Source organism: Pseudonocardia alaniniphila (genome assembly GCF_022524485.1).
Classification (GTDB): Bacteria; Actinomycetota; Actinomycetes; order Mycobacteriales; family Pseudonocardiaceae; genus Pseudonocardia; species Pseudonocardia alaniniphila.
Genome location: NZ_JAKXMK010000030.1, coordinates 1 through 56,934 on the forward strand (window position 1 = coordinate 1; position 56,934 = coordinate 56,934).

At 70.4% G+C, this 56,934-nt stretch carries 52 protein-coding genes and 1 pseudogene (1 of these 53 only partly in view); 29 read left to right on the forward strand and 24 right to left on the reverse strand.

Translation table 11 applies throughout. The features are described from left to right. From MMF94_RS30525 to MMF94_RS30540, 4 genes and pseudogenes are all read left to right on the forward strand, one after another. A pseudogene (locus MMF94_RS30525) lies at positions 1-310 on the forward strand (cyclohexanone monooxygenase); the annotation flags it as partial. Between the two features lie 90 nt (positions 311-400). Continuing rightward, complete coding sequence (locus MMF94_RS30530; protein WP_241040858.1) at positions 401-1,609, forward strand: sensor histidine kinase; 1,209 nt, start codon at positions 401-403, stop codon at positions 1,607-1,609. After that, positions 1,606-2,211 carry a response regulator transcription factor gene (locus MMF94_RS30535; RefSeq protein WP_241040860.1) on the forward strand — a complete coding sequence of 202 codons (606 nt, stop codon included), beginning with the start codon at positions 1,606-1,608 and terminating at the stop codon, positions 2,209-2,211. The genes MMF94_RS30530 and MMF94_RS30535 overlap by 4 nt, the downstream gene beginning before the upstream one ends. Positions 2,212-2,308: 97 nt before the next feature. After that, positions 2,309-2,899, forward strand: a complete 591-nt coding sequence (locus MMF94_RS30540; RefSeq protein WP_241040861.1) for a hypothetical protein — start codon at positions 2,309-2,311, stop codon at positions 2,897-2,899. A 14-nt stretch (positions 2,900-2,913) separates the two neighbouring features. Here MMF94_RS30540 and MMF94_RS30545 read toward each other — a convergent pair whose 3' ends face one another. The 3 genes from MMF94_RS30545 to MMF94_RS30555 form a co-directional block, all read right to left on the reverse strand. Further along, positions 2,914-4,188, reverse strand: coding sequence for an MFS transporter (locus tag MMF94_RS30545; RefSeq protein ID WP_241040862.1), 1,275 nt, complete (start codon positions 4,186-4,188; stop codon positions 2,914-2,916). 4 nt (positions 4,189-4,192) lie between these two features. Then, on the reverse strand, positions 4,193-5,602 hold the full coding sequence (locus MMF94_RS30550; RefSeq protein WP_241040864.1) for a M20 family metallopeptidase: 1,410 nt from the start codon (positions 5,600-5,602) through the stop codon (positions 4,193-4,195). A gap of 141 nt (positions 5,603-5,743) precedes the next feature. Further along, entirely contained in the window at positions 5,744-6,721 is a 978-nt protein-coding gene (locus MMF94_RS30555) for a LysR family transcriptional regulator (RefSeq protein ID WP_241040865.1), read from the reverse strand. Between the two features lie 459 nt (positions 6,722-7,180). On the opposite strand from MMF94_RS30555, the gene MMF94_RS43450 reads away from it, so the two are divergent. Beyond that, positions 7,181-7,315: a hypothetical protein gene (locus MMF94_RS43450; RefSeq protein ID WP_277398858.1), complete on the forward strand. Its 135-nt coding sequence runs from the start codon at positions 7,181-7,183 to the stop codon at positions 7,313-7,315. 55 nt (positions 7,316-7,370) lie between these two features. Here MMF94_RS43450 and MMF94_RS30560 read toward each other — a convergent pair whose 3' ends face one another. The 5 genes from MMF94_RS30560 to MMF94_RS30580 all read right to left on the reverse strand — a co-directional run bounded on the left by MMF94_RS30560 (position 7,371) and on the right by MMF94_RS30580 (position 13,370). Further along, complete coding sequence (locus MMF94_RS30560) at positions 7,371-8,045, reverse strand: GntR family transcriptional regulator (RefSeq protein ID WP_241040866.1); 675 nt, start codon at positions 8,043-8,045, stop codon at positions 7,371-7,373. 108 nt (positions 8,046-8,153) lie between these two features. Then, positions 8,154-9,773, reverse strand: a complete 1,620-nt coding sequence (locus tag MMF94_RS30565; protein WP_241040867.1) for a flavin-containing monooxygenase — start codon at positions 9,771-9,773, stop codon at positions 8,154-8,156. A 148-nt stretch (positions 9,774-9,921) separates the two neighbouring features. Further along, positions 9,922-10,872: an alpha/beta hydrolase gene (locus MMF94_RS30570; protein WP_241040868.1), complete on the reverse strand. Its 951-nt coding sequence runs from the start codon at positions 10,870-10,872 to the stop codon at positions 9,922-9,924. Positions 10,873-11,013: 141 nt separating this feature from the next. Then, a complete protein-coding gene (locus MMF94_RS30575; protein ID WP_241040869.1) occupies positions 11,014-11,670 on the reverse strand; it encodes an HAD family hydrolase in 657 nt (218 codons plus the stop codon). A 35-nt stretch (positions 11,671-11,705) separates the two neighbouring features. Next, on the reverse strand, positions 11,706-13,370 hold the full coding sequence (locus MMF94_RS30580) for a phytoene desaturase family protein (RefSeq protein ID WP_241040871.1): 1,665 nt from the start codon (positions 13,368-13,370) through the stop codon (positions 11,706-11,708). A 329-nt stretch (positions 13,371-13,699) separates the two neighbouring features. Between MMF94_RS30580 and MMF94_RS30585 the strand changes: the two genes are divergently transcribed. Then, positions 13,700-15,112 carry a pyridoxal phosphate-dependent decarboxylase family protein gene (locus tag MMF94_RS30585; RefSeq protein ID WP_241040872.1) on the forward strand — a complete coding sequence of 471 codons (1,413 nt, stop codon included), beginning with the start codon at positions 13,700-13,702 and terminating at the stop codon, positions 15,110-15,112. A gap of 64 nt (positions 15,113-15,176) precedes the next feature. On the opposite strand, the gene MMF94_RS30590 is transcribed toward MMF94_RS30585, so the two are convergent. Further along, on the reverse strand, positions 15,177-16,010 hold the full coding sequence (locus MMF94_RS30590) for an LLM class F420-dependent oxidoreductase (RefSeq protein ID WP_241040873.1): 834 nt from the start codon (positions 16,008-16,010) through the stop codon (positions 15,177-15,179). Between the two features lie 276 nt (positions 16,011-16,286). Between MMF94_RS30590 and MMF94_RS30595 the strand changes: the two genes are divergently transcribed. Continuing rightward, positions 16,287-17,117 carry a siderophore-interacting protein gene (locus MMF94_RS30595; protein WP_241040874.1) on the forward strand — a complete coding sequence of 277 codons (831 nt, stop codon included), beginning with the start codon at positions 16,287-16,289 and terminating at the stop codon, positions 17,115-17,117. An 82-nt stretch (positions 17,118-17,199) separates the two neighbouring features. On the opposite strand, the gene MMF94_RS30600 is transcribed toward MMF94_RS30595, so the two are convergent. Then, a complete protein-coding gene (locus tag MMF94_RS30600) occupies positions 17,200-17,706 on the reverse strand; it encodes an Lrp/AsnC family transcriptional regulator (RefSeq protein WP_338104382.1) in 507 nt (168 codons plus the stop codon). A gap of 11 nt (positions 17,707-17,717) precedes the next feature. Here MMF94_RS30600 and MMF94_RS30605 point away from each other — a divergent pair, with 11 nt between their 5' ends. The 5 genes from MMF94_RS30605 (at position 17,718) to mmsB (ending at position 23,199) form a co-directional block, all read left to right on the forward strand. Continuing rightward, positions 17,718-18,461 (forward strand): AzlC family ABC transporter permease, encoded by a 744-nt coding sequence (locus MMF94_RS30605; protein ID WP_241040875.1) that lies wholly within the window; start codon positions 17,718-17,720, stop codon positions 18,459-18,461. Then, positions 18,454-18,786: a branched-chain amino acid transporter permease gene (locus MMF94_RS30610; RefSeq protein WP_241040876.1), complete on the forward strand. Its 333-nt coding sequence runs from the start codon at positions 18,454-18,456 to the stop codon at positions 18,784-18,786. The genes MMF94_RS30605 and MMF94_RS30610 overlap by 8 nt, the downstream gene beginning before the upstream one ends. A gap of 473 nt (positions 18,787-19,259) precedes the next feature. Next, positions 19,260-20,390 (forward strand): multiple monosaccharide ABC transporter substrate-binding protein, encoded by a 1,131-nt coding sequence (gene chvE / locus MMF94_RS30615; RefSeq protein WP_241040877.1) that lies wholly within the window; start codon positions 19,260-19,262, stop codon positions 20,388-20,390. Positions 20,391-20,395: 5 nt separating this feature from the next. After that, positions 20,396-21,925 carry a multiple monosaccharide ABC transporter ATP-binding protein gene (gene mmsA / locus MMF94_RS30620; protein ID WP_241040878.1) on the forward strand — a complete coding sequence of 510 codons (1,530 nt, stop codon included), beginning with the start codon at positions 20,396-20,398 and terminating at the stop codon, positions 21,923-21,925. Between the two features lie 8 nt (positions 21,926-21,933). Further along, complete coding sequence (gene mmsB, locus MMF94_RS30625) at positions 21,934-23,199, forward strand: multiple monosaccharide ABC transporter permease (protein ID WP_241040879.1); 1,266 nt, start codon at positions 21,934-21,936, stop codon at positions 23,197-23,199. Between the two features lie 85 nt (positions 23,200-23,284). Here the strand turns inward: mmsB and MMF94_RS30630 are convergent, their stop codons facing one another. From MMF94_RS30630 to MMF94_RS30645, 4 genes are all read right to left on the reverse strand, one after another. Beyond that, a complete protein-coding gene (locus MMF94_RS30630; RefSeq protein WP_277398860.1) occupies positions 23,285-25,534 on the reverse strand; it encodes a heavy metal translocating P-type ATPase in 2,250 nt (749 codons plus the stop codon). Beyond that, positions 25,531-25,701 (reverse strand): hypothetical protein, encoded by a 171-nt coding sequence (locus MMF94_RS30635; RefSeq protein ID WP_241040880.1) that lies wholly within the window; start codon positions 25,699-25,701, stop codon positions 25,531-25,533. The genes MMF94_RS30630 and MMF94_RS30635 overlap by 4 nt, the downstream gene beginning before the upstream one ends. Positions 25,702-26,047: 346 nt before the next feature. Next, positions 26,048-26,368, reverse strand: coding sequence for a hypothetical protein (locus MMF94_RS30640; protein WP_241040881.1), 321 nt, complete (start codon positions 26,366-26,368; stop codon positions 26,048-26,050). A 98-nt stretch (positions 26,369-26,466) separates the two neighbouring features. Next, entirely contained in the window at positions 26,467-27,354 is an 888-nt protein-coding gene (locus tag MMF94_RS30645; RefSeq protein ID WP_241040882.1) for an SDR family NAD(P)-dependent oxidoreductase, read from the reverse strand. 70 nt (positions 27,355-27,424) lie between these two features. Here MMF94_RS30645 and MMF94_RS30650 point away from each other — a divergent pair, with 70 nt between their 5' ends. Continuing rightward, positions 27,425-28,357 (forward strand): LysR family transcriptional regulator, encoded by a 933-nt coding sequence (locus MMF94_RS30650; RefSeq protein ID WP_241040883.1) that lies wholly within the window; start codon positions 27,425-27,427, stop codon positions 28,355-28,357. 16 nt (positions 28,358-28,373) lie between these two features. On the opposite strand, the gene MMF94_RS30655 is transcribed toward MMF94_RS30650, so the two are convergent. Next, positions 28,374-29,255 (reverse strand): LysR family transcriptional regulator, encoded by an 882-nt coding sequence (locus MMF94_RS30655; RefSeq protein ID WP_241040884.1) that lies wholly within the window; start codon positions 29,253-29,255, stop codon positions 28,374-28,376. Positions 29,256-29,388: 133 nt separating this feature from the next. Here MMF94_RS30655 and MMF94_RS30660 point away from each other — a divergent pair, with 133 nt between their 5' ends. From MMF94_RS30660 to MMF94_RS30685, 6 genes are all read left to right on the forward strand, one after another. After that, positions 29,389-30,108 carry an SDR family oxidoreductase gene (locus MMF94_RS30660; RefSeq protein ID WP_241040885.1) on the forward strand — a complete coding sequence of 240 codons (720 nt, stop codon included), beginning with the start codon at positions 29,389-29,391 and terminating at the stop codon, positions 30,106-30,108. 60 nt (positions 30,109-30,168) lie between these two features. Then, the gene (locus MMF94_RS30665; protein WP_241040887.1) at positions 30,169-31,071 is read left to right on the forward strand and encodes an NmrA family NAD(P)-binding protein; all 903 of its coding nucleotides are present in this window, start codon (positions 30,169-30,171) and stop codon (positions 31,069-31,071) included. A gap of 86 nt (positions 31,072-31,157) precedes the next feature. Further along, on the forward strand, positions 31,158-31,898 hold the full coding sequence (locus MMF94_RS30670; protein ID WP_241040889.1) for a class I SAM-dependent methyltransferase: 741 nt from the start codon (positions 31,158-31,160) through the stop codon (positions 31,896-31,898). 286 nt (positions 31,899-32,184) lie between these two features. After that, positions 32,185-32,691 (forward strand): (2Fe-2S)-binding protein, encoded by a 507-nt coding sequence (locus MMF94_RS30675; protein WP_241040890.1) that lies wholly within the window; start codon positions 32,185-32,187, stop codon positions 32,689-32,691. Between the two features lies 1 nt (position 32,692). Continuing rightward, positions 32,693-33,697, forward strand: coding sequence for an FAD binding domain-containing protein (locus MMF94_RS30680; RefSeq protein WP_241040892.1), 1,005 nt, complete (start codon positions 32,693-32,695; stop codon positions 33,695-33,697). Next, positions 33,694-35,895, forward strand: a complete 2,202-nt coding sequence (locus MMF94_RS30685) for a xanthine dehydrogenase family protein molybdopterin-binding subunit (RefSeq protein WP_241040893.1) — start codon at positions 33,694-33,696, stop codon at positions 35,893-35,895. The genes MMF94_RS30680 and MMF94_RS30685 overlap by 4 nt, the downstream gene beginning before the upstream one ends. Positions 35,896-35,908: 13 nt before the next feature. On the opposite strand, the gene MMF94_RS30690 is transcribed toward MMF94_RS30685, so the two are convergent. Then, a complete protein-coding gene (locus MMF94_RS30690; RefSeq protein ID WP_241040895.1) occupies positions 35,909-36,640 on the reverse strand; it encodes a M24 family metallopeptidase in 732 nt (243 codons plus the stop codon). Positions 36,641-36,795: 155 nt separating this feature from the next. Further along, positions 36,796-37,929 carry an aminotransferase class I/II-fold pyridoxal phosphate-dependent enzyme gene (locus tag MMF94_RS30695; protein WP_241040897.1) on the reverse strand — a complete coding sequence of 378 codons (1,134 nt, stop codon included), beginning with the start codon at positions 37,927-37,929 and terminating at the stop codon, positions 36,796-36,798. Between the two features lie 417 nt (positions 37,930-38,346). On the opposite strand from MMF94_RS30695, the gene MMF94_RS30700 reads away from it, so the two are divergent. After that, positions 38,347-39,243, forward strand: coding sequence for a hypothetical protein (locus MMF94_RS30700; RefSeq protein WP_241040898.1), 897 nt, complete (start codon positions 38,347-38,349; stop codon positions 39,241-39,243). Positions 39,244-39,271: 28 nt separating this feature from the next. On the opposite strand, the gene MMF94_RS30705 is transcribed toward MMF94_RS30700, so the two are convergent. The 5 genes from MMF94_RS30705 to kdgD form a co-directional block, all read right to left on the reverse strand. Then, positions 39,272-40,600, reverse strand: a complete 1,329-nt coding sequence (locus MMF94_RS30705) for an HNH endonuclease signature motif containing protein (RefSeq protein ID WP_241040899.1) — start codon at positions 40,598-40,600, stop codon at positions 39,272-39,274. Further along, positions 40,597-40,839 carry a hypothetical protein gene (locus tag MMF94_RS30710; RefSeq protein ID WP_241040900.1) on the reverse strand — a complete coding sequence of 81 codons (243 nt, stop codon included), beginning with the start codon at positions 40,837-40,839 and terminating at the stop codon, positions 40,597-40,599. The genes MMF94_RS30705 and MMF94_RS30710 overlap by 4 nt, the downstream gene beginning before the upstream one ends. Before the next feature lie 275 nt (positions 40,840-41,114). After that, on the reverse strand, positions 41,115-41,951 hold the full coding sequence (locus MMF94_RS30715) for a prolyl oligopeptidase family serine peptidase (RefSeq protein WP_241040901.1): 837 nt from the start codon (positions 41,949-41,951) through the stop codon (positions 41,115-41,117). A 197-nt stretch (positions 41,952-42,148) separates the two neighbouring features. Further along, positions 42,149-43,480, reverse strand: a complete 1,332-nt coding sequence (locus MMF94_RS30720; protein WP_241040902.1) for a glucarate dehydratase family protein — start codon at positions 43,478-43,480, stop codon at positions 42,149-42,151. After that, positions 43,477-44,400: a 5-dehydro-4-deoxyglucarate dehydratase gene (gene kdgD, locus MMF94_RS30725; protein WP_241040904.1), complete on the reverse strand. Its 924-nt coding sequence runs from the start codon at positions 44,398-44,400 to the stop codon at positions 43,477-43,479. Before kdgD ends, MMF94_RS30720 begins: the two co-directional genes overlap by 4 nt. A 252-nt stretch (positions 44,401-44,652) precedes the next feature. On the opposite strand from kdgD, the gene MMF94_RS30730 reads away from it, so the two are divergent. Beyond that, positions 44,653-45,954, forward strand: coding sequence for a glucarate dehydratase family protein (locus MMF94_RS30730; protein WP_241040906.1), 1,302 nt, complete (start codon positions 44,653-44,655; stop codon positions 45,952-45,954). 20 nt (positions 45,955-45,974) lie between these two features. Here MMF94_RS30730 and MMF94_RS30735 read toward each other — a convergent pair whose 3' ends face one another. Then, the gene (locus MMF94_RS30735; RefSeq protein ID WP_241040907.1) at positions 45,975-47,168 is read right to left on the reverse strand and encodes an L-talarate/galactarate dehydratase; all 1,194 of its coding nucleotides are present in this window, start codon (positions 47,166-47,168) and stop codon (positions 45,975-45,977) included. Between the two features lie 115 nt (positions 47,169-47,283). Beyond that, entirely contained in the window at positions 47,284-47,997 is a 714-nt protein-coding gene (locus MMF94_RS30740; RefSeq protein ID WP_241040908.1) for a FadR/GntR family transcriptional regulator, read from the reverse strand. Positions 47,998-48,154: 157 nt separating this feature from the next. Between MMF94_RS30740 and MMF94_RS30745 the strand changes: the two genes are divergently transcribed. The 8 genes from MMF94_RS30745 to MMF94_RS30780 form a co-directional block, all read left to right on the forward strand. Further along, positions 48,155-48,601 (forward strand): cobalamin B12-binding domain-containing protein, encoded by a 447-nt coding sequence (locus MMF94_RS30745; RefSeq protein WP_241040909.1) that lies wholly within the window; start codon positions 48,155-48,157, stop codon positions 48,599-48,601. Next, positions 48,601-50,022: a phenylacetate--CoA ligase family protein gene (locus MMF94_RS30750; RefSeq protein ID WP_241041019.1), complete on the forward strand. Its 1,422-nt coding sequence runs from the start codon at positions 48,601-48,603 to the stop codon at positions 50,020-50,022. The genes MMF94_RS30745 and MMF94_RS30750 overlap by 1 nt, the downstream gene beginning before the upstream one ends. Continuing rightward, positions 50,019-50,960, forward strand: a complete 942-nt coding sequence (meaB, locus tag MMF94_RS30755) for a methylmalonyl Co-A mutase-associated GTPase MeaB (RefSeq protein ID WP_241040910.1) — start codon at positions 50,019-50,021, stop codon at positions 50,958-50,960. Before MMF94_RS30750 ends, meaB begins: the two co-directional genes overlap by 4 nt. A gap of 32 nt (positions 50,961-50,992) precedes the next feature. Continuing rightward, on the forward strand, positions 50,993-52,705 hold the full coding sequence (locus MMF94_RS30760; protein WP_241040911.1) for a methylmalonyl-CoA mutase family protein: 1,713 nt from the start codon (positions 50,993-50,995) through the stop codon (positions 52,703-52,705). 46 nt (positions 52,706-52,751) lie between these two features. Continuing rightward, positions 52,752-54,440: an L-lactate permease gene (locus tag MMF94_RS30765; RefSeq protein ID WP_241040912.1), complete on the forward strand. Its 1,689-nt coding sequence runs from the start codon at positions 52,752-52,754 to the stop codon at positions 54,438-54,440. 14 nt (positions 54,441-54,454) lie between these two features. Further along, positions 54,455-55,036 carry a hypothetical protein gene (locus MMF94_RS30770; RefSeq protein WP_241040913.1) on the forward strand — a complete coding sequence of 194 codons (582 nt, stop codon included), beginning with the start codon at positions 54,455-54,457 and terminating at the stop codon, positions 55,034-55,036. A gap of 198 nt (positions 55,037-55,234) precedes the next feature. After that, on the forward strand, positions 55,235-55,996 hold the full coding sequence (locus MMF94_RS30775; RefSeq protein ID WP_241040914.1) for a FadR/GntR family transcriptional regulator: 762 nt from the start codon (positions 55,235-55,237) through the stop codon (positions 55,994-55,996). Further along, on the forward strand, positions 55,993-56,934 hold the 5' portion of the coding sequence (locus MMF94_RS30780; RefSeq protein ID WP_241040915.1) for an enoyl-CoA hydratase/isomerase family protein. It continues 204 nt past the right edge of the window; only the first 942 of its 1,146 coding nucleotides appear in the window; the start codon lies at positions 55,993-55,995; its stop codon lies beyond the right edge, outside the window. Before MMF94_RS30775 ends, MMF94_RS30780 begins: the two co-directional genes overlap by 4 nt.

Genomic DNA, 56,934 nt, shown 5'->3' on the forward strand with positions numbered 1-56,934 from the left:
GAACATGCCGACCGCGATCGAGCAGCATGTCGACTGGATCTCTGCGTGTCTGCATCACCTGCGCTCGATCGGGTCGGAGCGGATCGAGACCACCGACGAGGCGGCGGACGCCTGGGGTGTGCAGGTCAACGAGGCCGCGTATCGCACGCTGCTGCCGATGGCGGAGAGCTCCTGGTACCTGGGCGCCAACGTCCCCGGGAAGCCGCGGGTGTTCATGCCCTACGCCGGTGGGCTCGCCGCCTACGCCCGCCACTGTGAGGAGGTGGCCGCGGCCGGCTACGACGGTTTCCGGCTCACCCCGGTGCGCTGACCACGGGCGTCCCGGAGCGGGGTCGCTGTTCATACCCTGCCCCGGTATGCAACGATTCGGCCGACGACGATGCCGGCGGGAGGTGGTCGGGTGCGGTCCGCTGCAGGCGAGGCCACCCGCCCGGACAGCCGACTTGTTCCGCCGGCCGCGTGGTCGGAGGTCGGGGCCGACGCGGGATACCGGCGTGCTCGGCTCGCCACGCTCACGGCCCTGGCCATCATGTTCGTCTCGAGCGTCGCGATGCCGGCGATCGGGCTCGGAGTGGAGCAGCGGCTCCCGTGGCGGATCCTCGGTGCGGCGGGAATCGCCGTGTTCACCGCAGGCCTGGGGTGGGCCCTCTGGAGTGAGTTCCGGCCAGGACGCTCCGACCGCACCCGTCGCCGGGCGTCCATCGCGTTCGTCGCCGCGTCCGTGGCGTCCGTTCCGCTGGTCGGACCGCTCGGAGCGGAGTCGGGCGCGTGGGCGAGCTGGGCCTGGCTGGGTGCCGCCGTCGTCGGCGCGATTCCCCTCCTGGCGCACGGGACGCCGGCGGCGATCGTCGTGGTCGTGCTGTCCGTCGCGGTGTCGGCAGGCGTCGCCTGGGCCAACGGCGGCGGCGTCGTCGAGTACGTCGTCGTCACGGCCGGCATCGGCACGAGCCTCGCGCTGATCAACGGTCTCCAGATCGGGCTGTGGCGGCTGGTCGTCCAGGCCCGCGATGCGCGGGACGCCCTGGCGCGGCTGGCGGCCGCCGAGGAGCGGCTACGGTTCGCCCGCGATGTGCACGACCTGCTCGGCCACGACCTGTCGGTGATCGCGCTCAAGGCGGAGCTGGCCAAGCGGCTGGCGCCGGTCGACCCGGAACGGACCGGCGAGCAGGCCGCGGAGATCCAACGGCTGGCGGCCTCGGCTCTCGCGCAGGTCAGGCAGGCGGTGCACGGGTACCGGGCGGTCGATCTGCGTGACCAGATCTCGGCGGTCGAGCACGTGCTCCGCTCGGCAGGTGTCCACTGTGTGGTCCGCCTTCCCGGCTCCGATCTGCCCGGCGAGGCGTCGCACCTCGTGCCGGTCCTGCGCGAGGCGACCACGAACATGCTGCGCCACAGCCGCGCTCAGCACTGCACGATCGACGTGGATGCGACGCCCGGAGAGGTACGGATGGTCGTGACCAACGACGGGGTCGCCGAGCGCGCGCCCGACCGCTACAGCCACGGCCTGCGTGGCCTTGCCGACCGATTGGCCGAGGTCGGCGGCACGGTGAGGGCGGATGCACAGCCCGGCACGTTCACACTCACCGCGACCGTTCCGGTGCCGGCGTGATCCGTGTCCTCCTCGCCGACGACGAGGAGCTCATCCGGGGTGCGGTGGCGGCGCTGCTGGAGCTCGAGCCCGACATCGAGGTGGTGGCCCAGGCCGGTGACGGCCGGGGGGCTGTCGAGAAGGTGCTGGCCCACCGGCCCGACGTCGCTGTGGTCGACCTCCAGATGCCGGGGCTGTCGGGCCTGGAGGTGGCCGCCGAGGTGGCCGTGGCGCTCGACTCGTGCGCCGTGGTGATCCTGACCGGGCACGGTCGCCCGCCCCTGCTGAGGCGGGCGTTGATGAGCGGAGCGCGCGGGTTCGTGCCGAAGGGGTCGCCCGCCGCGGTCCTGGCGGAGGTGATCCGCCGCGTTCACGACGGCGGGCGGTACGTCGATCCCGCGCTGGCAGCCGAGGCGTTGATGGCGCCGGAGTGTCCACTCACGCCCCGCGAGCTCGACGTGCTGCGCCTGGCTGACGGTGGCGTCCCGGTCGCCACCATCGCCCGGCAGGCGCACCTGTCGCCCGGGACGGCTCGCAACTATCTGGCGGCGGCCGTCGCGAAGCTGGGCGCCGGCAGCCGCGCCGAGGCGATCGCGAGGGCGCGCGAGCACGGCTGGCTCTGACGCGCGCCGCGTGCATGCCCCGACCATGCGCAGCGCATGGACGGACGATGACATCGCGCATCTGTGGCGTGCGCGGCGTCGCCGAGAACCTGGGTTCATGACCACTACTCCCCGCCCCGCCCGGCCTTGGACGACAGGCCGCGGTGCCCTGGCCGCAGTCGCGAAGCGCTGGCCCACGATCCTCGGAGTCGGCCTCGGCGTCGACATCTTCATCGGCGCGGTCACGCAGGACACGGCGCGGTCCTACGCCGAGGCGTTGCTGATCCTTCCGCTGGGCTACGTGATCGTGGCGGCCCTGGGCCGTCGCCGCGCCACCTGGCCGGTGCTCGCGGTGCTCAGCGCGTTGGTGGTCACGCTGCGCCTGCAGAACTGGGTCGAGCCGTTCGTTGTCCTCCTCGCCGTCGCTCTTGCCGTGGTGATCTGGGGCAGCGGCCACGGGCGCCATCGCGAGCGGGACTTCCGGGTGCAGCTCGCCGGCATGGCCGCGTTCGGAGCGCTCGCCCTCGCCGGGCTGGCGGTCGATTCCGATCTCGCGCGGTACCTGGTGGCCGCGGGATGGCTCGCCCACGGCGTGTGGGACTGGGTGCACCTGGCGAAGGACCGGGTGGTCTCCCGGTCCTTCGCGGAGTGGTGCGGTGCGCTGGACGTGATGATCGCGGCGGGCCTGATCATCGTGCCGCTGCTCTGATCACCGGGCGCCTCTCACCTCAGCCCGATCCTCCTCCAGATCACCGCCATGCTGGTCAGGCTGATCACGGCGGTGAGGATCACCCAGAAGCTCGGGGAGAGATCGTTGCCGGTCGCGCTGATCAGCCACGCGGCGATCAGCGGCGTGAACCCGCCGAACACCGCCACACCGATGTTGTATCCGACCGCCATACCCGTGGCCCGCGTGTCGGCTGGGAACAGGTTCGCCATCACCGCGCCCATGGGCCCGAAGTACGTGCCCTTGAGCACCCCGAGGACGGCCATCATGACGAGCATGATCCCCAGGCCGGGGAAGGCGACCAGCAGCGCGAAGAGCGGGTAGATCAGCACCAGGATGAGGCCTGAGGCCGGGATCATGAGCCTGATCTGCCCGAGCCGGTCCGACCAGTGGCCCGCGAGCGGGGTGGCGACCAGCAGGGCGATCCCGCTCACGAGCGTGGCGGCGAAGCCCGTCGAGGCGGGCAGATCCAGCGTCCTGATCGCATAGGTCGGCATGTAGCTGATCAGGTAGTTGAGGCAGGTCGTCACGGCGAGAACGCCGATCGTGAGCAGTACGCGGCCCTTCTGTTCGCGCAGTACCGTGCCGCCCGGTGACCCGCGGTCACGGTCGGCGGTGGCGTCGACGAACTCCGGAGCCTCGGGAACGTGCCGCCGGATGTAGTAGCCGACCGGCCCGACCAGGAGGCCCACGGCGAACGGGATGCGGAATCCCCACGACAGCAGTTGCTCGTCGGACAGCGTGGAGGTCAGATACGTGCCCAGGGCCGCGGCGAGCAGGGTGGAGATCGACTGGCTGGTGAACTGCCAGCTCGCCGCGTAGCCCCGGCGGTGCGGAAGATGCTCGACCATGAGGGCTGTGGCACTGCCGAACTCACCGCCCGCGGAGAAGCCCTGGATGAGCCGCGCGACCAGGATCCCGATCGGGGCGATGATGCCGATCGCCTCGTACGACGGCATCACGGTGATCAGCAACGTGCCGACCACCATCAGCCCGATCGAGAGCGACAACGCCGGCTTGCGGCCCACGCGGTCGGCGTACGAGCCCAGGACGATGGCGCCGACCGGCCGGATCAGGAAGGACGCCGCGAACGTTCCGAGCGCCAGGAGCAGCGAGCTCGCCGGGTCGGCTGTCGGGAAGAAGACCTGGGCGACGTAGCTCGCGAAGAAGCTGTAGACGGCGATGTCGTACCACTCGAGCGCGTTGCCCACGCAGGCGGCGGCGATGATCTGGTACGGCCTCAGCTGCTTCGCTGCGGCGGAGGTGGCCATCGCGCTACTCCGCTGCCGTGGAGGCGCCGGGCCGGGTGCTGCCCAGCTCGCCCAGATCCCAGAAGAGTCCGCACATCATCTGCATGCCCTCGCGGGCCACGGATGCGAGCAGGTGCTCGTCGGGCCCGTGCTGGGCGCACGCGGGGTAGGAGTGCGGCACCCAGACCGTGGGCATGCCGATGACCTCGGCAAAGACGTCGTTCGGCAGCGATCCGCCCAGGTTGGGCAGTATGACGGGCACCTTCTGCGTGCTCTGCTCGATCGAGGCGACGGCCCACCGCACCCACGGGTCGTCGGGGCTCAGGCGGGTGGCCGCCATGGTGCTGTCGACCCGGACCTGGACCATCGGGTAGCCCTGCGCGTCGAGGTGCTCGCGCACGATCCGCTCCAGCTCCTGCCACGGGGTGCCCACCACGAACCGCAGCTGGCAGTGGGCCCGTGCCGTCGCCGGGATCGCGTTGACGGGCGCGTCGGGCGTTCCGGAGACGAACGCCAGCACCTCCAGGGAGTTGGCGCCCATCACGCGTTCGGCCGTTGTCAGCCCCGGTTCGCCCCAGCCGTCGTCGATGTCCGGATCCGTCGGACCGCCGCCGGGGGACACGTCCGCCAGCGCCGCGCGCACGGCCTCGGGAATCTCCGGTGCGCGCAGTTCGGGGACGGTGATGACGCCACGGCCGTCGACCATGCTCGCCAGTGCGTTGGCCAGCACCGTGGCGGGGTTACGCAGCAGGCCACCCCAGTTGCCGGAGTGGTAGGTGCCCTCGCGCAGGTCCAGGCTGAGCGTGAACGCGACCTGGCCGCGGGAACCGAGGAACACCGTGGGCCGCTCGGCCGCCAGCCGGGGACCGTCGGAGGCCAGCAGCAGATCGGCGGCGAGGTCGTCGGCCCGCTGCTCACACATCTCACGAAGGCCGGGCGAGCCCGACTCCTCGCCGGTCTCGATCAGCACCTTGAGGTTGAACCCCAGCCGGCCGCCCCTGGCCGCCATGACGTGTTCGAGTGCGGCGATGTTGATGGTGTGCTGACCTTTGTTGTCAGCCGTTCCGCGCCCGTACCAGCGATCGCCTTCGACGACGATCTCCCACGGCGAGAGCCCGCTCCGCCAGCGCTCCGGCTGGCCGAGCACGACGTCCCCGTGGCCGTAGACCAGCACGGTCGGCAGCGAGTCGTCCTCGTGCCGGTGGGCGATCAGGAACGGACCACCTCCGGGCACCGAGTTCTCGACGATCGAGCAGACCGCTCCGAGCCGTTCGAGAGCGGACGACATCTCCCCGGAGAGATAGCTCTGCAGCACCGGAAGTGAGTTGTGGTCCTGGCTTTCGGTGGGTAACGCCACCCGCCTTCTCAGATCGTCGAGGAAAGCGCCGGAATCGACATATCTCGCCGACTCCCGGACAACGTCGCCACGGGTCATTCGCTGATTCCCTTCCGGCAAGAAGGCCGCACACGTGATCGAATGGTGCGTTTCGGCGAAGAGTAGGCAGCGGGCAGCCCGATGACCATCTCCGTCTGGGCAAGGCGCCGTTGCCCGCACGGCAAACCGCGTGGTGGCGGGTCAGGGGGCCTGTACGCGTTGCACCAGGTGCGTCACGAAGTCGCCTGCCGCGGGCGGCAGCGACCGGCCGGCCATCGACTGGATCTGCAGGTATCGACGGTGCATCCCCTGGTCGGACAGCGGGATCGCCACGAGCCCGTCGGTCGCGAGGCGTCTGCGCACCGGCAGATAGCCGGTGAGGGTCACGGCGTCGGCGAACTTCGTGAACGTGTAGAGGGCACCGCAGTAGTCGGTCTCGAAGACCGGCTCGAAGCTCAGCTGTTCGGCGCTGCAACAGACGTCGAACAGCTGGCGCACTGTGGTGCCCTCGTCCACGATCGCCAGCGCGTAGGGCAGCAGTTCGGCGAGCGACACCGCGGACCGCTGGGCGAGCGGATGCCGGGCGTTGACCACCGCGTGCACGTACTCGCGCTGGGAGTACTCGACGGAGATGCCCTTGATCGGCGCGAGGCTGAACGTGACCGCGATGTCCGCCTTGCCGTCGCGCACGTGCTCGCTGGCCGCGGTCGAGGACGTGACGTGCAGGCTGAAGCCGACCTCGGGGTGGTCGCGCCGGAAGGAGGCGATCGCCTCGGGCAGGAGGTCCCAGGCGAAGCCCTCCGCCGCGACGAGCCGGACCTGGGAGCGGCGGCCACCGGGAAGCCGCCGGATCTCGCCGACCACCTGCTCGATGTCCATCATGTTGCGCTGCACGAAACCCGCGAGCCGGATGCCGGCCTCGCTCGGCACCATGCCGCGGGGATGACGCTCGAAGAGCGGCACCCCGATCTCGTGCTCGAGCCGAGCGATCTGCCGGCTGATGGCCGAGCCCGCCACGTGGAGCTGCTCGGACGCCTCGGTGATCGAGCCCGCCTGCGCCACCGCGAGGAAGTAGCGCAGGCCGGATTCGATCAGACCGGCGAACGGCGCTGGACCGGCCCCGAGTCGCCGTGTTCCCCCCGCGGCGGTGTTCTCGGGCTCGCCGCCGGATGTGCTCACACCACCACCCGCAACGCTCGTCCCGTAAGCCGCCAGCGCACCGATCCTAGGCCGATCTACGCCGTTCGGGCGTGGGGAGCCGGCCGTCGGGTGCGGCGGCGGCACCCGGTTGTGACCCGTCAGTGGCCGGGAGTTCCGCGCGGCTGCCGGCAACGGCCCATGAGCGGGGTGAGTCGCCGTTGCGCGGAGGAGGCGCCGATCGAGGACTTGGGCGAGCCCATCGTGGGAACGGAGCGGAACACCGAGGTGGAGCACGTATTCGTGGACCTCGCGGGGATCTCCGCGGGCCGGAACTGTCACGTGAGAGTGATCCGCGCGGCGACGGCGCGGGGCCACCACCGATTCCGGAACCGATAGATCACCTCCGGGAAAGGCGCCCCGATCGGCGCATCGCCGGCCCGCGGGTCTCGCGAAAGACGCGCACAATCGCAGAGGGAGGAGACCGGAGGAGCTGACCCCTTGGACCCGTTTTACCTGATAGTGATCGTGAGCGGCCTGCTCGCGTCGGGGAACACAGGCCTCTCGGTTGCGTGGCTCGTGATCGTCGCCATCGCTTGGCCCGCGCTGGCTCACCGCAACCGACTCGCCGTGTGAGCGAGCAGCGACCCTGGCGCCTCGTCGTCGGTTGCCCGCTCGCATTTACCTCGTCTCAGCGGCCGACCATCGGGTCGGCGGGTGGGTCGGCCAGCAGGGCCTGCACACGCGGCCGGTACTCCTGGTAGATCGCGCGGTACCGCTCGACGGCCGCGGCCCGGTCGCCGCGTTCGAGCAGGTCGAGGATGTCGCGGTAGCCGTTGATCCAGACCTGCCACAGGTCGCTCTCGGCGTTGAGCGCCAGCAGGCGGCGCGTGCGCGCGACCACCAGGTCGACGTGCGTCTGCAGCTCCCGGTTGCCGCCCGCCATGATCATGATGGTGCTGAAGTCCGCACCAGCGGCGGCGGCAGCCGTCACGTCGCCCCGCTCCAGCCCGGCCACGAACTCGTCGAGCCGCCCCCGCATCCGCGCCAGATGGCTCTCGGTGAGGTTGTCCACCCCCCACTCGACGCCGGCACAGGCGAGCACGCCCATGACGTCGATGAGCTCGAGCGCGTTCTTCTGCGTGACGTGGGTGACGCGCCGGATGCGGTTCGGCGCGATGTCGATGAGCCCCTCGGCCGCGAGCTGGGCGATGGCCTCGCGGACCGGCGTGATGCTCACCCCGAGCAGTGCGGCGACCTCGGCGTCCTTGATCACCGTGCCGGGCGGGAGGGCCCCGGTGACGATCTCGTTCCGCAGGTGGTGGGCGATCGCCTCGCGGCGGGTCAACGGGACGGCGAACGACATCGCGCGGTCCTCCCAACGGCCGAGGTCACGATGCTATGTCCGCGGCGACCGCCGCGCGGCCCGTCGTCGGGCCACGCGCCGGTCGCCGGGATGAGCTCGGGGAGTGGATCAGGCCGGGGTCATCGCCCCCTTGAGCGTGAAGCCCTCGTATCCCTTGGCCGCCACCTCGTCACACAGTTGCCGGTAGGCGCCCACGCCGCCGATGTAGGCCATGAAGACCCGTGGCTTGCCGGGCACGTTCGAGCCCATGTACCAGGAGTCGGCGGTGGGGTAGAGGGTGGCGTTGCCCGCCTCCTCGACGTGCGCCACCCAGCCGTCCTCGGCCTCTGTGGTGGCCTCGATCGCTCCGATACCCCGCTCGCGCATGTAGGCGGCGCAGTCGGTGATCCAGTCGACGTGCTGCTCGATCGACACGATCATGTTGGACAGCACCGACGGGCTCGACGGTCCGGTGATCGTGAACAGGTTCGGGAAGCCCGCGACGGCGACCCCGAGGTAGGACCGCGGGCCCTCGGCCCACTTCTCCCGCAGGGCGACCCCGCCCTTGCCGCGGATGTCGATCGCGGTGAGAGCGCCGGTCATCGCGTCGAAGCCGGTGGCGAAGATGATCGCGTCGAACTCGTACTCCTGCTCGGAGGTGCGCAGACCGTTCTCGGTGAGCTCGACGAGCGGGGTCTTACGTAGGTCGACCAGGTGGACATTGGGCTTGTTGAACGTCTCGTAGTAGTTCGTGTCGAGGCAGGGACGCTTGGTGCCGAACGGGTAGCTGCGCGGCGACAGCGTCTCGGCGACCTCGGGGTCGTTCACCCGCTCCCGGATCTTGCGGCGGATGAACTCGGCCGCGGTGTCGTTCGCCTCCCGGTTGGTGAGGGTGTCGGTGTAACCGGCGAGGATCGACACGAGGGTGCCCTTCCGCCAGCCGGACTCGTACTTGGCGAAGCGCTCCTCCTCCGACACCTCCAGCGCCGACTGGGTGGGCATCTCGACCGGCACGCCGAACCCGGAGGTGCGCTGGGCCTCGCGCCATGCCCGGTAGTCGGTCTTCATCGAGTCGATCTCGGACTGTTCGAGCGGGCGGTTGAGGGCGGCGATGGAGTAGGCGGGGGTGCGCTGGAAGACGGTGAGGTCGGCGGTCTGCTCCGCGATGACCGGGATGGACTGGACGGCGGACGAGCCGGTGCCGATGATCCCGACGCGCATGCCGCTGAAGTCGACGCCCTCGTGCGGCCAGTGTCCGGTGTGGTAGGTCGGGCCCTGGAACCTGTCGAGCCCGGGCACCTCGGGCAGCTTCGACCGCGACAGGCACCCGGTCGCCATGATCAGGAACTGGGCGTCGACGATCTCACCCGTGTCGGTGTCCACCCGCCACCGCTGCGTCGACTCGTCGTAGACCGCCGACACCACCCGCGTGCTGAACGTGATGTCCTTGCGCAGGTCGAAGCGGTCGGCGACGTGGTTGACGTACCGAAGGATCTCCGGCTGCGTCGGGTAGCGCTCGGTCCAGTTCCACTCCTGCTCCAGCTCAGGGGAGAACGAGTAGGAGTAGGACAGGCTCTCGACGTCGCAGCGGGCGCCGGGGTAGCGGTTCCAGTACCAGGTGCCGCCGACTCCGTCGCCGGTTTCGAACACGCGCGTGCTCATGCCGCGCTCTCGCAGCTTGTAGAGCTGGTAGAGCCCGGCGATGCCCGCGCCGACGACCACGGCGTCGACCTTGCGAGACTCGGTCATCTACTTCCTCCCGATCGCGGCCTCCGTTGGCCGCAGTTCGTTGCGCCGTTGCGAGGTCTCCGGGGAGCGGTCGAACGGTCGGGGACGCGGGCGTTCCCGCCGGGGCGGCTCTGCGCCCGGGCTGCGTACAGCGTCGAGAAGCCGGCCGCTAGCGAGCCTGGTTGTCGGCGAGGGGTGTGGTCGTGGCGAGATGGTGGTCGACCTGCTCGCCGACGTACTCCAGCGCGGCCGCGGCTCCAGGCAGGACGAGCAGCGTGAAGAAGCCGTGCATCTGACCGGGGAATCGGCGGTGCACGACCGGAACCCCGGCCGCGCGCAACTTCTCCGCGTACGCCTCGCCCTCGTCGCGGAGCACGTCGTGCTCCGCGGTGAGCACGACGGCAGGTGGGAGCCCGGAGAGGTCGGCGGACTGCAGCGGGGAGGCGTCCGGGTTCTTCCGGGAGGCGAGGTCGGGGGCGTAGTGGTCCCAGAACCAGATCATCGAGTCCCGGCTGAGCATGAGCTGGTTCTCGGGGTCGACGTAGCTGGCGTTGTCGAGGTCGGCATCGGTGACCGGGTAGACGAGGACCTGGAGCGAGATCTCCGGTCCGCCCTCCTCGGCCGCGCGCCGGGCGACGATCGTCGCGAGATTTCCGCCCGCACTGTCGCCGGCGACGATCAACGGGAGCGTCATGCCGTGTTCGCCGAGATGCGCGGCGGTCCACTGCAACGCCGCCCAGGCGTCCTCGGCGGCAGTGGGGTAGCGGTGCTCGGGGGCGAGCCGGTAGTCGACGAGCACCACGGCGGAGCCCGTGCGCTGCACCATCCGCCGGGCGAGGGTGTCGAACTCGTCGATGGCGCCGATCACCCAGCCGCCGCCGTGGTAATAGACGATCGTCGCTCGTGGGTTCTCCGGGGCGAGGATCCGCACCCCGATCTGCCCGCCCTCGACGGACACCGTGTCGTCGACGACGCGGGCGACCTCCGGGCCCGGTCCGTACATCTCGAGGAGCGCGGCGCCGAGCCCGCGGGCCTCCATGGGCGTCATCTCGTGGAGCGGCTTCATCCCGCTCTCAGCCATCTGGGAAAGGAACGCCGCGGTCGCTTCGTCGAGAGCCATGGCCGCCTCGTCGTTGAGTCGGAAAGATGATCTGCATCACAGGCTAAGCAGGACGGTAGGTGGCAGGGAGCGCCGAACGGGTGAGAAATGCATCCTGCATTGCGACGCCTGCCGACCATTCGGGTCGGCCGGACAGCAGTCTCAGCGAAGCCTCGGGAGCAGCGTGGCGGCCTCGCTCAGCGTGGCGGCCACGAACGTCGGAGTCGGGCCGCCGGGGTCGATCGTGTGGCCGGGCCGGCGCAAGCGGATCGTGCTGATGCCGGCGCCGAGGGCACCGCGGACGTCGCGCGCCGACGTCGCGACGTGGACGTATCCGGGCCCGGCTCGTCGGGATGCCTCGTGGTAGATCGCGGGCGAGGGCTTGTAGCTGCGCAGCTTCTCGGAGGTGAACACGGTGCCCGCATCGACGAGTGGGGCCACCCGGGTGCGGGCGAATATGTCGTCGTCAACGTTGGACAAGACGCCGACTCGGCCCTGACCGGCCAGGATCCGCAACCCGTCGGAGACATCCGGCCACAGTGGCCAGTCGGCGACGCCGGACAGGAGCGCCTCGGTGTCCTGCGCGGGATCACCTGCAAGACGCAGGTCGCGGTAGGTGACGGCGAGCGCCTGCCGGCACAACTCGCGGAACGGGGTCCACGACACGCACTGCCGTTGCAGCTCCTTGTTGGTGGAGTCCCATGCGGCGTAGACCGTCGCACCGTCAACGCTCCAGCTCCGCTCTCGCGCGAGCTCGCACAGAAACGTGCTGCCGCCGGTGCGCGAGTCGATCAGGGCGCTGAAGAGATCGAGTGTCACCAGCGGGAGCGTCGGCGCGTCGGGTGCACCCATGGTCACGTCGCGGCTGCCGTCCCGCGGCGCCTGTTCACGGCCCGGCGCGCCCCGTCGAGCACGGTCGCGCCGCGGCTGGGGCGGGTGAGCTGCTCGGCGACGAGGTGACCGGAGCCGCCGCCGAGCCCGGGGCCGGGGTGGGTCGAGGCCCCGATGTGCCAGAGACCCGGCACAACCGTCTTGTGGCGAGCGGTGGCGGGGCCGGGTCGCCACATCAGGTTCTGGTCCAGCTCGGTGGCACCGCCGTAGGGGTCGCCGTCGATCGCGTTGGCGTTGCGGGCCTCCAGCTCCGCCGGGCCGACCAGATGGCGGCCGAGGATGCGCGACCCGAGTCCGGGCGCATGGCGCTCGATACGGGCGATGACCCGGTCGGCGAATGCCTCGACGACGGCAGAACTCCAGCCCTCGCTGGTGTCGATCTCGCCGGCGGCGTCGCCGACCAGCCGGCGTGGCAGTTCCTGCAGCTGAAGCCACAGCGTCGCTGCGCCCTCCGGGACCCGGCTCGGGTCCAGCACGTGCTGCTGGCCGACGACCACGGTGGGGCGGCGTGGCAGCAGGCCCGCTTCGGCCTCGGCGCAGGCGATCGCGGTGCCGGCCGACCCGTCGGACAGGTGGAGCAGCGGAACCGTGGCGAGACGCTCGTCGTTCCACGGCACAGGACCCGACAGCGCCAGGTGAAGCTGCGCCGCGGCACGCCCCGCGCGGTACCCGACGGCGTCGCGGCGGGCCGCGGCCGGCACGGTGCCGGTCGGCAACAGGTCGAGGTAGAGCGCGGACGGGGTGACCGAGGCCAGCACCGCGCGGGTGGCGCGCAGGCGCACCTCGCCCTCGGCGGTGGCGGCGCGTACCCCGGTGGCGCGCCCGCCGGTGACGTCGATCGCGTGGACGCGTGTGCCGGTCCGCACGGTGACGCCCAGTTCCTCGAGCAGCGCACGGAAGGCGGCGACGAATCGTCCGGCACCGCCGACGACCACCGGCAATCCCGCTCCGTGCATGCTGGCCGCTAACACCGGCATCATCAGCCCGCCGCTGGCGTTGTCGGGGGCGAGCCCGGCGTGCAGCAGCCAGGGCGCCCACAGGTGATCGACCTCGTGGCCGCGGAACTCGCGGCGGCACCAGGCTCGCCCGCTGGTAGCGACGTCACGGGCGTAGGCCTCGAGCTCCGTGGTGCCGCCAGGACGAGCGAGGCCGAGGGTGTGGCGCACCAGCGCCGTGCCGCGCAGCTCGCTGCCCAGCAAACCGCCGATCGCCCCGACGTGGGCACCGAAGCGGTTCAGCGCGGCGAGGTACGCAGCGCCGTCGGCCTGATCGGCGAACTGGGCGGCGGTGGCGGCGGGGTCGCGCCAGGCCATGGTGACCGAGCCGTCGTCGGCGACCGAAGCGGTGAGCGCGTCGTCGGTGTTGGCGTAGGCGAGCCCGTGTCGATGCAGGTCGGGGCCGAGCTTCGCGTAGGCCGGGCCGGTGATGAACAGGGGATGCCACGACGACCAGATGTCGTGCACGTAGCCGGGCCGGATCAGCTCGGCGGACCCGATGAACCCACCGATCTCGTCGGCACTGTCGAGCAGCGCCACCGACCAGCCCTCCCGCGCGAGCAACGCGGCCGCGGTCATCCCGTTGATACCGGCGCCGACGACGATCGCGTCGAACTCGTGGGGGGCGGTCATGCCGTGGCCGCGCGGCGGGCGGGCAGGGCAGGGCCAGAGGCCTGGGCGGCGTGGAGAGGGCAGAGCACGGGCACGATGACTTCCTCGCTGTGGGATGCGGGACGGATCCACGACGTCGATGGGCGTGGCTCTTCCCGCCGGAGCCTAGTAGCGGCCGCGGTCCGAGGCCGGATATCCGTGCTACTGGTTGTCCGGACGACTCGTCGCGTTCGATCTCCGGATCGGGGGACGTGGACGGATTTTCTCTCCGCTTCCCGCGAGGCCGGGGAGGGGGTAGGCATATCGTCAAGAGCTGCGTCTTTTGCGCCGGCTGGTGCAAGGCTTGACGCATGCCGCACAACTTCCGGACCCACGGGGAGGAGCGTCACGGCCCCGTCGGACGCTGGGACATCGAGGAGTTCACCAAGGTCGCCGAGGTCACAACCGAGCAACTGGCCGCATACGTCGATGACAGCCAGCGGGGCCTCGGTCCCGTTCTCCGGCGCCGGACGCCGAAGGAGCTCGAGACGCGGCTGGATCTTCGGCGGTACATCCGCGAGGGCGGCATGACCGCGGACAGCTACCGGGACTTCCTCCGCACCTATCTCGCTGAGGGCACCCGGCTGCATCATCCGGCCTATCTGGCCCATCAGGACGCGTCGCCCGATTTTCCCGCCGCTCTCGCCGACTTCATCCATGGAGCCACCAATAATCCGACGGCGATCTACGAGATGGGAGCGGCGGGTTCCACCGTCGAGTTCGCGGTGCTCGAATGGATGCTGGAAAAGGTCGGTTTCGGTGCCGACAGCGGCGGCGTGCTCACCCATGGGGGCTCGCTCGCCAATCTCACGGCGCTGCTGGCCGCACGGGCTGCCGCGGCTCCCGATGCATGGGCCGACGGCAACCCGGCCGACCTCGCGCTGCTCGCGCCTGCCTCGGCCCACTACTCCCTGACCCGCGCCACCGGCATCCTCGGTCTCGGGACGAAGTGTGTCGTCCCGCTCGCGGTGGATGATCTGGGCCGGATCGACGTGGCCCGGCTCCCCGAGTCCCTCGAGCACGGTCGACGCCCGATCGCGCTCGTCGCCAATGCGTGCGCCACCGGCACGGGTCTCTACGACGACCTGCGCGGCGTCGGCGAGTTCTGTCGCGATCACGGGATCTGGTTCCATGTCGACGGCGCTCACGGCGCGTCGGCGCTCCTGTCGGACGAGCACCGGCGGCTGCTCGACGGGATCGAGCTCGCCGACTCGGTGATCTGGGATGCGCACAAGATGCTGCGGACGTCGAGCCTCGCGGCGGCCGTCCTCACACGACGCCATGCTGATCTCGATGCGGCCTTCCAGCAGGAGGGCTCGTACCTGTTCTACGGCGACCAGCGTTTCGACCTCATCGGACGGACCGTCGAGGGCACCAAGGCCGAGCAGGGGTTGAAGCTCTTCCTCAACCTCGCCTGGCGTGGCGAGCGCGGGCTGGGTGACTACGTGGCCCGGCAGTACGCCACCGCGCATCGCTTCTGGGAGTTGGCGACGCAGCGCCCCGGCTTCGAGTGTCCGTACGAGCCGGAGAGCAACATCGTCTGCTTCCGGTACGGCACCGCGGACCAGGCCGTGATCCGTGAGCGCATGATGGACGAGGGGAGCTTCCACCTCTCCTCCACGGACCTCGGTGGGAGCCGCTACCTCCGGATCACCGTGATCGCCCCCGCCACCGACGAGCGGACGCTGACATCGCTTCTCGATCACATCGCAGAGATCGGTTGATTCCTGCGATGTGATCGGTTTCCGCTCGACGCGGCGGCGGGATCACGGCCGCGCGCCTCGGTCCTTACGCCGGAGTGGCCTGCGCGACCGTCTCGGCCAGAAGGTCCAGGCGTTCGAGCGTCGCCTGCTCGGATGAGGCGGGCACGTGGAACACCACGCGTTCGACGCCGAGCTCGCGGTAGCCCTCGATGAGCTCGGGCCGAACCGGCGCGATGTGTCCCACCGTGACCGGGACGTGGGCGCCGACCGTCTCGCGCAGCTGGGTGATCTGCGGCGCAAGCTGCTCGGGCGACGTGGTGTTGGGGAACCAGCCGGCGTCGAGCTGTGCGATGCGGGGGAAGGCTGCTGTGCCGCCGCCGACGTAGATCGGCGGATGGGGGCTCTGCACGGGCTTGGGCCAGGAGTAGATCGGGTCGAAGTCGACGAACTCGCCGTGGTACTCGGCCTGTTCGTTGGTCCAGATCTGACGCATGGCCTCGAGCCGTTCGTTGGCGAGGCGTCCGCGGGTGGCGGGGTCGGTGCCGTGGTTCTCCATCTCCTCGCGGTTCCAGCCCACGCCGACGCCGAAGATGACGCGGCCGTCGGAGACCAGGTCGAGGGAGGCGACCTCCTTCGCGGTGCTGATGGGGTCGCGTTGGGGTACGAGAGCCACGCCGGTGCCGACCCGGAGCCGGGTGGTGGCCATGGCGGCGGCGGTCAGGGCGACGAACACGTCCAGCGCCCGGTAGTACTGGTTCGGAAGGTCACCTCCTCCGGGGTAGGGCGTGCGGCGCTCGACCGGGATGTGGCTGTGTTCCGCGACGAACAGGGCGTCGAACCCGCGCTCCTCGACCGCCTTCCCGAAGGGGCCTGGCCTGAGGCCCTCGTCGGTGACGAACGCATTGATCCCGAACTCCATGGTGGTCCTTCTTGTCAGATGTGGTCAGGCGTCGACGGCCCGGCCTGGGCGAGCGCGGCGGTGTGCTGCTGGTCGGCCTCGAGCCGAGCGTAGGCCGCAGGGGTTCGGAGGGTGCGTCGGTGGCCCTGGGGTCCCTGGATCTCGCCCGCGCCGGGAACGTATGCCCCGTTCACGGAATTGCGGGCCTGGCGGCGGCGAGATCGAACCGGACTCTGGCCTCCACACCGGGCCTTAGCTTAGGCTGCGCTAACTCAATACGTGGATAGCGGGGGTGGGATGGCAGGCCAGCAGCTCGAGACCATCGAGATGGAAGCCGTCGACGTACGGCGCATGTCGCCGAGCCTGATCAGGGTGGTGTTCGAGGGGTCGGGGCTCGCGGACTTCGCGGTGTCGGGGGTGCCCGACGAGGCGTGCCTCCTGCATCTGCCGCTGCCCGGCGGAGGGGTCGACGACCACGGCCGGTGGTACACGATTCGCGCCTTCGATCCGGCGTCGGCGCGGCTGACGTTCGACGTGGTCACGCACGAGGGCGGGATCGGAGCGAGCTGGGCCCGGCGTGCCCAGCCGGGCGACACGGTGAGCATGTCCGTCCGCAACAGCTGGTTCCGCCGTCCCGCCGACGCGGTGTGGCAGGTGCTGCTCGGCGACGTAGCGGCGTTGCCGGCGCTCTCCCGCATCGCCGAGACGGCGCCGCTCGGTGTGCGCACGCTCGCGGCGATCGAGATCCCCGATCCCGGGGACGAGATCCCCCTACCCGGGGCCATGACCACGTGGGTGCACAACACCGATCTCGCGTCGAACAGCATCCTCGAGGAGATGGCGCGCGGGATCGGACTGCCCGACGGCCCCGGTTACATCTACGTCGCCGGGGAGGCGGCCGCGACCAGGGCGGTGCGGAAGTACCTGCGGCACGAACGCGGGATGCCCGTGGGCAGCTACGGCGTGATCGGTTACTGGCGCCGCGACGCGGAGCGGTGGAGGCAGCAGTACGAGCAGTCGGAGCCGGTGTTCGACCGCATCTGGGAACAGGCCGAGGCTGCGGGCGGCGACGAGGAAGAGGTGCTCGACATCTACGAGGCGAAGCTCGCGGAAGTAGGGCTGCTGTGATCGCACCGTCCGAGTCCCGGAAGCGCCGTGTGATTCAGACGGCGGCCCGGCCACGGCGGTGACCTCCGCGACCTGACGAGGCTCAGTCCTGGGACTTGATGCGTTTCATGGTCTGGTGCGACACGACCCGGGACACGGCCGGCAGGCCGAGCAGCTTCATGTGGTGGGTCTCGTACTCGGTCTGATCCGCCACCATCACCCGCAGGAAGTAGTCGGGTGTGCCGAAGACGCGGCGCAGTTCGACCACCTCGTCGAACGTGGCGACGGTGTCCTCGAAGTCGCGCAGCGTCCCGAGATCGGTGACCCGGATCTCGACCGAGACCGTCACCTCGAAGCCCCGCCCGACAGCGGTCGGATCGACCACCGCGCGGTAGCCGGTGATGATCCCGTCCTCCTCGAGTCGCTTGACCCGTCGCAGACACGGCGGCGGGGTCAGGCCCACGCGCCTGGCCAGCTCGACGTTGCTCAGCCGCCCATCCTTCTGGAGGTGAAACAATATGTCTCGATCGATCGCATCGAGACGGCGGTTGTTGCGCATCTGGCAAGGATATCGGCACAACTGGAAATCTAATATCTCGCGATACGACATAAAATTACCGAGTGTCCGAGGTGGAGAGCGATGGCGCTGTTCCTGCCCCTGACGAGGACTCTCGAACCGTCCCTCGACCAGTCGTACTGCTCGCGCTGAAGGACTCGTTGGCGGTGGCCGTCGCGGCCGCCGCGATGGGGTTGGCGTTCGGCGTGCTGGTGTCGCAGTCGGGCCTGCCCTGGTGGTGGTCGACGATCTTCTCTGCCGTGATCTTCGCCGGGTCGCTCGAGTTCCTGCTGCTCGGCCTGGTCATGACCTTCGCCCCGCTCGGGCAGATCGCCGCCACCGCCTTCGTGGTGAACGTCCGGCACGTGTTCTACGCGCTGTCCTTCCCGTTGCACCGGGTGCACGGCGTGGCGGGGAAGGCCTACAGCACCTTCGCGCTCACGGACGAGGCGTTCGCCCTGACGGCGAGGCCGGAAGCCCGGAACTGGAGCCGGGCGCGCATCGTGTGGGTGCAGGCGTTCGTCCAGATCTTCTGGGTGGGCAGCGTGACCGTCGGGGCGATCGGCGGCACCTTGATCCCGGCCGGGGCGGTGGGGCTGGACTTCGCGGTGACCGCCCTGTTCGTGGTGCTGGGTATCGACGCGTTCCGCGCCCGCCGCGACGTCCCGGCCGCGATCGTCGCCGTCGCGTGCGCCCTGATCGGGCATCTGCTGTTCGGCGAGCAGATGGTCCTCGCCGCGATGGGCATGTTCACCGCATTCCTCGTCGCCAGGTACGTGATCGCCGGGAAGGCCGGTCGCCGTGCCTGAGACCGGCTATCTGATCGCGGCAGTTCTCCTGTGCGCGGCGATCACGTGGACGCTGCGCGCGGTGCCCTTCGCCCTTCTCGCGCCGCTGCGCGAGAGCGCGATCGTCCCCTACCTCGGCGCCACCATGCCGGTGGGTGTGATGGTGATCCTCGTCGGTCACACGCTCCGCGACGTACCGTTGTCGGCGTACCCGTTCGGCCTGCCGGTCGGCCTCGCCCTGATCGCCACCGTGGGTCTGCACCTCCTGCTCCGGAACGTGATCATCAGCATCGCCGGGGGAACTGTAGTCAACGTGATCCTGGTGAGTGCGGTGTTCACGGGCTGAGCGCGCTCGATGGCGTTCGGCGACCAGGGCATGCCCACCGCGGCGGGTGGGTTGCCCGCGCGAAGTTGTGAGCGCTAACATCTCCCCCCGCGTGATCCTTCACGGCTCCGCCTGCTCCCCGGACGAGGGTGTCCCATTGGCATCGATCCACCCCGCACAGCGCGCTCACCGCGGGTGTGGGCCGTGGACGCCCGGGCACGGCCGGCATGGCGGAGTACAGCGTTTCCGGCCACGCCCACGGCCTGATCGACCGCATGTGGACCACCATCTGCTGCGCGCTCCCGTTCCGCTGGGCACGGCAGTCCCCCTCCGGCGGCGGCTATCACGGTCGCACCGCGGCTCGCGCCGCCCTGCGTCCGGCGGCCGTCCGCCGACGTGATCCGGGCCGGCACCGCGCACGCCCGATCCCAGGATTTGCCCGGCGTGCGCCCGGTTCCGGTTCACGGATGATCCATCTAGTCACGGGAGAGAAAATGAAGCTGGCACGGCTGGCCACGGCGGCCGCAGGCATCGTGCTTGCCACGGCGCTCGCGGCCTGTGGATCGAGCGAGAAGACGATCGATCAGCAGAGCGGTGGGGCCACCTCCGCCGCCGGAGGCCTGGTGGGCGTCACCATGCCGACGAAGGCGTCCGAGCGCTGGATCCATGACGGTGACAACATCAAGAGCGCGCTGGAGAAGCTCGGGTACACCGTCGACCTGCAGTACGCGGAGAATGACATCCCGACGCAGGTCAACCAGATCGAGAACCAGATCAGCAAGGGCGCCAAGCTGCTGGTGATCGCCTCGATCGACGGCACGGCCCTCACGACCCAGCTGCAGGAGGCGGCCGACAGCAAGATCCCGGTGATCTCCTACGACCGCCTGATCCGCAACAGCCCGAACGTCGACTACTACGCCACGTTCGACAACTTCACCGTCGGGGTGCAGCAGGCGACGTCGCTGCTCACCGGCCTGGGGCTCAAGAACGCCGACGGCACCGACGGCACGGCCACCGGCCCGTTCAACATCGAGCTGTTCGGCGGCTCGCCCGACGACAACAACGCCACCTTCTTCTTCAACGGCGCGATGTCGGTGCTGAAGCCCTACATCGACAAGGGCACGCTGGTCGTGAAGAGCGGGCAGACCGACTTCAACACGGTGGCGATCCTGCGGTGGGACCCGGCCACGGCGCAGCGGCGCATGGAGGACCTGCTCACCTCGACCTACAGCGGCGGCGCCACCGTCCAAGGCGTGCTCTCGCCCTACGACGGCCTGTCCATCGGCATCCTGTCGGCCCTCAAGAGCAACGGCTACGGCACCCAGGATCACCCGTACCCGGTGGTGACCGGCCAGGACGCCGAGGTCGCCTCGGTGAAGTCGATCATCGCCGGTGAGCAGTACTCCACGGTCTACAAGGACACCCGGCAGCTCGCCGACGTGACCGTGAAGATGGCCGACGCCGTGATCAAGGGCGGCAAGCCCGAGGTCAACAACACCACCGACTACGACAACGGCAACAAGGTCGTGCCCTCGGAGCTGCTGCAGCCGGTGGTGGTCGACAAGGACAACTACCAGAAGGTGCTGGTCGACTCCGGTTACTACACCGCCGACCAGCTGAGGTAGGGGTCATGGTCGACGAGATCCTGCGGATGAGGGGGATCACCAAGAGGTTCCCTGGCGTGACCGCGCTGGAGGACGTCAACCTGTCGGTGCGCCGCGGGGAGATCCACGCCATCTGCGGGGAGAACGGCGCCGGGAAGTCGACGCTCATGAAGGTGCTCTCCGGGGTGTACCCGCACGGCGACTACGAGGGTGAGATCCACTTCGACGGTGAGCTGTGCACGTTCTCGAGCATCCGCGACAGCGAGCAGCGCGGGATCGTGATCATCCATCAGGAGCTGGCGCTGTGCCCGCAGCTCTCTATCGCCGAGAACGTCTTCCTGGGCAACGAGCAGGCCACCCGTGGCCTGATCGACTGGAACCGCACCAACCACCAGGCGGCGGCCCTGCTGGCCCGGGTGGGTCTCGCGGAGAACCCGGTGACCCCGGTGCTCGACCTCGGTGTGGGCAAGCAGCAGCTCGTGGAGATCGCGAAGGCGTTGTCCAAGGAGGTGCGGCTGCTCATCCTCGACGAGCCGACCGCGGCCCTCAACGACGACGACTCGGAGCACCTGCTCGACCTGCTCCGCGGGCTGCGGGACGAGGGCATCACCTCGGTGATCATCTCCCACAAGCTCAACGAGATCGCCGCCGTCGCCGACTCGATCACGATCATCCGGGACGGGCGGTCGATCGAGACGCTGGACATGAAGGCCGACGAGGTGACCGAGGACCGGATCATCTCGCTGATGGTCGGCCGGGCCCTCGAGAACCGCTTCCCGCCCCACGAGTCGAACGTGGGGGAGGAGGTGCTGCGGATCGAGGACTGGACGGTGCACAGCTCGAGCCAGCCCGATCGGGTCGTGGTCTCGGGCGCGAACCTGACCCTGCGCCGCGGCGAGATCGTGGGGCTCGCGGGTCTGATGGGCGCAGGTCGCACCGAGCTGGCCATGAGCGTGTTCGGCCGGTCCTACGGAACCAACATCTCCGGGCGCCTCATCAAGGACGGCCAGGAGATCCAAGTGCGCACGGTGCAGGACGCGATCCGTCATCGCATCGCCTACGTCACCGAGGACCGCAAGCGCTACGGCCTCAACCTCATCGAGGACATCAAGCGCAACGTCTCCGCGGCCCGGCTGGGCAAGCTCGCCCGCCGCGGCTGGGTGGACGACAACGAGGAGTACCGCGTGGCCGAGGGGTTCCGGCGCAGCCTGAACATCAAGGCCCGCAACGTCCAGAGCGTGACCGGGAAGCTCAGCGGCGGCAACCAGCAGAAGGTCGTGCTGGCGAAGTGGATCTTCACCGACCCGGACGTGCTGATCCTCGACGAGCCGACCCGTGGCATCGACGTCGGGGCCAAGTACGAGATCTACACGATCATCAACAGTCTCGCCGCCGAGGGCAAAGCGGTGCTGGTCATCTCCTCGGAGCTGCCCGAGCTGCTCGGCCTGTGCGACCGGATCTACACGCTCTCGAGCGGGCGGATCACCGGTGAGGTGAGCCGGGAGGACGCGACCCAGGAACGGCTCATGCAGTACATGACCACGGAACAGGAGTAGGCGAACCCATGTCCAGCACCACCTCCGCAGACATCGGGGCCGCCGCTCCGGGCGGGACGGGCCTGCCTCCGGCCCCGCCGTCGTCACCGGCATTGCGCCGGTTCTCGATCAACCCCCGGCAGAGCGGCATCTACGTCGCGTTCGTGCTGATCGTCGTGCTGTTCTCGGTGCTCACCGACGGCGCGCTGCTGACACCGCAGAACATCTCCAACATCATCGTCCAGAACTCCTACATCCTGGTCCTCGCGATCGGGATGATCCTGATCATCATCGCGGGGCACATCGATCTCTCGGCCGGCTCGGTCGTGGCGGTCACGGGAGCGTTGTCCGCGGTGCTGATGGTCAACCTCGAGGTGCCGTGGCCACTGGCGGTGCTCATCACGCTCGTGGCGGGCGCCCTCGTCGGGGCCTGGCAGGGATTCTGGGTCGCGTACTTCGGGATCCCCGCGTTCATCGTGACGCTCGCCGGGATGCTGCTCTTCCGGGCGCTCACCCTCACCGTGCTCGGCAACCAGGGGATCGGGCCGTTCCCGGACCCGATCCGCACGCTGTCCAACGGTTTCACCGAGGGCTACCTGGGCAACATCGGGCTCGGTCCGTTGGGCGGCGCCGACCTGCTGAGCCTGCTGGTGGGTCTCGCAGTGGTGGCCGGCTACGCCATCGCGCAGTGGCGGCAGCGCGCGGGGAGGCTCGGGTACGGGCAGATCGTCGACCCGATGCCCATCTTCGTGCTCAAGATCGTCGCGGCCGCCGTCATCGTGATGGCCGTGGTGGTGCAGCTGGCGCGGTTCCGGAACCTGCCGTGGGTGCTGGTGCTGCTCGCGGTGCTCGTGCTCGGGTACACGCTGCTGACCACCCGGTCCGTCTTCGGCAGGCACATCTACGCCATCGGCGGCAACCTCTCGGCGGCCACCCTGTCAGGCGTGAAGGTCAAGTCGGTGACCTTCTGGATCTTCGTGAACATGGGGGTGCTGGCGGCGCTGGCCGGCGTCATCTTCGCCGGCCGGCTCAACCAGGCCGGTCCGACGGCGGGCACCAACTTCGAGCTCGACGCCATCGCCGCCGCGTTCATCGGAGGCGCGGCGGTGCAGGGCGGCGTCGGCAAGGTGGTCGGGGCGATCACGGGTGGCCTGATCATGGCCGTGATCAACAACGGCATGTCGCTCATCGGCGCTCCGAGCGAGCGCGTGATGCTGGTGAAGGGCCTCGTGCTGCTCGCCGCGGTCGCCTACGACATCTGGACGAAGCGCAGGGCAGCCTCGGCCGCACGGTGAACACCGCGCGCCGGGCACGGTAGGGCTGCCGATGGGCGGTTCCCCACTCGGGGAGCCGCCCATCGTGCTGTCGGGAGATCCGTGGTCACGCGGTGCGCCGCCGCCCGGCGAGCCGGAGGCTGTTGGTGACGACGAGGACGGAGCTGGCCGCCATGGCGGCCCCCGCGAGCATGGGATGCAACATCCCCGCGGCCGCGATGGGCAGGGCGAGGATGTTGTAGCCGAAGGCCCAGGCCAGGTTGGCCTTGATCACGGTGAGGGTGCGGCGGGAGATCCGGATGGCATCGACGGCCGCCGTGAGATCGGCGCGGACGAGCGTGATGTCGGCTGCCGACATCGCGATGTCGGTGCCGGTGCCCATGGCGATGCCGAGGTCGGCCTGCGCCAGCGCGGCGGCGTCGTTGATGCCGTCGCCCACCATCGCGACGACCCGGCCTTGCGACTGCAACCGCGCGACGAGCTCGACCTTGTCGGTCGGGAGCGCCTCGGCCACCACGGTGGTGATCCCGACCGTGTCCGCGACCGCGCGTGCGGCGCCCTCGCCGTCACCGGTGAGGAGCACGGGTTCGAGCCCGAGCCTGCGCAGCTCGGCGATCGCCTCGGCGCTGGTCGGCCTGATCGTGTCGGACAGGACGAGCACCGCACGGGCGCGACCGGCCCAGGCCAGGGTCACGGTCGTGCGTCCCGACGCCGCGGCGTCCGTGAGCAGCCCGTCCAGGGCGTCGGGAAGCGCGATGCCGCGCTCCTGCAGCAGGCGGGGCCGACCGAGCAGCGCCTCGCTGCCGCCGATGTCGCCCTGCATGCCGAGCCCGTCCAGCGAGACGACCTCGCGTACCTCGGCGGTGGTGTCCACCCCCTGCTCGGCGGCGTAGCGGGCGACCGCCTGGGCCACCGGGTGCGTCGACGTGCCGGCCAGCGCGCCGGCCACGGCGAGCACCTCGTCGCGATCCTCACCGTCGACGGGCACGACGTCGGTCACGTTCATCTCGCCGGTCGTGACCGTGCCGGTCTTGTCGAGCACGATGGTGTCGACCCGGCGGGTGGACTCGAGCACCGCCGGCCCCGTGACGAGCACGCCGAGCTGCGCGGCGCGGCCGGTGCCGACCAGAAGCGCGGTGGGCGTGGCGAGCCCGAGGGCACACGGGCAGGCGACGATCAGAACCGCCGTGGCGGCGGCGAAGGCCGTGCCCGCTCCGGCGGTGGAGCCGGCCCAGAACCCCCAGGTGGCGGCGGCGAGCATGAACACGACCGGCACGAACTCGCCGCAGACGCGGTCGGCGAGCCGCTGCACGGCGGCCTTCCCGGTCTGCGCGCGCTCGACGAGGGCGGCCGTGCGCGCGAGCTGGGTGTCGGCCCCGACACGGGTGGCCCGCACGACGAGTCGGCCACCGAGTACGACGCACCCGCCGATCACGTCATCGCCCGCCGTGACGTCGACGGGCGCCGGTTCCCCGGTGATCGCCGCGGTGTCGACCGCGCACGAACCCTCGACCACCACGCCGTCGGTGGCGACCTTCTCACCGGGTCGCACCACGAAGGTGTCGCCGACGGCCAGCCGCTCGGCCGGCACGAGGTGTTCCCGCCCGTCGACCAGCAGCCGGGCGTCCGTCGCGGCGAGCGCGAGCAGGCCGCGGAGCGCGGCTCCCGAGCGCCGGCGGGCCCGCGCCTCCAGGTAACGCCCGGCGAGCACGAACGTCGTGACCCCAGCGGCGACCTCCAGGTAGATCTGTCCTGGTGCGCGGCTCGGGGAGAGCGTGAGGTCGAAGGTGTGCGTGAGGCCCGGCCTGCCCGCCGTGCCGAAGATCATGGCGTAGACCGACCAGAGGAACGCGGCGAGCGTCCCGACGGAGACCAGGGTGTCCATCGTCGCGGACCCGTGTCGCAGGTTCCTGAGCGCCGCGCGATGAAACGGCAGCGCGCCCCACAGCACGACAGGTGCGGTGAGGCCGAGTGCGGTCCACTGCCAGTACGGGAACTGGATGGCGGGAACCATCGACAACACGATCACCGGCACGGCCAGCGCCGCGCACGCGACGAGCTGCAGCCGCCGTCCGTCGAGCTCGAGGTCCTGGGCCAGCTCGGCCTCGTCGTCGCGTGTGGCCGGTTCCGGCTGCCGGGCCGTGTAGCCGGCGCGCTCGATCGCGGCCACGAGATCCTCGACGTTCACGGTGCCGCCGTGCGTGACTGCAGCCCGGCCCGTCGCGTAGTTGACGCTCGCCTGCACGTCGCCGAGCTTGCGCAGCGTCCGCTCGACGCGCGCGGCGCACGCTCCGCACGTCATGCCTTCGACGATCAGCTCGGTGTCCGCGGTCGGTGCGGACAGGACCGCGGTCACGGGTGGCCGTGCGCGGAATCGGGGGCGGGCGGGGGCGGCGGATCGAGGATGCGGCCTGCCTGCCAACCACCCGCCACGGTGAGAGCGAGCACCACGAGGAACGCGGCGACGCGCCCGGCATTGGCCATGGTGAGGGGCGGATCCTGAATGGAGGGAGGTACGGCCACGGCGGAAATCTAGGGAGGTCAGGGGTGTCCGGGTTGCCAAGCTGAGTTCGGTCGGCGGTGTGCGCCCTTTGGGACGCGATGAGTGGTTTGGCGCTGGTCTGTTCGGCGTAGCCTACTGCTCCGTCCGCGCGTGATGATCTTCAGGTTCGTCGTGCTTCGCCCGGCTTCGTCATCTCGGCGCACCAGGGGGACCTGCAGACGTGCGCGATTGACCGGTCGGGACGGCGGGCGGGGTGAACGCTGCGCCGGCCGGTCGCACAGCACGCCGAACGCGTCGAGCCCCGCCTGGCCCCACCGGGCACCTGATCGGCCCCGGCGGCGCCCAGCGTGTTACGCCCGCAACCGCCTACTCGGCTTTCACCTGCTCCGACTGCATCGCTTCCACCGCTGCGTGGAGGTTGGCCTTCCACGTCCCGGCGGCGTTGTAGTAGCCCACGAGCGGCAGGTGCACGTACACCCAGTCGCCGAGGACGTCGCTCTGGCCGGCGATGAACGCCAGGTAGTAGTGCTGCCGCTCGCTGGCCGGCTGCTTGTACCTGATCTTCTCGCCGATCTCGCGGGAGAGGGGGTCGCCGGAGTCGTCGCGGTACTGGTCCCATTGTTCGCCGATGCGTTCGGCGACCTGTCCATTGAGGGGGCCGCCGACGAAGATCACGGGTCTGGTCACGGCGAGGAATGCTCGCATGCCACCCACACGGCCGTCCCGCTGGTTGCACCACACCGTGGTCAGCGGACAGCGGCCCGTAGGGACTCGGCGAGAGTTCCTTACGTACTGAGAAGTTCGTCCTGGTCCCGGGCGGGCGTTCCGCTGTGCCAGGGCAACACGCGGCCGAAGCGGACGAGCTCCCCGTAGCGGGTTGGGTCGACGTGGTCCGCGAGCACCAGGTCGAGCACGGCCTGTGCGGCCTGTGCCGGGGTGAGTGCCCGGCTGAAGTCGTCGAACCACGGCCGGGAGGTCGGTGTGTCCACGAGTCCGGGGCAGACCGCCGCGACCAGGATGTCCGCAGGCAGATCGGTCTCCCGGCGCTGCGCCGCGACCGCTCGTACCGCGGCAACCTGAGCCACCTTGGACGGCACGTTGATCCACCGCGGCCAGCCCGCCTCCTCGGCTGTTCCGGCGTGGACGGCCGCACGCCAGGACTCGACGGCGTGTTCGACCTCGTCGAGCGAGGCGCCGTCGAACAGGGGATGGAGCTGCGGGTCGAGACGACCGAGCGTTCCCAGTGAGCTGGCCACGACGATCAGCCGTCCGCCGGGGCGCAGAACCGGGCCGAACGAGCGCAGCATCGCGTGGGTGCCTCCGTTCGCGACGTCGATGAACTCGTCGGCCTGCTCGGACTGGGGCCGGTCCGGCGTGATCCGGGCGATCGCGTTGGAGACGACGATGTCCACCCCACCGTGACTCTCCTCGAGCTCCGTGGCCAGGCGCGCCACGGCGTCCGTGTCGGTGACGTCGAGCAGGCGGCCTTCCACCCGGCTCCTCGTGCCGGGTGCGGCTGCGACGATCGCGGTGGCGTCGGCGACCCGTTGCGCGTTGCGTCCGGTGAGCAGCACCAGGTCGTCGGGATCCATTCGAGCGGCCAGCCCCTCGACGAGCGCGAAGCCGATGCCTTGGTTCGCCCCGGTGACCAGGGCGATTCGTGTATCTGCCACGTGGCCAGGCTAGGAAGGTGAGAATCATGCGACCAGCGCGAGTTACGCAGACCTGGTATGCGTAAAGCTCATGGACCTCGGCGACGTCTCGCTGGTCGCGCTGCGGGTCTTCCGCGAGGTGGCCGAGCGCCGCACGCTCACCGCGGCCGCGGAGGCGCTCGGTTTCACCCAGTCCGGGGTCTCCCGGCAGATCGCCTCGCTCGAGCGCGCGGCGCGGGCCCGCCTGCTGGAGCGGCGCCACGACGGGGTGCGGCTGACCGCAGCCGGGCACCTCGTGCTGCGCCGGGCCGTCACGGTGCTCGACGAGATCGACGCCGCGGCGCGGGATCTCGCAGGCATGCCGCCCGAGGCGGGAACGGTTCGGCTCGGCTGGTACAGCAGCGCCGGCGCTCTCCTGGTGCCGCGCGCCCTCGCCGCGCTGCGCCGGACCCACCCCGCCATCATCGTCACCACGCAGGAGGGCGGCACGTCTGCACTGGTCCGTGCCCTGCGCGCCGGCAGCATCGATCTCGCGGTGGTGGCATCCCTGCCGCCGTTCCGGCCGCCCGACGCCGAGTCGCCACACCTGCAGTTCGAGGTGCTCGCCGAACGCAGCCTCCGCCTCGCGGTGCCTGCCACCCACCCGCTCGCCGCGGCGGACTCCGTCGACGTCGCCGATCTGCGTGGTCAGCGCTGGATCGCGAGCCCGTCCACCCGAGAGCAGGAGCGGCTGGGTGTCTGGCCCGGACTCGACGAGCGGCCGGAGATCGCGCACACGGCTACCGACTGGCTGGCCAAGCTGAGCCTCGTCGCGGCCGGATGTGGGCTGACCACTCTTCCCGCATCACTCCTACCCGCGGTGCCGCCCGGAGTGCGGGTCCTCGCGGTGCGCGGCGGCCCGCACGAGCAGCGACGCATTCTCCTGGCGCGCCTTCCCCAGCCGCTCGCCGAACCGGCCGCCCGCCTCGCGGACGCCCTGCGCGCCGCCGTGCACGACGTCGGCGCGCCTGCCGCGGCCCCATGATCGGAGCCGCTACCGCTCAGGCAGGGGCGGAGAGCTGTTCCGCCTGAGCGGTGGCGATCTCGACGAACTCGTGGATGAGCGGGTCGGTGCGCGCGTCGTCCCAGGCCAGGCACACGCGGTTGGGGCCGATGTCGTCGATGGGAACCCAGGTGACGTCGGGTCGGGTGTAGAAGGTGGCGGTGGAGAGCGGGAGGACCACCAGCCCGTGCCCCGCCGCGACGTGTTCGAGCTTCTCCTCCACCGTGCGGATGGGTCGGGGCGGTTCTCCTGTGCCGTTGCGCAGCTCCACGGCGATGTCGCGCCATTCGGGCACGGCGTCGGGGTTCTGCAGGAGGTGCTCGTGGGCGAGGTCGCTGATGCTGATGCCGTCCTTCGCCGCGAGCGGGTGGTCGAGGGGGAGCGCGGCCACGCGGGGTTCGGAGAGCAGCGGGCGGATCTGTAGGCCCTGCTGGTCGACGGGCAGGCGAACGTAACTGACGTCGACACGGCCGTCGAGCACGACCTCGGTCTGGTCGTCCCAGCCGGTGCGCAGGACGTCGACGGTGAGGTCGGGGTGGCGGGCCGCCAGTACGCGCGTGGCGGGGGTGACGATGAGTCCGGGCATGAACCCGACGGTGAAGTGGTCGGGGCCGCGTGCGGCACGTTGGACCCGTCGCTGCAGGGCATCGGCGCCGGCGAGCAGGGGCCGGGCGTCGACGAGGAGCTGTTCGCCGGCGCGGGTGAGTGCGGTGGCGCGTTTGGTGCGGTCGAACAGCTGGCTCTTCAACTCGTGTTCCAGCGCGCGGATCTGGCGGGAGAGCACTGGCTGGGCGATGTGCAGCGCCGCCGCGGCGCGGCCGAAGTGCAGGTGCTCGGCGACCGCGACGAAGTAGCGCAGCTTGCGCAGGTCCACATCCATGCTCGCGCCTCCTGTCCGCGATGAGGCCGGATACCCCCAGGGTATTGCAGGCGCGGTAAGGAGTCTTGGACGTCGCGGCGCCCACGGGCACATCGTGAAGGGGTCTGACCAGCACGTCACCAGGAGGTTCGTCATGGATCTACACGGGCAGCGCGTCGTGGTTCTGGGCGGGACGTCGGGCGTCGGGCTCGCGGTCGCGGCCGGTGCCGGGTCCGCCGGAGCCGAGGTCGTCGTCGTCTCCAGCCGGCGCTCCAGCGTCGACAAGGCACTCTCGGTGCTTCCCGGCGGGGCTGTGGGCCGGGTCGCGGACCTGAGTGACCCGGCCACCGTCCGTGCCGTGATCGAGGAGGTGGGCGAGCTCGATCATCTCGTCTACACCGCAGGCGAGCCGCTGGCGCTGATGTCGGTGATCGAGCTCGACGTGGAGCAGGCGCGCCGGTTCTTCGGTCTGCGCTTCTTCAGTGCTCTGGCCGCGGTCTCGGCAGCGGCACCGCTGGTGCGCCCGGGCGGTTCGATCACGTTGACCACGGGCACCGCCAAGGACCGTCCGGGAGCGGGTTGGGCCGTCCCGGCGAGCATCTGCGGCGCGGTGGAGGCACTGACCAAGGCGTTGGCGGTGGAGCTCGCGCCTGTCCGGGTGAACGCCGTGAGCCCGGGCGTACTGCGGTCGCCGCTGTGGGCGGGGATGGGCGAGGCTGAGCGCGAGCAGATGTACTGGGACATCGCGGAGGCGATTCCGGTGGGCCGCATCGGTGAGGTCGGTGACGCCGCGCAGGCGTATCTGTACTGCATGACGCAGACCTTCACCACTGGCACGGTTCTGACCGTCGATGGCGGGGCCGTCCTCGTCTGAGGTTGGTTAGTCTGCAGATGAGACTCAGCTGGTGAGACTCACTATTGACGAGGAGGCAGGATGCCGATTCTCGTGACCGGGGCCGGTGGCGGTGTCGGCGGCATCGGCGGCCGGGTGGTCGAACGGCTCCAGGAGCGCGGACTTCCGGTGCGCGCCCTCGTCCACCGCGAGGACGAACGCGCTGACGCGCTTCGCGCACGCGGGGTCGAGGTCGTCGCCGCGGACCTCACGCGCGCCCCCGACGTCGTGCGGGCACTCGACGGGTGCCGCCGCGTGTACTTCGGGATGTCGGTGTCGCCGGATTACCTGGAGGCGACCGCCACCGTGGCAAGCGCCGGGCGGGCGGCCGGGGACCTCGAGGTCGTCGTGAACATGTCCCAGATGACCGTCTCGCAGATGGATCTGACCAGCACCGAGGAGTCGCGCCACCAGCGGTTGCACTGGCTCGCCGAGCAGGTGCTCGACTGGTCCGGCCTTCCGGCCACGCATGTGCGCCCCACGATCTTCATGGAGAACCCGCTCATGATGATCTTCGCGTACGGGTCCATCGCGAGGACGGGAAAGATCAGGCTGCCGTTCGGCGCGGGCCGCACGTCACCGGTGAGCGCTCAGGACGTGGCCGATGTCGTCGCGACGATCCTCGCGGAGCCTGCCGGACACATCGGCCGGACCTACGAGCTCACCGGTCCCGTGTCGCGGGATCTGGCAGCCATGGCCGAGGAGTTCTCCGCGGCGCTCGGTCGGCCCGTCGTGTACGAGGATGTGCCGCTCGATGAGTTCACCGAGGAACTCGAAGCCGCCAAGCTCCCCGACCACGTTCTCGACCACATCCGCACGATGGCCCGGCTGCACCGGTCCAACCGCTACGACCGCGCCACGCACGACGTCGAGAAGATCCTCGGACGCCCAGCGTCGGGCGTCGCGGACTACGTCGCGATGAACCCGGAGCTCTTCCGGCGCTAATCGCGTTGACCGCCCCCGCGGAGCCGGGTGAAGATCACGGCCGGAGCAGGGCACCGGACGTACCTGCTGGCGCGAGGGCGAGGTCGATGGCCGACGCGATCTTCGAGCACCCGCGCCTGGTGGCGGTCTACGACGCGCTCGACCCCGACCGCAGCGACCTCGACGTGTACGCGGCGATCGTGCACGAGTTCGGCGCACGCAGCGTGCTCGACGTCGGCTGTGGCACCGGCACGTTCGCGCTGCTCCTTGCCTCCCGCGGGGTGCAGGTGACGGGTGTCGACCCCGCGGCGGGCTCACACGCGTACGCCTGCGGGCGAGACGGTGCGGACCGTGTCACCTGGATCCACGGGGACGCCACAGCCCTTCCCGGGATGGCGGTCGATCTCGCCACGATGACCGGGAACGTCGCCCAGGCGATCACCGATCCGCTCGGCTGGGACGCCACTCTCCGCGGCGTGCACCACGCGCTTCGGCCCGGCGGACGTCTCGTCGTCGAGAGCCGGGACCCGGCTCGACGCCAGTGGCGCACGTGGAACCGCACGGACACCTACCGGGTCGCCGAGATCGCCGGCGTCGGCCGGGTCGAATGCTGGACCGAACTGACGGAGGTGGCCCTGCCGCTGGTCAGCTTCCGCGGCACGTGGGTCTTCGGCTCCGACGGCGCCGTGCTGACCTCGGACTCCACCTTGCGCTTCCGCGAGCGCGCCGAGATCGAATCCGACCTGATCCGGCACGGCTACGTCGTGGACGAGGTCCGGGACGCGCCCGACCGGCCCGGTCGCGAGTTCGTGTTCGTCGCTCGCCGCGCGAGTGCTCCACCCGGGTAAATCGGAGCCCTGCGGTCGCGGTTCGTTCCCGAACCTCCGGGACGCGAATTCGTCCGATTCGCTCCACCGGTCCGGAAGCGCGCCGCGCGTAATGGTCCGGTAAATCCTCCGCGGTTGCGGCGAATGGTGGACCCGGCAAGCCCGTCTGCATCAGCAAACCGCGCTCGACCAGGCGCTCGACCCGGCGGGCGGGGTGTGGTCCACCTCACTTCTGATCGCAATTCGGCGATGGTCGGCAGCAATACGGAAAATGCGCAGCCGGGAGAGCTCGTTTACCTTCTCGGGCATGGCTACTCCCACCCGGACCGGCCCGCCGGCCACAACGGTGCGCGCCTCGTTCCGTGTGAACGAGCAACACGTCGAGGTCGAGATCGACACCCGTGAGTCCCTGCTGGACGTTCTGCGCGAACGGCTGGAGCTGACCGGCACCAAGAAGGGATGCGATCACGGTCAGTGCGGCGCGTGCACCGTGCATCTCGACGGCCGGCGGGTGGTGTCCTGCCTGACCCCCGCGGTGCAGGTCAACGGACGCTCCGTCACGACGATCGAGGGCGTGGCCGGGCCGGACGGCGAGCTGCACCCGTTGCAACAGGCCTTCGTCGACCACGACGCGCTGCAGTGCGGCTACTGCACCCCCGGGCAGGTGATGTCCGGGCTGGCATGCATCGCCGAAGGGCACGCACGGGACGACGCGTCGGTCCGCGAGTACATGAGCGGCAACCTCTGCCGCTGCGGCGCCTACACGTCGATCGTCGCCGCGGTCCGCTCCGTCGCCGACGACGTGGAGGGCTGACGTGCGGCCGTTCACGTACGACGCGCCGGACACCGTCGCCGACGCGCTCGATGCCCTCGCCGCCGCCGGGCCGGGTGCCAAGTTCCTCGCCGGCGGCACCACCCTCTATGACCTGATGAAGCTGGGAGTGGAAGCGCCGCCGGCTGTGGTCGACGTCCACCGTCTCCCCGAACTGTCGCAGATCGACAGCACCGGCACGGATGAGCTCGTCTTCGGTGCCGGGGCTCGGATGGCCGACGTCGCAGAGGACCCGGTCGTCACGCGGGACTATGCGGCCCTGGCGGAGTCGCTGGCCAAGGCGGCGTCGCAGCAGCTGCGTGAGATGGCCACGGTCGGCGGCAACCTCCTGCAGCGCACGCGGTGCACCTACTTCCGCCACGGCGAGCCGTTCGCGTGCAACAAGCGTGAGCCCGGCAGCGGCTGCGCGGCGATCGGCGGGCTCGACCGTGCCCATGCGGTGCTGGGCACGAGCGACGCGTGCATCGCGACCTTCCCCGGTGACTGGCCGGTGGCATTGCTGGCGTTCGACGCGCAGGTCGACGTGCTCGGGCCCGACGGAGCCCGGACGGTCGCGCTGGCCGACCTGTACCGGGAGCCGGGGCAACGCCCGGACCTGGAGACCACCCTGCGACCGCAGGAGCTGCTCCTGCGGATCCGGGTGCCCGCCACCCCGACCGGGCGGGGCTCGACCTATCACAAGATCCGCGACCGGGAGTCCTACGCGTTCGCGCTGGCGTCCGCCGCGGCGGCGGTGGCGCTGCACGCCGACGGAACGGTGGCGGACGTGCGGATCGGGCTGGGCGGTGTGGCCACGAGGCCGTGGCGCGCAGCCGAAGCCGAGCAGGCGCTCCTCGGACAACCCCTCACCGCCGAGACCGCCCGGCAGGCGGGCGAAGCGGCATTCGCAGCGGCCAGGCCGGGCCGGGAGAACGGCTTCAAGATCGAACTCGGGATCCGGACCGTCGCCGACGCGCTGCGGATCGCCGGAGAGCGGGCGACACGATGACCACCACGACGACCGGCGCCGCTGTTCCCACCGAGCGGGTGGACGCCCACGCCAAGGTGACGGGTGCGCTGCGCTACGGCGCGGACCGCAACCCGCTCGGGGTGCTGCATGCCGCGTTCGCCATCGCGCGGGTGCCGAAGGGCCGGATCGCACGCCTGGACATCGCGAACGCCGAGGCCGTGCCGGGAGTGCGCCTCGTGCTCACGCACGAGAGCGACCCCGGCGTGAAGTCCGGTGGCTTCATCATGGGCGGTGGGTACGGGTTCCAGAGCCGGCAGCCGCTGACCGACGATCGGATCGCCTACTGGGGCCAGCCGATCGCCCTCGTGGTGGCCGACACCCTCGTCGCGGCGAACGAGGCGGCCGCGCTGGTCGAGGCGGTGTACGAGACCGAGGACAGCAGCCTCGACCTCGACGCCCCGGGCGCCGAGACGCTGGTGCAGGCCGAGGCGATCCCGCTGCCCTTCCTCGCCGACGTGGTGATCGGCGACGCTGACACGGTGCTCGGAGAGTGCGCCGTGCAGGTCGACTCCGTGTTCGACCTGCCTGTGCAGCACCAGAACCCGATGGAGCTGATCCACACCGTCGTCGAGTGGCGGGGCGACACACTCGTGGTGCACGAGGGCACCCAGAACAGCGGCGCCGTTCGGAACGGGCTGGCCACGCAGCTGGGCATCGACCCCGCGCAGGTGGAGGTGATCTCGCCGTCCGCCGGGGGAGCGTTCGGGCAGAAGAACTCGCTGCAGCCGCACACCTGCCTCGCCGCGGTCGCGGCCCGCAGACTCGACCGCCCGGTGAAGCTGGTGCTGACCAGGGAGCAGTGCTTCCACGCAGCGAGCTTCCGCCCGTTGAGCAGGCACCGCGTGCGACTCGGAGCCGACGCGGCAGGCGTGCTGCGCGCAGCCGTGTACGAGATCGACCAGCAGACCTCGCGTCACGACCTCTTCCCGGCCACCTACACGGATATAGCATCCCGGCTCTACGGCATCCCCCACTTCCGGGGCCGGCAGCGGCTCGTGCGCACCGACGTACAGACGCCGGGGTACATGCGCGCCCCGCACGAGCACCCGGCCGCGTTCGCGATCGAGTCCGCTGTGGACGAGGTCGCCTACGCCGCAGGTATCGATCCCGTCGCGCTGCGGCTGGCCAACGACACCGCCACCGACCCGGTCACCGGCCACCCGTTCTCGTCCCGCTATCTCGCCGAGTGCCTGCGCCGTGGCGCCGACCGCTTCGGCTGGTCCCGACGGAGCCCGGAGCCCGGATCGATGCGCGCGGCCGACGGCACCGAGATCGGGTGGGGAGTCGCCGGTGGCGCCTATCCCGCCCACACGGTCGCCGCCGTCGCGAGGGCTCGCGTCGAGGCGGACGGGACGGTGCGCGTCGAGGCGGGTGGCCACGAGATGGGCCAGGGCATCCGGACGGCGATCGTGCGCACCGTCGCGGCCGACCTCGGGATCCCGACCGACACCATCACCGTCGTCGTCGGTGACACCCGCTCGGTGCCGCAGCACCTCACTGCCGGATCGTGGGGTACCGCCAGCGCGTTGCCGGTGGTCGTGGACGCCCTCGCCGAGCTACGGCGCGAGCTGGGCGTGCCGGCGCAGGGGCCCGTCGATCTCGCCGCAGCGGTGGCAGCGCTCGGCGGCGCACCGGTCGAGGTGGAGACCACCCGCACCGCGCCGGGACAGCCACCCGAGAGCCTCGACCAGTTGCGCCGTGGTCTTGTGGCGCTCGCCGGGCCCGAGTACCCGCAGTTCAGCTCCTACAGCTGGATCGCTCACTTCGTGGAGGTCAGGATCGAGGCCACCACGCGGCGGGTGCGCGTGTCGCGCGTGGTCAGCGTTGCCGACTGCGGTCGCGTCGTCAGCCCGCGCACCGCCGAGAGCCAGGTGCGCGGGGGTGTGGTCTGGGGCATCGGCGCGACGTTGCGTGAGGCCACCGAGGTCGACCCGCGCTACGGCGGCTTCCTCAACACCTCGCTCGAGGAGTACCCCGTGCCCGTGAACGCCGATCTACTGGCCGACATCCACGTGGAGTTCATCGACGAGCCGGATTCGCTGCTCAACGGGCCTGGCGTGAAGGGCCTCGGCGAGGTCTCGATGGTGGGGGTGGCGCCCGCCGTGGCGAACGCGGTGTTCCACGCGACGGGACACCGGATACGGCGCCTGCCCATCCGCCTGGAGGACCTGCTGTAAATAGCGAGCTCCCTCAGCCCGCCGCGGTTGCGGGGCGCCGCAGGGTGAGCAACTGCTCGTAGAACCCGCCGTAACCACGATCCGGATCCACGAGGTGCACCTCGAGGATCCAGTGACACACCCGGCCGACACGGTCGGTCCTGCGCATCGGCCCGGTGCTGCCCGGGGCGATGTAGCTGTCGATCCGTTCCCCGTCGATCGTCTCGTGGGGGAACTCGCCGACGAGGTGGCCGCTGTGCACACCCCCGAAGCGCCACCCGGCTTCCTCGGACGCCCCGACGACGTACTGGTAGAGCTCCGCGCCGCTGATCTCGTCGTGCGTCTCGAAGAAGGCGCGACCGGCGTCGAATATCCGCGGCAGGTCGGCCTGCAGCTGTAGCTTCCGCGGGTCGTCGCCGAGCACGAACGTCCGCCCGAAGTCGGCCTCCCACTCCGAGAAGATGGGCCCGAAGTCGAGGAAGACGATGTCGTCCCCGGCGAGGGCGCGGTCCGGTGGGTTCTCCCGATAGGGCTGCAGGGTGTTCGGGCCGGAACGCACGATCCGCTTGTGCCAGTGGCGGCTCACCCCGAACAGGTCCGCGGCCAGATCCCGCACGTCGTCGCTCACCTGGGCCTCGCGGCGGCCGGGGGCGATGATGCCCCGCCGCGCGACCTCGGCGAACAGCGCCTCCGCCTTCTCCTCGGCCTCGACCAGCTGCCGGGCTCGCTCTGCTTCGTCCGCGCTGCGATCCGCTGTGGGTGCCATCAGCTTTCCGTTACTCCGTTTCTGCGGAATATTCTGCGGAATATTTCCGCGTCCACGGAGAAGCCTGACGAGTTGTGGGATCCGGCGCAACCGCCGGTGGGGATCACCGATCCGGAGAATGCGCTCGCGGGGGCATCACCCCCGCACCGCGGGATTCAGACCCGTGCCCGCAGCCAGGTGCGGAACGCGTCGAGCCCCGGCTCGGGATCACTCCGGCCGACGCCGACCCGGAAATGGTCGGGCGGGGTCGCGGTGAGCTGTGAGCGGTAGATGCTCGCCGGGAGGAGAAGAACACCAGCTTCGTTCACGAGGTCGGCGCAGAACCTCTCGACCCCGTCGGCACCCTTGTAACGCAGGTACGTGACGCACCCGCCGTCCGGTGCGTGCCAGTCGAACAGCGAGTCGAACTCGGTGAAGAAGCTCTCGAAGACCGGAAGGTTGGCGGCGATGATCGCGCGGTTGCGCTCCAGGATTGTCTCCCGCGCCTTCACGGCGATGCGGGCGAGGATCTCGGAGGGCGCCGAGTTGCAGATGGTGGTGTAGTGCTTGGCGCGCTCCAGGCGGGAGAGCAGCTCCCGGTCCCGGCAGACGATCCACCCGACGCGCAATCCGGGCAGCCCGAGCGACTTCGACGTGACGTTCAGCGAGAGCGCCCGCTCCGAGAGGTCGGTCGCGTTGGGGAGGGTGCGGCGCTGGTCGAGCTCGAGGCCGCGATACACCTCGTCGCTGAACAGATGGATGCCGCGCTCGTCGCACAGCTGCGCGAGCCGGGCGAACTCCGCTGCGTCCATGACCTTGCCGGTCGGGTTGTGCGGAAAGTTGACCGAGACCACCCGCGTGCCGGGTCGTAGCGCGGCCTTGACCTCGTCGACGTCGAGGTTCCAGTCGTTCTCCGGTCTGAGGGCGACGCCCGTGACGGAACACAAGGCGAGCGGCACCGTCTCCGCCGCCTGGTAGTTGGGCGTGACGACGACGGCGTGGTCATCGGGGCCGAGCAGCACCTGCATCGCGAGGTAGAGGCCTTCCTCGGCGCCGGCGAAGCAGAGGACGTCGTCGGATTCGGCCGCCGAGTACATCTCGGCGATGGCCTGCCGGAGCGCAGGGTCGCCGAATGTCTCGGTGTACCCGAGCGACAACGTCTCCCACGCCGCGCGGTCGTGGTCATCCGCCAGCGCGAGCAGCTCGGTCATCGTCATCGTCTGCGCGTCGGACGCGGTGAGGTGGTACCGCGCCGTGAACTCCCAGCGCGAGAAGTAGGTCTCGAGTTGGAAGTCGGGCAAGGGGGTCACGACATCGGGCCCTTCGGATCGAGCTGTGGGCATGATCTGCGCCGGACTTGGTCGTCTCGACGCCTCATCAGCTGTGATGAGCGCCCATCCTTCCCCTCTGCGCTGCGGCCGAGGACGACGACCCGCTCGTGACAACCGGCGGACGGCGGCCATCTGCTGGATACGGGCGTGAAGGGTGTGAAAAAGAAGACCCGAAGTGACACCCGTTTTGTCCGGTTCGCGATAACTTCGTGCGCGTGGCTTGTTCGGAGCGTGGAAACCCTGTAACGGACCGTGGTCAGCGGTCGAGTGCACCGCCGTGGACCAGGAGCGCAGTGCCCGTGATCTCGTCAGCCTCGTTTCCGGTCCGATCTCGCCCATCCGGCTCCTCGTGAGCGTGGGACGGGGCGACGCGGCACTCGACTGGGGCGCGGACTGATGTGCCGCGAGTACTGCGGCGAACTGCGGCGTCTGGAGCCCGCGTCCCGCCCGGTGATCGACGTCCTCCAACGCCGGGGCATTCTGCATCCGATCACCGCGGAGTCCGGCCAGTCCCTGGCCGAGCTGCTGATGAAGTGCCTGACCGAGCCCCGAGCCCGGGGGATGGACCGGCGCCATGTCTATTGGGGCCTGCTCGAGCGGATCCACCGCCCGGCGAGCAACACGCAGATCGTGAACGTCGAGTTCACGGGCGGACAGCTCGACACGACGACGTGCGTCTCTGCCGCTCATGTCCTGCCTCTGATCTCCGAGACGCCGGGCGAGTACGCGCGCATCGTGGAAGGGCTCACCTCGCCGGTGATGGGGTTCTGGATCGTGCGGCCGCTTCGTCGCGAGGTGATCAAGCAACGGATGCTGTGGTTGGAGGGGACCTTCAACGCACTCCTGATCTCCGAGAACGAGCTGGGGATCTGGGTCAAGCCCGACGGGGGCGCCCCTGCGCGTGCGCTCCGCGAGCACGGCGGGCGGCTGTTCCGCGAGTACGACTTCGGAGCGAGGGCCGGGAAGAACAGCCGGCTGCTCGTCGATGTCATGGTGCAGTCGGCCCTGACGAACTACGCGATGCGCGGCAGGTACGACAGCGCCGCGGACAACGATCGGATGACCGGTGCACGAGGCGTGCCGCGCCCGGGCTGGGGCTCGGGCGCGGGTTCGACCGACGAGTACCGGTCCTTGATCCGGGAGGTCGTGCACGGGCAGGCGCCGCGGCTCCCGACCCGTGGCAGTCCCGTGCTCGGCGAGATGACCGAGGAACAGGCGTTGCACGCGCTGGAGGACAGGTGGACGGGCGGCCACCACCTCGAGAGACCGTTCACGATCGACATCGACGCCTGACATCGACCCGTCACGGTTCACCGCATGCTCAGAACGGTGGTGGTTCATCGTCGGCTGCCGTGCTGGGGCGGGGTTCGGTGAGTGGTGGTGGGTCGACCCGGTAGGTGTGGCCGCTGGGTGTGGTCCAGATGATCGATCCGTCGACGTGTTGGTTGACGCTCCACCCGGGGTAGCCCTTCAGCCGGTGGTGCGGTCGGCATTTGGGTCCGAGGTTGGCGGCCGAGGTGGGGCCTTGGTCGTTGGTGGGGTTGTAGGGCTGGTTGTGGTCGAGGTCGCACAGGTGTGCGGGTACGCGGCAGCCGGGGTGTTGGCAGTGCTGGTGGCGGGCGATGAGGTGTTCGGTCAGGTGTGGTGGTGGTCGGTAGCGGGTGGTGCCGTAGTCGAGCAGGGCGCCGCTGAGGGGGTCGGTGACCAGTCGGCGCCAGACACTCTCCGGATCCGCCGCCAACTCCCGAGCCTGCTCGGCGGGGATCGGCCCGTAGCCGGCGAGTTCGCCGGGTTCGTCACTGGTCCCGCGCAGGGTGTCGAGTGGGACGGTGACCCGGATCTGCACCGACACCTTGTTGGTCACCGTGGGTACCCCGCCGTCGGGTGTGATCCCGGGAAGCCGCTCCGATCCTGGCACCGGCGCGTCCGGCCGGGAGATCGGGAAGCTGTCGTCGAGGGACCGGGCCTGGTTGGCGGGCGGGGTGGTGTCTGTCGATGTGTGGGCGGGAGCCTTCTGGGTGTCTGCAGGGTCGGTAGTCGCGATGACGGAGGAGACGGCCGAAGTGGTGGCGGCGCTGTTCTCGGCCACTTGCTGGCTGGCGGTGCTACAGAACCCGGTCTCGCGCAACACCAGATCCACCAACGCATCCGCCCGCCGCGCCGCCATCGACCGCTCATCCGCACTCCCGCAGCCGCGGGCATGCTGATCCAACACGGCGAACGTGCCCACCGCCTCGGCCGCCGGCAACGTCGCCGACAGGGTGGCCATGCCGTCGCGTTCCGGATAGAGAACGACCCCGCGCTCACGGCGCTTGCGTTCCCGCCGTCGCAGCGCGGCTTCTGAGTCCGCGCGCAGGACGGCGCGTCGGACCGCGGCGCGCAACTGGCCGTTGGTCTGCTCCGGTGCCTGCGGCAACACCTTCTGTTCGACCACCGCCGCCGCGGCGGCATCGAGGTCGGCGCAGCCATCGGTGATGATCCGCGCCTTGGTCAGCGTGATCGCCCCGGCATGCAACGCGGCGAACGTGGCCGGGAACTCCTCGACCAGTTGCCGGGCCTCACCGACCCGCCACGCGGCCCCGCCGGGGGAGAGCCGCAGCATCAACGCGACCTCGGCCTGCGCGGACTCCACCGCCTGCACCGCGTTCATCCCGCGGCCGGGGTGGTTTCGGCGGAGGCGACGAACTGGGCGATCTCCTCGTACTGGCGGGCCTGGGCCCAGGCGATGATTTTCTCCCAGCCCCCGATCCGTTCCAGCAGTTCGAACCGGTCGGAGGTCGGCCCGGCTTGGGCCAGGAGCATGGTCATGATCCCGTCGGGGGTGTACCCGGACCAGGACAGCGGTGCGGTCTGCGGGTCGGGCGCAGTCTCCACACCAATCTCGAACATGTGTTCGAGTCTAGCCCCGGGCACCGACAATTCCGGCCCGCCGTGCCGCTGCCCAGCAACCACGCGAGGGACGGGCTTGGTCAGCTCCGCAATAGGGCGAACATCAACGGCGATTCGCGGACGAGAGGCGAGCGACTGGCGACGGAGCTGTCATGCGACGACCGTCCAGCCCCGCCCGCGGGAGAGCTCCGTGTGTGCATCTTCCCGGTGGTTCGCTGCCCTCGTGCTCACGCCCGTGACTGCCGTGCGTCAGATCCACGTTCGCGCGGCGTCGCTCACTTCGCCGTGAGCTGCCGGAGGAACCACTGCGTCAGGATCTCGTCGACCGCCTTGGCCGTGGGCAGCTGCGGGGCCGGTTCCAGGCCGGGCTCGTCGGCCAGCGGGTGCGCCAGGCCCGGCACGGTCCTCAGCTCGACCTCGTCCGGGTCGGCGTACCGCCTGTGTAGCGCGTCGACCAGCGCAGCCGCGTCCGTCCGCAGCGCCGGGTGGTCCAGCTCGCCGCTGACGAGCAGCAGCGGAGTGTCCGCCGCGATGTCTCCGGCTCGGGCGACGAAGTCCAGTTCGTCGGCGGTCGTGCGGGATTCGACGGTCCACGGATACTCCAGCTCGGAGCCGGCCATGTCGCGGTGGACGAGCCCGATGACGGACCGAATCCGCACAGCCGGATTGACCAGCGCGACCGCCGTGATCGGGGCCCGGCGGGTGGCCAGCACCTCCAGCGCCACGGCACCGCCGAGCGAACCGCCCAGGATGCCGATCGGCTCGTCGTCGACGGGAAGCTGATCGCGCAGCGCGACCAGCGCGGCCGGGAACTCGTCGGCCGCTTGGTGGACGAACGGGGCCAGGAAAGCCATCAAGGCGTCCTTGCGGGCGAGTTCGAGAATGGCGTCGACGCGGCCGTCGACCATCCGTGCACCACACATCGGCATGCCCAGGTGCACCCGCCAGGCGGGCACCCCGCTCATGGGCAACGCGGCCGCGAAGGCCGCGTCCGTGCGCGGCGCGTCCAGCATGTGCCAGGTCACGATCAACGGTGCGGGGCCGTCGGTGGCGCCGGTCGGTGGGAGAGCCGTGAACGGTACGCCCGCCGCGGTACCGGTGATCGTTTCCATGTGTCCTCCAGCGGTTTCGTGGCCTGCCAGGCGACCGTAGAGAGCTGGACGGGCCGCGGATCCCCTTTCCGCCAACGGCGAAACCAACCGCACAGATCATCCGTGGCCCTCGCAGCGCCCGGGGTGACCTCGCAAAGCCTGGCGTGCTGCGAGGACGCGCGACGGGCTGCGACGTCGCTAGTGTCCGAGCCGGGAGATCAGCGCACGAACGACGGGCGCTTGGGATCGAAGGTCCACCCGTCCACGAGCTGCCGCATCGCCACGGCGTCGTCGCCGGCACCGAGTCCGTGCTCCCGGTGCAGATCGTGCGCCCGGGCCAGTGCCGCGCGGTCGAGAGTGACGCCGAGGCCGGGGCCGGCGGGCACTTCCAGGTGCGAGTCGATGATCTGCGGCGGGTCGGTGAGCAGGTGCTCGCCGTCCTGCCAGATCCAGTGGGTGTCGAGGGCGGTGATCGCGCCGGGTGCGGCGGCGCCGACGTGGGCCAGCATCGCGAGGGAGATGTCGAAGTGGTTGTTGGAGTGCGAGCCCCACGTGAGCCCCCAGTCGGCGCAGAGCTGCGCGACGCGCACGGACCCGGCCATCGTCCAGAAGTGCGGGTCGGCGAGGGGGATGTCGACCGCGTCCGCCTTCACGGCGTGGTGGAGCTCCCGCCAGCTCGTGGCGATCATGTTCGTGGCGGTCGGGAGCCCGGTCGCACGCCGGAACTCGGCCATCGTCTCCCGGCCGGAGAACGCTCCCTCGCGGCCGCACGGATCCTCCGCGTACGCGAGCACGTCCGCCAGGCGGCGGCCGAGCCGGATCGCGTCGTCGAGCAGCCATGCGCCGTTGGGGTCGAGGGTGATCCGCGCATCGGGGAAGCGCTCCTTCAGCGCCGATACCGCGTCCGCTTCGGCGGCGCCGGTGAACACCCCACCCTTCAGCTTGAAGTCCCGGAAGCCGTAGCGGTCGCGCGCCGCCTCGGCGAGGCGCACCACGCCGTCCGGGTCGAGCGCGGGATCCCGGCGGATACGCGCCCAGGTGTCGCCGCCCTCGTCGCCCGCGGCGTAGGGCAGGTCGGTGGCCGTGCGGTCGCCGATGTAGAAGAGGTACCCGAGCACCGGCACCTGGTCGCGGACCCGTCCGTCGCCGAGCAGTTCGGCCACGGGCACCCCGTAGTGCTGACCGGTCAGGTCGAGCAGCGCCGATTCGAGGGCGGTGACGGCGTGCACGGTGGTGCGCAGGTCGAAGGTCTGCTCGCCGCGTCCGGCTGCGTCGCGGTGGCCGTACCGCTCGGTCACGCGGCGCAGCAGCGAGCGGTACTCGCCGATCGACTCTCCGATCAGGTCGGTCCCGGCCTGCTCGATGGTGCGCTGGATGGCGGATCCGCCCGGCGTCTCACCGAGGCCCGTGCGGCCGGTGCTGTCGGTGAGGATCACGATGTTCCGGGTGAAGAACGGGCCGTGGGCGCCGCTGAGGTTCAGCAACATGCTGTCGTGGCCGGCCACGGGCACGACCTCAACCGCGTCGAGGGTCGGCCTGCCGCTGGTCATGCCTGCGGGGCAATGCGCTGCACAAGCTCGGTGAGCGCGGACCTCTCTTCTGCAGTGAGGTCGGTGAGCGGGGGTCGCACGGGCCCACCGGACCGACCGACGGCGGTGAGCCCGGCCTTGATGATCGACACCGCGTAGCCCTTCCGGCGGTCGCGGATGTCGAGGTAGGGCAGCACGAAGTCGTTGAGCCTCCGATAGACCGCGGCGCGGTCGCCTGTGCGTACGTCGGCGAAGAAGTCGAGCGCGAACCGCGGTACGAAGTTGAAGATCGCCGAGGAGTAGGTGGTGACGCCGAGCTGGAGGTAGGGCAAGGCGAACGTCTCGGCTGTCGGGAGGCCGCCGATGTAGGTGAACCTGTCGCCGAAGCGCGCATAGACCCGGGTCATCAGCTCGATGTCCCCGACGCCGTCCTTGAACCCGACGAGGTTCGGGCAGGCATCGGCCAGCTGGGCGAGTGCATCGACGCCGATACGGGCGTTCGCACGGTTGTAGAAGACGACTCCGAGATCGGTGGCCGCGCAGACGGCCTTGACGTGGGCGACGATGCCGTCCTGGGGCGCCTCGGTCAGGTAAGGCGGGAAGAGCAGCACGCCGGAGGCTCCTGCGGCCTCGGCTGCTCTTGCCTGCTCGACGGCGATCACGGTGCCGTGGCCGGCGGGCGCGAGCACCGGCACGGCGCCCCCGACCTCCGAGACGGCCGCGCGTACGACCCGGTCGACCTCGGTGGGGGAGAGGGAGAAGAACTCGCCCGTGCCCCCGGCCGCGAAGAGGCCGGCCACGTCGTACCCCGCGAGCCAGCCGAGGTGCTTGCGATACGCGGGCTCGTCGAACTCGAGATCGGTGGTGAAGTGCGTGACGGGGAACGACAGGAGCCCGGCGCCGAGTGCTGCGGCCAGTGCGGAAGGGGCTGGTGCGGGCACGTGTGCCTACCTCCGGGGAGTCACGACGTCGTGGGGGTGAACGGCCGGTCACGTCACTGTAGGTCGGGTGCCGATGGCCGTCTAAGTGCTTCTCGGCATCGAATGATGCGCGCGCAGCATCGGCAACGCGACGAGCTCAATGGCATCATCGCGATGATCGTGTTGCTTGTGGTGCTCCTCCCGCTCGTCAAGATCCTCATCGGATGTGGAGGACATGCCGCCCGGCGGCGGCCGGGGCGACGAGGAGGGCAGATGAACGGGCGGTTCTTGTCCCAGGCCGAGCGGGTGGGCGCGACCGCACGGATCAGCCGGGTCGACGTCACGCCCGTCGCGTTCGCCGACCCGCCGCTGCTCAACGCGGTCGGGGTGCACGAGCCGTTCGCGTTGCGGGCGATCGTGCGTGTGTACACCGACGACGGACTGGTCGGCCTCGGTGAGACCTACGCTGATGACGCCCACCTCGAACGCCTGAACGCCGTGGCGGCTGCTCTGCCGGGCGTCGACGCGTTCGAGACCAGCCGCCTGCTGTGGCTCGTGCGCGACGTGCTGGGCCGGTCCGGCTCCGCGGGCGGCGACGGTGTGGCCGCCATGATCAACGGCGCGAGCACCGTCGACCGGGTGTTCTCGCCGTTCGAGGTCGCCTGCCTCGACCTGGCGGGCAAGATGACCGGACGCCCTGTCGTCGATCTGCTGGGCGGCCGCGTGCGCGACGTGGTGCCCTACAGCGCCTACCTCTTCTACAAGTGGGCAGAGCATCCGGGCGCCGACGCCGACGAGTGGGGCGAGGCACTCACACCGGAGCAGCTCGTCGAGCAGGCCCGGCGCATGATCGACAACTGGGGCTTCACCGCGATCAAGCTCAAGGGCGGGGTGCTGCCGCCGGACGAGGAGATCGAGACGATTCACGGGCTGGCCGCGGAGTTCCCGGGCGTGCCTCTGCGCCTGGATCCCAACGCCGCGTGGACGGTCGAGACCGGCATCAGGGTCGCGAAGGCGCTCGACGGACTCGTCGAGTACCTGGAGGACCCGTCGCCGGGGATCAGGGGGATGGCACGCGTGGCGGCGGAGGCGCCGATGCCGCTCGCCACGAACATGGCGGTCGTGGCGTTCGATCAGCTACCGCCGGCGATCGCGGCCGATGCGGTGCAGGTCGTGCTCAGCGACCACCACTTCTGGGGCGGGATGCGACGCTCACAGCTGCTCGCCGGCACCTGCGACACGTTCGGCCTCGGGCTGTCGATGCACTCGAACTCCCACCTCGGCATCTCGCTCGCGGCGATGACGCACCTCGCAGCGGCCACCCCGAACCTCACCTACGCCTGCGACACCCACTGGCCGTGGAAGACGGAGGACGTGGTGCGGCCCGGTGCGCTGACGTTCGCCGACGGCGCGGTCGCCGTGCCGGACGGGCCCGGGCTGGGCGTCGAGCTCGACGAGGACGCGATCGGCACGCTGCACGAGCAGTACCTCGCGTCCGGTCTGCACTCTCGCGACGACACCGGCTACATGCGCCGGTTCCGGCCGGACTTCGAACGTAGGCTCGGCTCCTGGTAGCTCGTGCGTCGCGGCGCGTCCTACTCGGCGATCGTGACGTCGCCGACGGTCCACCCCAGCACCTTGTCGCTGAGCGTGAGGCCGATGCCCGGCCGGTTCGGCACGACCATGCGGCCGTCGGCGATCTCGATGCGCTCCTCGAACAGCGGCTCCAGCCACTCGAAGTGCTCGACCCACGGTTCGGTGGGGTAGGTGGCCGCCAGATGCACGTGGAGCTCCATCGCGAAATGTGGGGCGAGTGCCAGGCCCGCCTCGTCCGCGAGCACCAGGAGCTTCATGAACTGCGTGATTCCGCCGATGCGCGGTGCGTCGGGCTGGATCGTGTCGACCGCCCCGGCGGTGATCAACTCGACGTGCTCGCGCACGCTGGTGAGCATCTCGCCGGAGGCGACGGGGGTGTCGAGCGCCGCGGCGAGCCGGGCGTGGCCGGTGACGTCGTAGGCGTCGAGGGGCTCCTCGATCCACACCAGGTCGAACTCCTCGAGCGTGCGCCCGACGCGCAGTGCGGTGGCGCGGTCCCATTGCTGGTTCGCGTCCACCATGAGCGGCACCCCGACGCCCACGTGCTCCCGTACGGCGGCGACGCGGGCGAGGTCGATCGCCGGATCGGGCTGGCCGACCTTGAGCTTGATGCCGCCGATCCCGCGGGCGAGCGAGGCACTCGCGTTCTCGAGCACGCCCTCGATCGGCGTGTGGAGGAAGCCTCCCGAGGTGTTGTAGCAGCGGATGCTCTCGCGCTGCGCACCCAGCAACTTCGCCAGCGAGAGACCGGCCCGCTTGGCCTTCACGTCGTACAGGGCGTTGTCGATCGCGGCGATCGCCTGTGTGGACGCGCCGCTACGGCCGACGGAGGCGCCCGCCCAGACGAGCTTGGTCCAGAGGCGGGCGATGTCGTTCGGATCCTCACCGATCAGCACCGGAGCGACCTCGCGGACATGCGCGAACTGAGCCGGCCCGCCGGCGCGCTTGGAGTAGCTGAAGCCGAGACCTGTGATGCCGTCGGTGGTGGTGACCTCGGCGAACAGCATCGCGACCTCGGTCATGGGCCGCTGGCGTCCGGTGAGGACCTTCGCATCGCTGATCGGCGTCGGCAGCGGTAGCCGCACGCTGCGCAGGCGCAGGCTGTGGATGCGGTCGGCCGTGCCCGGTGCCGGCGATCGATCGGCCCGGCTGCGGTGCTGCTCCGCGGAGATGACGTCGTCGTCGATGCTCATGTGAGGCCCTTCAGCCGCCGTGGCGCCGAGCGTGATCGTACGACGCCGGAATTCGTCTGATGACTCCGCAGAGATTCTCGCCGGGCTCCCCGATGCGTGAGCACGCCCATGAGCGTCACGCCGGTCGGGACGCGCCCCATCCCTGGTAGAAGCCGTGCAGATGGGCTTCGACGCGCCGCGCTGCGAGGCCGTCGAGGCCGTGGGTGATCGCCACGGTCACCCCCTGGTGCTCGCGGCTGAGCCGCTTCGCGGTCTCCGGCCAGTTCTCGACGGCCGCGAAGCGGGACGCCATCTGATCGGCCATGGCGTCGCGCAGTCCGAGCATGAGCTGAGCGCACAAGTGGCTTCCCGATGCGCGGGCGATCACGAGATGGAACGCCGTGTCGAGATCCTGGAACCGATCCGGCGGGATGCGGGGGTGCGCCATCTCGGTCGCGAGCTCGCGCAGCTCGGCCTTGTCGTCGTCCGCGGCGCTGACGGCGGCGCGCGCGGATGCCGTGCGTTCGAGCCGCGTGCGGACGGCCAGCAGTTCATCGGCCGGGATCTGTGCGCATCGGAGCGAGAGCCTCAGCAGCCGTCCGATTCCGTTCTCCGGTCCGGACGTGCTCGCGAGCGCGCCCCCGGCGTCGACCACGCCGAACAGTTCGAGGACCGCGAGGGCGTCCCGGGCGTTGCGGCGACTCACACGCAGATCGGCGACGAGCTCGTCCTCGGTGGGAGCCGTTGCGCCCACCCGCGGTCCGACCTGCAGGAGCTGCGTCTCGACCTCGGACACGACCTGCGACAGTGGCGCGATCCTCCGCACCTCCGCGTGCTCATTCCGCAGCATCGCGTCCCCTCCCTCGGCATGGCCGGACGCTGCCATCGGGTGGCCTGAACGCTAGCAACGCTGTGGTCTGACCACAACTGTCGTCGCACCGTTGCGAGAAGGTGAACGGCCACTTATGGTCTAACCACATAGCGGTCAGGCCGAGTAAGGAGGCGCCGTGGACTCCGACGACGGAGAACAGCCCATCCGCGTCATGTTGGCCAAGATCGGCCTCGACGGGCACGACCGTGGGGTGAAAGTGGTGGCCCGCACGTTGCGCGACGCCGGTATGGAGGTCATCTACACGGGCCTGCACCGGAGTCCGGAGCAGGTGCTCGAGGCAGCCGTGCAGGAGGACGTGGACGTCCTCGGCGTGAGCCTCCTGTCCGGCGCCCACATGCCGATCTTCACGAAGATCTTCGCGCTCCTCGCCGAGATGCCCGACCGGCCGACCTTCTCGATCGTCGCCGGTGGCGTGATGCCGGACGAGGACGAGGCGGCGCTGCGCGAGATGGGCGTGGCCGAGGTCCTGGGGCAGGACACCACTCCCGACACCATCGTGACGACGATCCGGCGCCTCGCCCGCGACCGGGCCGTCGGCAGCGTGACGGGGAGGGACGCGTGATGGAGCAATGGTCCTGGCCACCGCGCTACGACGAGACCTACCGTCCGCCCGCCGATCAGGAGCACTGGTTCCCCCGCCGCGAGACGATGCCGGCGCACGAGCGCGACGAGGCGATCCTGGCCCGGATCCGCGAGGTGATGCACTACGCCTGGGACAGCTCGCCGTTCTACCGGCGCAAGTGGGACGAGGCGGGGATCCACCCGTCGTCGATCGCCTCGCTGGAGGACTTCGAGAAGGTCCCGGTGGTACTCAAGGCCGAGCTTCGCGCCGACCAGGCGGCGCACGAGCCCTTCGGCAGCTACCTGTGCGTCGACCCGGCCGAGGTCAAGCACATCAACGGCACGTCGGGCACGACGGGACGGCCCACGGCGTTCGGGATCAGCGAGCGCGACTGGCGCAGCGTGGCCAACGCCCATGCCCGGGTGATGTGGGCGATGGGGATCCGGCCGGAGGACACCGTGATCGTCGGGTCGCCACTGAGCCTGTACTGGGGCTCGTGGGGTGCCTACATCGGAGCGGAGCGGCTCGGCGCGCGCGTGTTCCCGTTCGGGGCGGGCCAGACGGGCCAGACCGCGCGGACCGTCCAGTGGATGCGCCAGATGGGCGCGACCGTCTTCTACGGCACGCCGTCCTACGCCCTGCACCTGGCGGAGACGGCACGGCAGGAGGGCGTCGACCCGGCCGGGCTCGGCCTGCGGAAGCTGTTCTTCTCCGGTGAGCCCGGAGCGAGCGTGCCGTCGATCCGCTCGCGCATCGCCGAGGCCTTCGCCGCCGACGTCCACGACTCGGGCAGCATGGCCGAGGTCAGCCCGTGGATGCATCTCGGCTCCGGTTCCACCGAACCGGGCGTGCTGTGCTGGCAGGACCTCGTCTACACCGAGGTGTGCGACCCGGTGTCGATGCGGCGGGTGCCCTACGGCACCGAGGGCACGCCCGTCTACACGACCCTTGAACGCACCAGCCAGCCGATGATCCGGCTGCTGTCGGGCGACCTGACGCGCTGGGAAGCCCCGTCGCCCGACCGCGGCCGGACCTACCCGCACCTGCCCCGCGGCATCTACGGGCGCATCGACGACATGTTCATCATCCGCGGGGAGAACATCTATCCCAGCGCGATCGACGACGTGGTCATGGCCGACCCCGGTTACGGCGGGGAGCACCGGATCGTCATCAGCCGCGGGACGGCGATGGACGTGCTCGCCGTGCAGGTGGAGCACCATCCGGGGCTCGATGCGGACGCCTGCCAGGAGTTGGCCGACCGGCTCTCCGGCCGGCTCCGGCACGTGCTCGGCGTCGGGGCGAACGTCGTCCCGGTGCAGCACAACACCCTGCCGCGCACCGATTTCAAGGCACGGCGCGTGATCGACGATCGGGACCTGCTCGGGGAGATCCTGCGGACAGGTGCCGGCGGGACCGCATGACGACCAGCGGGCGCAGCCTCGTCGCCCGGATCCTGGACGGTGATCCGGCCGCCGTCGCCCGGGCCCTGACCCTCGTCGAGCGGCGCTCGGCCGGGGTGAACGAGATGCTGGCGCAGCTCCATGCCGTCGCTCGCGGCGCTCACGTGCTCGGCGTCACGGGTCCGCCGGGCAGCGGGAAGTCGACGCTCGTCAGCGCTCTGACCGCTGAGTACCGCAGACGTGACCGCACCGTGGGGATCATCGCGATCGACCCGTCGAGCGTGTTCACCGGCGGCGCCATCCTCGGCGACCGGATCCGGATGTCGGAGCTGTCCGGCGACCGGGGCGTGTTCATCCGGTCGATCGCCACCCGTGGCGCCCTGGGCGGGCTCTCACGCGCTGCTCTCGACGGGATCACCGTGCTCGCCGCCGCGGGGAAGGACGTGATCATCCTCGAGACGGTCGGCGTGGGCCAGGCCGAGGTCGACGTGATCAGCGCGGCCCAGTCGGTGGCCGTGGTCAGCGTGCCCGGGATGGGCGACGACGTGCAGGCCATCAAGGCCGGTCTGCTGGAGATCGCCGACGTGCACGTCGTCAACAAGTCCGACCGCGAGGGCGCGCACAAGGTCGTCGCGGAACTGCGCGAGATGCTGCGGCTGTCCCATCGCGAGGCCGGCCAGTGGAACGTGCCGATCGTGCAGACGGTCGCCGCGACCGGAGCGGGGGTGCCCGATCTGGCCGATCGGTTCGACGAGCACCGGACGTGGATGGAACGCAGCGGAGAAGGACTGGCGCGCGAGCGGCGCAACGCTGCCACACGCATCCGCTGGATGGCCGAGGAGCTGGTACTCGAACGGCTCCGGCCCGGCCTACCCGACTTCGACAAAGCCGTGGACGCGGTCACCGAACGTCGGTGTGACCCCGTGAGCGCAGCGCGGCGGCTGGTCGGCAGGCCCTGATCTCAGGCGGCGAGACATCAGTGAGGAGCACCATGAGCGACAGCCGATCCGACTCCACCCGCAGTCTGGCGGGCGACGAGCTGATCAAGGCCGTCACCGACGACGTGGCGGACTGGGAGGGCGACGAGCTCGCCGCGTTCGTGGCGCGCGCCCCGGAGTCCCGCGAGGAGTACCGCAGCGGGAGCGGGCTGCCGGTCAGGCGCGTCTACACCCCCGCCGACCTCCCCGAGAGCTGGGACGAGATCGGGCTGCCCGGGCGCTACCCCTACACCCGCGGGCCCTACCCGACGATGTACCGCGGCCGGAACTGGACGATGCGCCAGATCGCCGGGTTCGGGCAGGCGGAGGAGACCAACGCGCGGTTCCGGTACCTGATCGAGCAGGGGCAGACGGGGCTGTCGGTCGACTTCGACATGCCGACGCTGATGGGCCTGGACAGCGACGACCCGATGAGCCTCGGCGAGGTGGGGCGCGAGGGCGTGGCGATCGACGTGCTCCCGGACATGGAGGCGCTGTTCGACGGGATCGACCTGGAGAAGATCAGCGTCTCCATGACGATCAACCCGTCGGCCTGGATCCTGCTGGCGATGTACGTGGCCGTCGCGCAGGACCGCGGCTGCGATCTGGACAAGCTCTCCGGGACGATCCAGAACGACATCCTCAAGGAGTACATCGCGCAGAAGGAGTGGGTGTTCCCGATCCGCCCCAGCATGCGGATCGTGCGCGACACCGTCGTCTACTGCTCGGAGCACATGGCCCGGTACAACCCGGTCAACATCAGCGGCTACCACATCAGCGAGGCCGGGGCCAACGCGCTGCAGGAGATCGCCTTCACCATGGCCGTCACGCGGGCCTACGTGGAGGACGTCGTCGCCGCAGGTGTGGACGTCGACAGCTTCGCCTCGCGCCTGTCGTTCTTCTTCGTGAGCCAGGCCGACCTCTTCGAGGAGGTCGCGAAATTCCGTGCGGTGCGCCGCTACTACGCGAAGATGATGCGCGAGCGCTTCGGCGCGACGAACCCGCAGTCGATGCGGCTGCGGTTCCACGCGCAGACCGCCGCGGCGACGCTGACGAAGCCCCAGCCGCTCAACAACATCGTCCGTACAGCACTGCAGGCGCTGTCGGCCGTGCTCGGCGGCGCGCAGTCGCTGCATACCAACGGGCTGGACGAGGCCTACACGATCCCGAGCGAGCTGGCGATGAAGGTGGCGCTGCGCACGCAGCAGATCCTCGCCGACGAGACCGGTGTGACGTCGGTGATCGACCCGCTGGGCGGCTCGTACTACGTCGAGAACCTCACCAGCGAGCTCGAGCGGGGCATCGACGACTACATGGCGCGGATCGACGAGATGGGCGGCGTCGTCGCGGCGATCGAGCAGGGCTTCTTCCAGCGCGAGATCTCCGACACCGCCTATGACTTCGCCCGCCGCAAGGCCAGCGGCGACCGGCCGGTGATCGGCGTGAACAAGTACGTCGACGCCGAGAACGACCAGAAGGTCGAGGTCCACAAGCTCGACCCGGAGTCGGAGGCCCGCCAGATCAGCCGCCTGAAGCAGGTGCGCGAGAACCGCGACCCGCAGCGGGCCGAGGCGGCGCTCGAGCGTCTCCTCACTCTCGCGCGCGACGACAGCGCGAACCTCATGCCCGCGACGATCGAGGCCGTACGCGCGCACCTGTCGATGGGTGAGATCACGGGCGCGCTGCGCGGCGTCTTCGGCTCCTACACCGAGACGCCGGTGTTCTGACCTTTCCCACCTCGGCCGCGCCGACGGCCGACACAGCACTCCACCGATGATGTCGGAGGTAGTCGTGTACCAGCAGGTCATCGCCCCGCTCGGAGGGAGCCTCGGGTGGTCGGCCCTCGCCGCCGCGATCCCGTTGCTCGTCCTCTTCCTGCTCCTCGGGGTCTTCCGGATACGGGCCTGGTTGGCGTCGCTGATCGGGCTACTGGTCGCGTTCGTGATCGCGGTGCTGGTCGACGGCATGCCCGTTCCGGCCGCGGCGGACGCTGCCGCCGAAGGTGCGGCGTACGGGCTGTACCCGATCCTGTGGATCGTGATCAACGCGATCTGGATCTACCACCTGACGGTGGAGTCCGGTCACTTCGACGTGCTGCGCCGCGCCTTCGCGCGGATCAGCGCGGACAAGCGCGTACAGGGCATCATCATCGCGTTCTCCTTCGGCGCGCTGCTCGAAGCGCTGGCCGGATTCGGCGCGCCCGTCGCGATCTGCGCCGTGATGCTGGTGGCGATCGGGATGAAGCCGCTCAAGGCCGGTGCGGTGGCGCTGATCGCCGACACCGCGCCGGTCGCGTTCGGGGCCGTCGGGATACCGATCACCACGCTCGCGCAGGTCTCTGGCCTGCCTGTCGACGACCTCGCCGCGATGACCGGCCGCCAGGTGCCGATACTCGCGGTGTTCGTCCCGCTCGTCATGCTGGTGGTGCTCGACGGCAGGCGAGGACTGCGGGAGGCCTGGCCTGCTGGGCTCGTCGCGGGTGTGACGTTCGCCGTTGCGCAGTTCCTGGTGGCGAGCTACGGACCCGTGCAGCTCGTCGACATCGTGGCGTCGCTGGTCTCAGCGGCTTCCGTGCTGCTCCTGCTGCGGGTGTGGCAGCCGGCAGGCACCCCGGACGATGGGCAGGACGGCGGCCGCGTGCCGGCGGGCGCCAGGCTCGTACCGGAGGGACCGGGCGCGGCGTCGCGGCCCGCGGGACCCACGCTCACCGGCGGCGACAGCGGCGGGCAGGTTCTTCTCGCCTTCGTGCCGTACCTGATCGTCATCGTGCTGTTCGTGCTCTCGGTGATCCCCGTGCTGAAGGCGGTGCTCTCCGCGCCGACCGTGACGTTCGCGTGGCCGGGACTGGACATCCGCACGCCCACTGGGGCGCCGGTCTCGTTGACGATGTTCAAGTTCGACTGGCTGATCGCCTCCGGCACCGTGTTGCTCATAGCCGGGCTCCTCACGGGGGCGGTCCTGCGGATCTCACCGCTGCGTCTCGTCCGGGCGTACGGCCACACGCTGTATCAGCTGCGCGGCGCCGGGGTGACCGTGATGGCCGTCCTCGGGCTGGCCTACGTCATGAACCTCTCCGGCCAGACGGCGACGCTGGGCCTGTTCCTAGCCGGAGCGGGCAGCCTCTACGCGCTCTTCGCGCCGCTGCTGGGCTGGTTCGGCACAGCCGTCACCGGCTCGGACACCTCGTCGAACTCGCTCTTCGGTGCCCTGCAGGCCAGCGCCGGACACAGCACCGGAATCTCGCCGATCCTGCTGGCCGCGGGCAACACCTCCGGTGGTGTGCTCGGCAAGATGATCAGCCCGCAGAGTCTCGCGATCGGCGCGGCCGCGGTCGGGCTCGCCGGGCGCGAGGGCGAGCTCCTGCGCCGAGTGCTGGTTCCCACGGTGCTCTTCGTGGCGGCGATGTGCCTACTCGTCTATCTCCAGTCGACGCCCGTCCTGTCGTGGATGGTCGTGCGATGACGGGAGAGCGGGGCATGTCTGCGCCGGACACGCACTCGGCCGCGGCGACGAGCGAGGCTGCGGTGGGGGAGGTCGAGGAGGCGAACGCCACGGTCGGCGCGGCGTTGTGCAGCGGCACGGTGCCCGACCGGTTCGTCCTGCTGTTGCGCGACGTGCAGAGCGACCTGCTGGCTCTCGCGACCGACCTGTCAGCCCTCGGATCGGACGGCTCAGATCGCGCCATCGACGCCGCGGCCGTGCAGCAGGTGCTCGCCGCCGTCGACGAGCACCGCAGCGAACCCGTGCCGGCCGATTTCGCCGTGCTCGGGGGCAGCACCAGCGCCGTCGGGCTCCTGCGGCTCGCGCGGATGACGGTGCGCCGGGCCGCCCGTAGCGTCCGCCGGCTCGAGCACGTCGGCGCGGTGCCGGACCTCAGCTGTGGCGGTGCCTACCTCGACGCGCTCGCCGAGCTGTTGCTCGTCCTGGCCTTCGAGAGCGAGCTGCTCGAGCGGCAGCAGCTCCCGGTGGGGTGGTGCGGCGACGGATCCGGCCTCATGGACTTCACCCCGATCGTGCCGCGGCGTGAGAAACATGCCGGGTTGTCCAGGCGTGGTTAGACCACATTGAGGTCCTGATGTACGCTGCCGAAGTCGTCGACGGTGCCAGGAATGCCGGATCTCGCCACAGCCGTCGGGTCGCGGGCTGCGGAGTCCTGCTCCGTCACAGCTCCGCAACGGGTCCCGTACCCCAGAAGGCGAGCCCACCGTGCTCATCCAGCCCAGTCGCCCCTCCGATCCTGCGGTGGGGCGAGCGTCGTGACCGCCGAGACGGGGTGGGAGCGGGTGCGGCGGCTTCGTAACCACGAGCAGGTGCTCGCGCAGATCCAGGACAAGATCCTGGACGGTGAGCTGCGCATCGGGGCGAAGCTCCCCAGCGAGCGCGAGCTCGTCGAGATCCTCGGTGTGAGCCGCACCAGTGTCCGTGAAGCGTTGCGGGCGCTCGAGGCCATGGGCGTGATCGATGCACAGGCGGGTTCCGGACGCGACTCGGGGTCGGTCGTCTCCGGCCGTTCGTCCGAGGCTCTCGGCAACCTTCTGCGACTGCACGTCGCGCTGGCCGAGATCAGCCTCGGCGAGCTGATCGAGATCCGCGTGCAGCTGGAAGGGCCTGCTGCCGCGGGCGCCGCACAGCACAGCACAGCCGACGACATCGCGCGGCTCCGCGAGCTCAACGAGGGGATGCGGGCGCGCAGCCTCCCGTCCGACCAGTTCAACGAGCTGGACGCCGAGTTCCACGTGAGCATCGCCAAGACCTCCGGCAACGCTCTCGCCGCTACGTTGATGCAAGCGCTGCGCGCCGCGGTGAAGTCGGAGATGGTCGCGGCGTTCACCCTGCTCGACGACTGGCGGGCCGTGGCCGACCAACTCGTGGACGAACACGAGGGGATCATCGCGGCGATCGAGGCGCGCGACCGCGTCCGCGCCGCTCGGCTCGTCGAGGAACACATCAGGCGCTTCTACGAGGAGCACGTCGCGCGGGGCGATCGGGCGGCCGCTCCGGGAACGGGAGCCGGTTGAGCGCAGCGGCGCCCTCCGACAGCTCCGGCGGATCCGATGGGTTCGTCGGTTTCATCGACGCCGGCGACGACCCCGGGCACGTCCGGGTCCGCCGCCACGGCCGGGTCGGCCGACTGACCCTCGATCGCCCCGAGGCGATCAACGCGCTGTCCCTGCGCATGATGGTCGCTCTCGACACGGTGTTGCGACGCTGGGAAACCGACCCGCAGATCGACGTGGTGGTGCTCGACGGCACCGGTCCCCGCGGGTTCTGCGCGGGTGGGGACATTCGGGTCATCTACGAGGACGCCCAGAACCGGCGCGGTGTGTCCGAACGGCTGTGGCGTACCGAGTACCTGCTCGACGCCCTCATCGCCGACTACCGCAAACCGGTCGTGACCGTCCTCGACGGGATCACGATGGGCGGCGGGATCGGAATCGGCTGCCACATCCGCCACCGGATCGTCACCGAGCGGTCCGTGCTCGCGCTGCCCGAGGTCGCGCTCGGCCTCGCCCCGGACGTCGGGGGGCTGCTCCTGCTCGCGCGCGCCCCCGGGCGGCTCGGCGCGCACCTCGCGCTGACAGCAGCCCGGATGGGCGGGGTGGACGCCGTGCGCGCAGGGTTCGCCGACGCCGTCGTGCCGTCGGAACGGCTGGGGCAACTCGTACCCCTGCTGCAACGGATGGATCCGGCCGATGCGATCGCGACACTGGCCGTCGCACCGTCGGCGCTGGGGGACGGTGAGCTCGAGGCGCACCGCTCCTGGATCGACATGTGCTACGACGCCGATGAGGTGCCCGCTGTGGTCGAGCGGCTCGCCGCCCACCCCGAGCCGGCCGCGCGCGCCGCGGCCGAGGCGATCACGCGGATGTCACCGCTCGCGCTGTGTGTCACCTGGTGCGGGCTCGGCGAGGCCGGCAAGGCCGACGCGCTCGGACCGACCCTCGTCCAGGATCTC

Coding starts and splice junctions, on each gene's coding strand:
- MMF94_RS30540 (WP_241040861.1), top strand. CDS start 2,309: ATGACCACTACTCCCCGCCCCGCCCGGCCTTGGACGACAGGCCGCGGT.
- MMF94_RS30545 (WP_241040862.1), bottom strand. CDS start 4,188: ATGGCCACCTCCGCCGCAGCGAAGCAGCTGAGGCCGTACCAGATCATC.
- MMF94_RS30550 (WP_241040864.1), bottom strand. CDS start 5,602: ATGACCCGTGGCGACGTTGTCCGGGAGTCGGCGAGATATGTCGATTCC.
- MMF94_RS30560 (WP_241040866.1), bottom strand. CDS start 8,045: ATGTCGTTCGCCGTCCCGTTGACCCGCCGCGAGGCGATCGCCCACCAC.
- MMF94_RS30565 (WP_241040867.1), bottom strand. CDS start 9,773: ATGACCGAGTCTCGCAAGGTCGACGCCGTGGTCGTCGGCGCGGGCATC.
- MMF94_RS30570 (WP_241040868.1), bottom strand. CDS start 10,872: ATGGCTCTCGACGAAGCGACCGCGGCGTTCCTTTCCCAGATGGCTGAG.
- MMF94_RS30580 (WP_241040871.1), bottom strand. CDS start 13,370: ATGACCGCCCCCCACGAGTTCGACGCGATCGTCGTCGGCGCCGGTATC.
- MMF94_RS30585 (WP_241040872.1), top strand. CDS start 13,700: ATGCCGCACAACTTCCGGACCCACGGGGAGGAGCGTCACGGCCCCGTC.
- MMF94_RS30590 (WP_241040873.1), bottom strand. CDS start 16,010: ATGGAGTTCGGGATCAATGCGTTCGTCACCGACGAGGGCCTCAGGCCA.
- MMF94_RS30595 (WP_241040874.1), top strand. CDS start 16,287: ATGGCAGGCCAGCAGCTCGAGACCATCGAGATGGAAGCCGTCGACGTA.
- MMF94_RS30600 (WP_338104382.1), bottom strand. CDS start 17,706: ATGTCGTATCGCGAGATATTAGATTTCCAGTTGTGCCGATATCCTTGC.
- chvE (WP_241040877.1), top strand. CDS start 19,260: ATGAAGCTGGCACGGCTGGCCACGGCGGCCGCAGGCATCGTGCTTGCC.
- mmsA (WP_241040878.1), top strand. CDS start 20,396: ATGGTCGACGAGATCCTGCGGATGAGGGGGATCACCAAGAGGTTCCCT.
- mmsB (WP_241040879.1), top strand. CDS start 21,934: ATGTCCAGCACCACCTCCGCAGACATCGGGGCCGCCGCTCCGGGCGGG.
- MMF94_RS30650 (WP_241040883.1), top strand. CDS start 27,425: ATGGACCTCGGCGACGTCTCGCTGGTCGCGCTGCGGGTCTTCCGCGAG.
- MMF94_RS30655 (WP_241040884.1), bottom strand. CDS start 29,255: ATGGATGTGGACCTGCGCAAGCTGCGCTACTTCGTCGCGGTCGCCGAG.
- MMF94_RS30660 (WP_241040885.1), top strand. CDS start 29,389: ATGGATCTACACGGGCAGCGCGTCGTGGTTCTGGGCGGGACGTCGGGC.
- MMF94_RS30665 (WP_241040887.1), top strand. CDS start 30,169: ATGCCGATTCTCGTGACCGGGGCCGGTGGCGGTGTCGGCGGCATCGGC.
- MMF94_RS30670 (WP_241040889.1), top strand. CDS start 31,158: ATGGCCGACGCGATCTTCGAGCACCCGCGCCTGGTGGCGGTCTACGAC.
- MMF94_RS30675 (WP_241040890.1), top strand. CDS start 32,185: ATGGCTACTCCCACCCGGACCGGCCCGCCGGCCACAACGGTGCGCGCC.
- MMF94_RS30685 (WP_241040893.1), top strand. CDS start 33,694: ATGACCACCACGACGACCGGCGCCGCTGTTCCCACCGAGCGGGTGGAC.
- MMF94_RS30690 (WP_241040895.1), bottom strand. CDS start 36,640: ATGGCACCCACAGCGGATCGCAGCGCGGACGAAGCAGAGCGAGCCCGG.
- MMF94_RS30700 (WP_241040898.1), top strand. CDS start 38,347: ATGTGCCGCGAGTACTGCGGCGAACTGCGGCGTCTGGAGCCCGCGTCC.
- MMF94_RS30705 (WP_241040899.1), bottom strand. CDS start 40,600: ATGAACGCGGTGCAGGCGGTGGAGTCCGCGCAGGCCGAGGTCGCGTTG.
- MMF94_RS30710 (WP_241040900.1), bottom strand. CDS start 40,839: ATGTTCGAGATTGGTGTGGAGACTGCGCCCGACCCGCAGACCGCACCG.
- MMF94_RS30715 (WP_241040901.1), bottom strand. CDS start 41,951: ATGGAAACGATCACCGGTACCGCGGCGGGCGTACCGTTCACGGCTCTC.
- MMF94_RS30720 (WP_241040902.1), bottom strand. CDS start 43,480: ATGACCAGCGGCAGGCCGACCCTCGACGCGGTTGAGGTCGTGCCCGTG.
- MMF94_RS30730 (WP_241040906.1), top strand. CDS start 44,653: ATGAACGGGCGGTTCTTGTCCCAGGCCGAGCGGGTGGGCGCGACCGCA.
- MMF94_RS30735 (WP_241040907.1), bottom strand. CDS start 47,168: ATGAGCATCGACGACGACGTCATCTCCGCGGAGCAGCACCGCAGCCGG.
- MMF94_RS30740 (WP_241040908.1), bottom strand. CDS start 47,997: ATGCTGCGGAATGAGCACGCGGAGGTGCGGAGGATCGCGCCACTGTCG.
- MMF94_RS30750 (WP_241041019.1), top strand. CDS start 48,601: ATGGAGCAATGGTCCTGGCCACCGCGCTACGACGAGACCTACCGTCCG.
- meaB (WP_241040910.1), top strand. CDS start 50,019: ATGACGACCAGCGGGCGCAGCCTCGTCGCCCGGATCCTGGACGGTGAT.
- MMF94_RS30760 (WP_241040911.1), top strand. CDS start 50,993: ATGAGCGACAGCCGATCCGACTCCACCCGCAGTCTGGCGGGCGACGAG.
- MMF94_RS30765 (WP_241040912.1), top strand. CDS start 52,752: ATGATGTCGGAGGTAGTCGTGTACCAGCAGGTCATCGCCCCGCTCGGA.
- MMF94_RS30770 (WP_241040913.1), top strand. CDS start 54,455: ATGTCTGCGCCGGACACGCACTCGGCCGCGGCGACGAGCGAGGCTGCG.